This is a genomic window from Nonomuraea sp. NPDC050022, assembly GCF_044460705.1.
Classification (GTDB): Bacteria; Actinomycetota; Actinomycetes; order Streptosporangiales; family Streptosporangiaceae; genus Nonomuraea.
In genome coordinates this window covers 226,949-281,317 of sequence record NZ_JBITKE010000011.1, presented here as the reverse complement: position 1 = coordinate 281,317, position 54,369 = coordinate 226,949, and the positions used below count along the sequence as shown (strand labels likewise).

The following is a 54,369-nucleotide window of genomic DNA, read 5'->3' as shown; positions in this document are numbered from 1 at the left end:
GCTACGACCACGTCATCCTGGACGACTGCTGGCTGGCCGCCCAGCGTTCGGGCGGCGCCCTGGCCCCCGACGCCACCCGCTTCCCCTCCGGCGTCAAGGCGCTGGCCGACTACCTGCACGGCAAGGGGCTCAAGCTCGGCCTGAGCCTGTCGGCGGGCACCAAGGCGTGCTCCGGCGGCGGCGCCGGCTCCTACAAGAGCGAGGCCGCCGACGCCGAGCAGGTCAAAGGCTGGGGCGTCGACTACGTCAAGTACGACTGGTGCAACGTCCCCGCCGCCGACTTCCCCGGCCAGAACGTCCAGCAGATCGCCCAGACCCTCTACCCGCGCATGCGTCAGGCGCTCGGCGACGCGATCGAGTTCGCGATGAACAACGAGGACGGCAGCACCGTGCCGTGGCTGTGGGGCAAGGAGGCGAAGGCCACCACCTGGCGGACCAACGTCTACAACAAGCCCCTGCCCGACAGCTACGCGACCATGGTCGACGTCTGGGAGACCAACCAGCTCAGGGTCCAGTACGCGGGTCCGGGCAGCTGGGCGGACCCCGACCTGGTCCAGGCGGGCCGGGGCGGCATGACCGACGCCGAGTACCGCACCCAGATCAGCCTCTGGGCCGTCGGCGCCGCCCCGCTCATCCTCCAGGCCGACCCGGCCAAGGCGCCGCCGGCGATCGTCGCCAACCCCAAGGTGATCGCCGTCGACCAGGACGCGCTGGGCGTGCCGGGCCGGTTCGTGACCTCCGACGGCTGGTACCACGTGCTGTCCAAGCCCCTGGCGAACGGGGACCAGGCGATCCTGCTGTTCAACGAGAGCGACCGGGCGGCGACGATCTCCACCAAGCTCAAGCCCGCCCGCTACCGCGTCGAGGAGCTGTGGACCGGCGCGGTCACGACCACGGAGGGCGACCTGGCGGCCCAGGTGCCCGCCCACGGGTCCGTGCTCTACCGGGTGAGCCATAGCCGGGAGAAGGCCCCGCCCGCCGTGCTGGTGGAGGTGGACCCGGGACTCCTGGGCGACGATCACCCGTCCGTGCTGGAGCCGGGCAAGGAGCGGGAGGTCGTCACCAGGGTCACCAACACCGGGGCTACGGACCGGCTGCGGGATGTCGAGGTGGCGCTGGCCGTACCTGAAGGGTGGCGGGCCAGGGCGCGCACGGCCACCAGGACCGGGCGGCTGGACGGCGGCGAGGCGTTCACCGTGAAGTGGGCGGTCACGCCGCCCGCCGGCGCCGAGCTCAAGGACTATGAGGTCACGGCCACCGCCGCCAAGGCCGCGGCCACCGCCGTCGTCAAGGTCGCGCGGGCGCCCGGCTCCGGCCGGACGTACCTGAGCGACCTGCCCTGGACCCGCGTCGCCAACTACTTCGGCCCGGTCGAGAAGGACACCAGCAACGGCGAGAAGGCCGCCGGAGACGGCAAGCCGATCACCATCGAGGGGGTCACGTACGCCAAGGGGCTCGGTACTCACGCGCCCGCCGACATCGAGTTCTACACCGCCGGCCGCTGTTCGACCGTCGAGTTCCAGGCCGGGATCGACGACGAGGTGGGCCAGGCGGGCTCGGCCGACCTCGAAGTATGGGCCGACGGCGGCCGGGTCGCCCACTCGGGCATCGTCACCGGCGCGCAACCCGCCAGGAAGGTCACCGCGTCCGTGAAGGGCGCCACCTACGTCCGGCTGGTCGCGACCAACGGTGGCGACAACGCGACGTCGGACCACGCCGACTTCGCCGACGCCTCCATCACCTGCCAGTAGAAAGAGAGCTCATGATCGTTCCCAAGCCCGTCCGGTACGAGATCCGGCAGGGCCGCTTCGTCCTCGATCGGGACACCTCGGTGACGGCGTCGCCGCCGCTGGGCGAGGTGGCCTCCTGGTTGCGGGGCGAGCTGAGCCCGGTCGTCGGCGGAGAGCTGCTGCCGGGGCCGGGCTCGGGAACGATCACGCTCGGGCTCCGCGACGATCTGCCGCCCGAGGCGTACCGGCTGAGTGTGGCGGGCGACGGCGTGGTGATCGAGGGTGGCGGCCCGGCGGGGGTGTTCTACGGCGCGCAGAGCCTGCGGCAGCTGCTCCCGCCCGCCGCGTTCAGGAAGGCGTCGGCGGGCGGGCCGCTGGTGCTGCCGGCCGTCCTGATCGAGGACGAGCCGAGGTTCGGGTGGCGCGGCTGCATCCTCGACGTCGCCCGGCATTTCATGGTCAAGCAGGATGTGCTGCGCTTCATCGATCTGATGGCCCTGCACAAGCTCAACGTGCTGCACCTGCACCTGACCGACGACCAGGGCTGGCGCGTCGAGATCAAGCGCTACCCCCGGCTGACCGAGGTCGGCGCCTGGCGCAAGGAGAGCCAGACCGGCTGGAACGGCCCCATGGACGGCCGCCCGCACGGCGGCTACTACACCCAGGACGACATCCGGGAAATTGTCGCCTACGCGGCGCGCCGGTACATCACCGTCGTGCCGGAGATCGACCTGCCCGGCCACACCCAGGCCGCCATCGCCGCCTACCCCGAGCTGGGCAACCTCGACACCCCGCTGGAGGTGCGCACCACCTGGGGCGTCGGAGTGAACGTGCTGAACGTCGAGGAGAGCACGATCGCCTTCTTCCAGAACGTCTTCGACGAGGTGCTGGAGCTGTTCCCGAGCCCGTACGTGTGCGTCGGCGGCGACGAGTGCCGCAAGGACCAGTGGCGCGACAGTCCCGCCGCGCGGCGCCGCATCCGCGAGCTCGGGCTGCGGGACGAGGAGGAGCTGCAGAGCTGGCTCATCCGCCGCTTCGACGACTACCTGGCCGAGCGGGGGCGCCGGCTGGTGGGCTGGGACGAGATCCTGGAAGGCGGTCTCGCGCCGGGCGCCGTGGTGGCCTCCTGGCGCGGCGACCTGGGGGCGGTGTCGGCCGCCCGCGCCGGGCACGACGTGATCACCTGCCCCAACACCTCCGTCTACTTCGACTACCGGCAGGGGACGGGGGAGGAGGAGCCGGTGCCGTTCGGGACCGTGCTGACGCTGGAGGATGTGTATGCCTTCGACCCGATTCCGGGGGAGTTGCGCGACGATCCGGCAGAGGCGCGGGTCCTCGGGTCGCAGTGCGGCCTGTGGAGCGAACTGATCGACTCCAACCGGCACATGGACTACATGGCCTTCCCGAGGGTGGCGGCGTTCGCGGAGACGGTGTGGAGCCCGCCCGCCCGGGACCTGGCCGACTTCCGCCTGCGGCTGGCGGCGCACCTGCCCCGGCTGGCCGCGGTCGGGGTGGAGTACCGGCCGGAGTCGGGGCCGCTGCCCTGGCAGACCCGGCCCGGCGTCCCCGGCCGCCCGGAGGACCGCGCGCGTTGGCAGGCCAAGATCGACGCCTGGACCAGCAACATCCGGAGTTAGAGCTCCACCGGCCCGCCGCTGCGCCAGTAGACGTTGTCGTGCCTCGACAGCAGGTCCTCGTCCACCAGATAGCGGCGCAACGCCGCGTAGTCATCGTGGAAGGCCCGCAGCGCCACGTTCACGTCCTTCTCCGAATAGCGCACGCCGGGCTCGAACACCCGCGAGATGTAACGCAGCACCACGAGCTTCTTGTCCCGTTTCGTGGGCATGGTCGTCAGCCGCCCGTCCACCAGGAACGTCCGGAGCAGCCGCTCCTCGGCGCCGACCGCGTCCGAGGGCTCGGCGGCCCGTGCCCGGAGCAGTTCGCGGAACTTCTCCGGCGCCGCCCGCCACGCGCCGTCCTCGCCCCGCACGGCCAGCCCACCGGCGGCCAGTCGGGCGAGGACCTTCGGCGACAGCCCGTCGGCGACACCAAGGACCAGCGAGGCGAACGCCCGGAGCGTGTCGTCCTGGGCGAGCAGACCGAGCACTCGTCGGTTCTCTTCATCGCTCATCCGGATATTTTGTCCCAAGATCGCCGGATCGATGCCCGCGGCGGGATCCCGGCCAAATGTCCCGATCTTGAGACATTGTCATGACCTTATGGCGAACTTATCTATCGGAGACTTGAGGAACGCGCGTGTGCCGGAGCGCCCTTGCCAGTCCGTTCCGGCACACGGCTTTATCACAATCTGTTGAGACCCTGTACGTGCACCACCGCGCGGCCCTCTTCATCGGAGGCGGCCAGGTCGATCTGCGCGTCGATGCCCCAGTCACCGTCACCCGCCGGGTCCTTGACGGTCTGGCGCACCTTCCACAGCCCGCTCTCCTCCTCGATGCGCAGCAGCGCGGGACCCCGCGCGTCGGCGTCGGTGAAGATCTCCTCGTGCTCGGCGTAGTAGGCGTCGAGCGCCGAGCCCCAGTCGACGTCGGGCGCCAGCTCTCCCAGCTCGTCCTCCTTCTCGATGGCGCAGAGCTCGACCAGGCGGAACATCGCGTTGCGCACCAGCACCCGGAAGGCCCGCGTGTTGGCGGTGACCGGCCGGACCTTGGCCTCCAGCTGCTCCTGGCGCTCCAGCGCCTCCTCCGGGTTGGCCAGCTGCTCCCACTCGTCGATCAGCGAGGAGTCGACCTGCCTGACCAGCTCGCCCAGCCACTCGATCAGGTCGATCAGGTCCTCGGTCTTGAGGTGCTCGGGGACCGTGCGCGACAGCGTCCGGTAGGCGTCGGCCAGGTAGCGCAGCACCGTGCCCTCCGACCTGGCCAGCTCGTAGAACTGGATGTAGTCGGCGAACGTCATCGCCCGTTCGTACATGTCGCGCACCACGCTCTTCGGGCTGACCGTGTAGTCGCCCACCCACGGATGCCCGTGCCGGTAGGTCTCATAGGCCCCGAGCAGCAGATCGTCCAGCGGCATCGGGTACATGACCTCGGCCAGCTGCTCCATCCGCTCCTCGTACTCGATGCCGTCGGCCTTCATCTGCGCGACCGCCTCGCCCCTGGCCTTCTTCAGCTGGGCCGACAGGATCTGGCGCGGGTCGTCGAGGATGGACTCCACGATCGACACCATGTCGAGGGCGTAGCTCGGCGAGTCGTGGTCGAGCAGGTCGAAGGCGGCCAGCGCGAAGGTGGACAGCGCCTGGTTGAGCGCGAAGTCCTCCTGCAGGTCGATCGTCAGCCTGGCCCGCCTGCCCTGCTCGTCGGCCTCCGTGAGCTGCTCCACGATGCCGCCCGCGAGCAGCGACCGGTAGATGGCGATGGCCTGGCTGATGTGCCGCCGCTGCCACTTGCGGTCCTCGTGGTTGTCGGTGAGCAGGTGCTTCATCGCCTGGAAGCAGTCGCCGGGCCGGTTGATGACCGCGAGCAGCATGGCGTTGGTGACCTTGAACCGGGAGTTGAGCGGCTCCGGCTCGGCGGTCTGCAGCTTCTCGAAGGTCTCCTCGCTCCAGCCGACGAAGCCCTCCGGCGGCTTCTTGCGGGCGTAGCCGCGCCGCCGCTTCGGGTCGTCGCCGATCTTCGCCAGCGCCTTGGCGTTCTCGATGTCGTGCTCGGGCGCCTGGCAGGCGACGTAGCCGATGGTGTCGAAGCCGGCCCGCCCGGCCCGGCCGGCGATCTGGTGGAACTCGCGGGCGCGCAGGCGGCGCACCTTGTTGCCGTCGTACTTGGACAGCGCGGTGAACAGCACGGTCCGGATCGGCACGTTGACGCCGACGCCGAGGGTGTCGGTGCCGCAGATGACCTTCAGCAGGCCGGCCTGGGCCAGCCGCTCCACCAGCCGCCGGTATTTGGGCAGCATCCCGGCGTGGTGGACGCCGATGCCGTGGCGTACGAGGCGGGACAGGGCGCGGCCGAACCGGGTGGTGAAGCGGAAGCCGCCGATCAGCGTCGCGATGGCCTCCTTCTCGGCCTTCGTCGACATGTTGATCGACATCAGTGACTGCGCCCGCTCCATGGCGGCGGCCTGGGTGAAGTGCACGACGTAGACCGGCGCCTGCCCGGTGCGGAGCATCTCCTCCAGCGTCTCGTGCAGGGGCGTCATCCGGTAGGAGTAGATCAGCGGCACCGGCCGCTCGGTGTGCTTGACGACCGAGGTGGGCCGGCCGGTGCGCCGGGTCAGGTCGCGCTCGAACATCGAGACGTCGCCGAGCGTGGCCGACATCAGGATGAACTGGACGTTCGGCAGCTCCAGCAGCGGCACCTGCCACGCCCAGCCCCGGTCGGGCTCGGCGTAGAAGTGGAACTCGTCCATGACGACCTGGCCGATGTCGGCCGCCGCGCCGTCGCGCAGCGCGACGTTGGCCAGGATCTCGGCCGTGCAGCAGATGATCGGTGCGCCCGGGTTGACGCTGGCGTCGCCGGTCATCATGCCGACATTTTCGGTGCCGAAGACGGAGACGAGGTCGAAGAACTTCTCCGACACCAGCGCCTTGATCGGCGCGGTGTAGAAGGTGCGTACGTCCCTGGTCAGCGCGGCGAAGTGGGCGCCCGCCGCGACCAGGCTCTTGCCGGAGCCCGTCGGGGTGGACAGGATCACGTTGCTCCCGGAGACGACCTCGATGAGCGCCTCCTCCTGGGCGGGATAGAGCGTGAGCCCCCGTTCGGAGTTCCAGGAGACGAACGCGTCGAAAATGGCGTCCGGGTCGGCGTCGATCTCTTCTGGCAGGCGGTCAACGAGAAGGCTCACACCCTCTATCCTGCCGAAGTTTGCCGAATGCTCGAACCCGAGGCGGCGCGACGGCGTCAGATCCCCGTGACTCAGGGGAGTTCGAGCTGGTAGAGGATGGTGTCGATCCATCGCCCGTGCTTGAAACCGACCGACTTCAGCCGGCCCGCCTCCGCGAATCCGAACGCCGCGTGCAGCTTCAGCGAGGCCGGGTCACCGCCGTCGGCGATCACCGCGATCATCTGCCGGACGCCGGTCTCGCCGGTGCGGGCGATCAACTCGCCGAGCAGCAGCCGCCCCAGCCGGCGCCCCGTCGCCCCCGGCGAGAGGTAGATCGTGTCCTCCACGGTGTGCCGATAGGCGGGCTTGGGGCGGTAACGCCCGCAATAGGCGAACCCCAGCACCCGGCCGTCCGCCTCCTTGGCCACCAGGAACGGCAGGCCCGCCTCGGCGATCGCCGCCGCCTTCAGCCGCCACGCCTCGATGTCGAGGGGCGTCTCGTCGAAGGTCGCCACCGAATCCGTCACGTAGTGCGCGTAGATCTCGGCGACGGCTGGCAGGTCGGTCTCGGACAAAGGCTGGATGAGCGTCATAGAACCGCATTCTTAGAGGATTCGCGTGACCATCATGTTTCCGCATCCTCACGCGCGCGTCACACGCGGGCCTTCGGGCCGGTGAGCAGCAGGCCGCCCAGGATGGCCAGGGCCGCCAGGAACGGCGTGTTGCCGGGCGCGAACCCCGCCACCGTCAGGCCCAGCAGCCCGCCGCCGACCAGCCCCGCCGAGGTGAGCGCGCCGCGCCAGGTGGCCTTCCCGTACGGCAGCGCGGGCGGCTCCTCGAACCGGGAGAAACCCTTCAGCAGCGGCCACATCACCAGGCAGAGCATCCCAAACCAGATCGGCCACCCGGCGAACCAGACCAGGCCGCCCGGCGCCGGCGTGTCGATGCCGAGACCGACGACGACCACGCCGGTGACCGCGAACAGCGCCGGCATGTGCCACAGATAGGCGGTCATGATGCGCGGCCCGGCCCAGGCGAGCAGCTTCTCGGTCCGCAGCCGCAGGATCCACGGCCGCAGCAGCGTGGCCAGCCCGATCTGGCCGATCGAGACGGCCAGCATGGCCAGCGTGGGCGGAGCCATGTTCGACACCTCGGCGCTGGGCAGGCCGATCATGCTGCCCGGGTACGGGCCGAACGCCACGAGCAGCGCCGCGGCCCCGAAGCCGCCGATCGCCATCAGGCCGGGGCGGGTCAGCCGTCCCTCGGCGTACCGGAAACCGAGCTGGTGCACCGCCAGCCAGACGAACACGATGTTGAGGTAGCCCAGCGCGTCGACCCCCGTCGAGAACCGCAGCACGTCCGTCAGCACCGCCCCGGCCGCCAGCACGGCGGGGACGCGCAGGCCGTACCGGTCGTGCAGGCTCATCATGTACGGCGTGGCCGTGACCGCGATCAGGTAGACGGCCAGGAACCACAGGAGCTGCCCGGTGAGCTGCGCACCCACCTGCAGCGGCTGCGCGGGCACGCCCAGCGTGAGCAGCAACTGGGGGAGCGGGATCCAGACCGCGGCCAGCGGCAGGAGCGGCCAGGCCAGCCGGCGCAGCCGGGTGGCCAGCCACTGCGGCCCGCCGTGCGCCGCCCGGCCGAAGCTGATCGCGTTGGCGGCGCCGCCCGCGAAGAACACCAGCGGCATCACCTGGCTGATCCAGGTCACCACCCAGACGCCCGGCGTCGACAGGGCGTTGCCGGTGGTCAGGCGGGTGCCGTCGAAGGCCAGCACCGGGATCGTCCAGTGCTGCAGCACCACGAGCGCCATGCCGAACACCCGCAGCAGGTCGATGAACGGGTCCCTGACCGTCGCCCGCTTCGCCGGGGTGGGGCGGACCGGTGCGGCGGCCTCAGGCAGGGCCGCCGGATGGTCGAGCAACGCGGTCATGGGGCCTCGATTCATCGTGAAGTGAGGCTTCAAGACTTCCGTCGCGGGCGGCGCGGCACAGTGCCGTGAGCCGCCCTCTTGCGAGAAGATCACACCACCATGGAAGGTAGGGCAGGCCCTACCGCCGTATACCGGCGCACAGGGTCGATCCGGGCATGGCACAGTCGTACCGTGAACGCCATGCGCTCCCTCATGAGACGTGTCCTCCTGGACACGCGCTACACGCTGGTCGGCTTCCCCACGGCCGTCATCGCCTTCGTGCTGCTGGTCGTGGGCATGGCCGCCGGTGTGGGCACGGCGGTCGTATGGATCGGCGTGCCCCTCCTCGCGGGGACGCTCATGATCGCCAGGGGGTTCGCGGACGCGGAGCGCGGCTGGCTCTCCGACGTGCTCAAGCGCCCTCCGGTGCGCCCCCGCTACAAGCCCGCACCGGCGGGCGCGGGCCGGTTCCGCCGGCTGGTGAACCCCATGACCAGCGGGCAGTCATGGCTCGACCTGCTGCACGGGATCATCAACTTCCCCCTCGCCATCGTGTCGTTCGTGCTGACCGTGGTGTTCTGGGCGGTGCCGACCGCCGGGCTGAGCTACCCGCTGTGGGGCGCCATCACCTCGCGCATCCCCGGCAACGAAGAGCTGCCCCAGCTGCTCGGGTTCGAGCAGAACTACTGGGTCAACTCGGCCTTCTACGTCGTGCTCGGCCTGCTCGGCCTGCTCATTCTGCCGTTCATGACGCGCGCCGCCGCGCTGCTGCGCGCCGGGGTCGGCCGCGCGTTGCTGACCGGGGTCGCCGAGCTGCAGGAGCGCATCGACGACCTGGCCGAAGGCCGGGCCGCGGCCGTCTCCGCCGAGGCCAACGCGCTGCGCAAGCTGGAGCGCGACATCCACGACGGGCCGCAGCAGCGGCTGGTCTCGCTGGCCATGGAGCTGTCCAGGGCGCAGCGGCAGATGCAGCGCGACCCCGACGCCGCGCAGGCCACGATCAGCTCGGCGATCACCGCCACTCGCGAGACGCTCGACGAGCTGCGCGCCCTGTCACGCGGCATCGCGCCGCCCATCCTGTCCGACCGCGGCCTCGCCCCGGCCCTGGCCGCCCTGGCCGGACGCTGCACCATCCCGGTCGACCTCGACGTGCAGACCGTCCGCCGCTACCAGGCCTCCGTCGAGAACGCCATCTACTACGTCGTCGCCGAGACGCTCACGAACGTCGCCAAGCACAGCCGCGCCACCATCTGCACGATCCAGCTCGTCCACATCGGTGACATTCTCATGCTCACCATCGGGGATGATGGGGTCGGCGGCGCGCACGTCGCCAAGGGACATGGTCTCGCCGGTCTGGCCGACCGGCTCCGCGCGGTCGACGGGGAGCTGGCCGTGCAGTCGCCGGACGGCGGGCCTACGGTGATCGTGGCGGAGGTGCCGTGCGGGTAGTCGTGGCCGATGACGCGGTTCTGATCAGGGAGGGCCTGGTCAGGCTGTTGGAGGAGTTCGGCTGCGAGGTGGTCGCGACGGCGGGTGACGGCGACGGCCTCGTCAAGGCGGTGGCCGAGCATCGGCCGGACGTGTCCGTGGTCGACGTGCGGATGCCGCCGTCGTTCACCGACGAGGGGCTCAGGGCCGCCGTGGAGGCGCGCCGCCGGGTTCCGGGGGCGCCGGTGCTGATCCTCTCGCAGTACGTCGAGGTCTCCTACGCCGACGACCTGCTGGCCGACGCCCGAGGCGCGGTGGGCTACCTGCTGAAGGACCGGGTCGTGGACGTGGACGAGTTCATGGAGGGCCTGCGGCGGGTCGCCGCGGGCGGGACCGTGTTCGATCCTCAGGTGGTGTCCCAATTGATGGTGCGCAGGCGCAGGGACGACCCGTTGGCGCAGCTGACGCCGCGGGAGCGGGAAGTGCTCGGGCTGATGGCCGAGGGCAAGTCCAATCCGGCCATCGGCAGGCAGCTGGTCATCAGCGACGGGGCCGTGGAGAAGCACATCAGGAGCATCTTCAGCAAGCTCGGGCTCTACGCCGACGACAGCGATCAGCATCGGCGCGTGCTGGCCGTCCTCGCCTATCTGCGGTCCTGACACAGGCTGTACGTCCAAGCGGGCCCCTGACACACGCTGTACGTCCAGGCGGGCCCCTGACACACCCTGCACTTCCAGATGCCGGGTACCTCCAGGGCGCCGGCCGGTCCGCGCGGCGTTCCGCGCGGACCTGGCCGCCCGGTGGTCAGCCGAGCGCGTCGACCAGCTTCTTGCGCTGCTGGGCGCCCAGGCCGCCGAGGCGGCGCTTCTCGTCGACGCCGGCCTCCTCCATGAGCGCGGTGGCCTTGGCCGGGCCGACGCCCTTGACGGCGCGCAGGGCCTGCGACACCTTGATCTTCTTGGCGATGTCGTCGTCGCGCTCCAGCAGCTGCGCGAAGGTCAGCTCACCGGCCTTGACCTTGCCCAGCAGGGCGGTGCGGGCCGCGCGTGCCTCCGCGGCCTTCTCCAGAGCCGCCTTGCGCTGCTCGGGGGTGAGAGTCGGAAGTGCCATCTCGGTTCTCCTAGGGGAGTTTGGGGTCGGGGATTCCTGTAACCCGTAGTGCAGTGGCTAATCATGGCGGATACCAGCGGTTCGTGTTGCGAAAAGCGCCCGCTCAGCGTGTGCGCCACGCCGAAACGGCCGTCTCGGCGCCCGCCACCTCCCGCGCGAGCGTGCCTCCGCTGACGCCCATGCCGCCGACCACGAGGTTCTCCTCACCGTAGCCCGCCCACCGGGCGACATCGCCTTCGCGGCCGCGAAACGGTCTCTGACCAGGTCATAGAGCTCTCCGGCGGGATTCCGCCAGGTCGGCGGAGCCGCAGGCCGGCGTGCGGTGTCGCCTCTCCCGGGATGCCCTCTCGGCAAGATCACGGCTCGGGTGGGTGGTTTCCGCCCTTGCGCGTGGTATCCGTCACATTCGGCGTTCGGGCGTGTCGCGAGGGCTTGGATCGGCCCGGCAACGCTCCGGCGGGGCCGGGTTGTTGCAGGTCAGGGGGCATGCACGCGTACCATGTCGGCATGGGGGTGCTCTTCGGGGGAAGGAGCAGGATGCTGGATCAAGGCTTCCCCGCGCTTCACGGGGCCGTGCTCTATTCACCGGCGCTCTATTCACCGGCGCTCTATTCGCCAGCGCTCGATCAGCCAGCCCCTATCACGTGCTGTCGCGCCAGGATTCGACGCCGGAGACGGTGAGGAACATGTCGAACACCGACTCCATGGCGCCGACCAGCGGACCCTGCCAGCCCAGGGCCGAGGGGGCGATCACGGGCGGCCGTTCGTGGCGGATCGTCATCAGGCCGCGGCCGAATGACTCCATGAGGGTGGGCAGGGCCCGGTCGTACAGGTCGACGCCCAGGCCCGACAGGGTCACGACCGCCGGGTCGTGCGCGTTCACCAGCGCCGCCAGTCCCCGGCCCAGCGCCTGCGCGTTCGTCCTGACCGCGCGCAGCGCCGCCCCGCCGCCCGTGTGGTCGTGCGGGCTCGGAACCTGGCCGCCGCCCGTCCCGCCGCCTCTGGTGCGACCGCCCGCCGCGTTGTCCGTCACGTCACCCGTGCCGCCGCCTGCTTCGGCGGTGGCGAGGATGCGGCGGGCGTCGTCGCGGCCCTGGCCGCCGCCGTACGCCAGGCCCATGTGGCGCAGGAGCGCGTTCGCGCCCACCTCCAGCCCCCAGCAGCCGTGCGCGCCGCACATGCAGGGCGCCTCGCCGCCCGTGAGCGGCATGTGCCCGAACTCCGCGCCCATCCCGCCGGCCCCTTCCAGCGGGCGCCCGTCCACCACGAGCACGCCGCCGAGGTCGAAGTCCACGTGGATGTGCAGCCCCACCCCGATCCCGCGCAAACGTCCCCGCCGCGCCTCGGCCAAGGCCGCGAAGGCCGTGTCGTTGCCCACCCGCGGCCCGCCGCCCGGCACCGCGGCGCCGAGACCGAGCAGCGCGGGCACGTCCACGGAGCGCCAGCGCAGGTGGGCCACGTCCACCAGGCCGCCGTCACGCACCGGCCCCGCCACCGCGACGCCCACCCCGATTACCCGGGACCCGAGGCGTCCGAGCTGCCCGCGCAGCACCTCACCGAGCGGCCCCAGGGCTCCTTCTGGCGTGCCGTCGTGGCGCCGTACGTCCAGGACGGAGACGCGTCCGCCCAGCTCGCAGGCCGCGACCTCCCACGAGTCCTCCCGGAGGTCCACGGCCAGCGCCAGCGGCCCCTCGGGATGCGGGCCAGGCACCTGGGTGGGGCGTCCCCTGGCATGCTCCGCGGACGGCTCCTCGTGCAGCAGCCGGTCGTCGGCCAGGCCGCTGACCAGCACCGAGGCGGTGCCTCGGGCCAGCGCCAGGTCCTGGGTCAGACGGGAGCGCGTACGGGTCGCGCCGCAGTCGTGCACGGCCCGCAGCAGCCGCACCCGGTTGTACGCGCGCAGACCGGCACTCGTCGTTGCCCCGTTCATCACCATTGTCGAAGCCTCATCCGGGTTATTATGCTCTAGCCGTGAACAAAAGTGACGCCAAGCGCGCCCGTATCGCAGTCTTCTCTTTCTTCTTTCTCAGTGGGTTCGTGATGGGCCTGTGGGCGGCGGGGTTGCCGTCGCTCAACGACCGCCTGGATCTCGGACCGGCCCGGCTCGGCAGCGTCCTGCTGCTGGTCTCGGGCGGCGCGCTGGTGTCGATGCTGGTGGCGGGGCCGCTGGTGGACAAGTGGTCGAGCAGGGCCGTCTGCTGGGTCGGCGGGCCGCTGTCGGCGGCCGTCCTGCTCGGCCCCGCCTTGGCCCCCTCCTACCCGGCGCTGGCGGTTCTCGCCGTGCTGCTCGGGATCGGCCTGGGGGTGGCCGAGGTGGCCATGAACTCCCACTCGGTCGAGGTCGAACGCGTCTACGGCCGGCCGATCATCTCGGCCTTCCACGGCACGTGGAGCCTGGGCGGCGCCGTCGGTGGCGCGCTGACCGCCGGGGCGCTGAAGATCGGCGTGGACCCGCAGGCGCTGCTGGTCGGGGCGGCGATCGTGGTGCCGTTCCTGTACGTTCCGGCGGCGCGGATGCTGCTGCCGGACCCGCCCCAGCACGTCACCCGGAACGAGAGCACGACCGAGAGCAGCCCGCTGCGCTGGGGTCTGGTGGCCCTGCTGGGCCTGGCCGCGTTCGCCGGGCACCTGAGCGAGGGCGCCGCCATCGACTGGGCCGCCCTGCACGCCCGCTGGGTGCTGCACACCGACCCGGCCGCCGCGCCGATCGCCTACACGATCTTCGCCGTGGCCATGACGACGGTACGGCTGCTGGGCGACCCGATCCGGGCCCGCCTCGGCTCGGTGCGCACGATCCAGCTCGCCGGCGTGCTCGCCACCTGCGGCTACGTGCTCGTCCTCGTCGCTCCGCTCACCGCCGACGCGCTCCAGGTGGTGTGCGCGTGGTCCGGGTGGGCGCTCGTGGGCGTCGGACTGGCCACCGTCGTACCGGTGATCTTCAGCGCGGTGGGCGCGGCGGGCAACCGGGTCGGCCGCGCGCTGGCGCTGGTGACGGCCTTCGGCTACAGCGGGCTGCTGGTGGGGCCCGCGCTGCTCGGCTACCTCGCGGAGTCCTGGACGTTGCGGTTCGCACTGATCGTCCCGGCCCTGCTGGCCGCCGCGGTCGCCCTCGCGGGCGCCCCGGCGATCCGCGCCCTGAACCGCGTCCCCGTACCGGTCCCGGCCGACTCGCGCTGACCTGATACCCCGCTACGGGCTCGCCTGGTTCCGCCCCGGAGCCAGGCGGCGCTTGTTGACCTCGCGTTATGTGATCGTGACTTGACCCCATGCGTAACGTGCATGTTTCATGTCCCACACGCCGTAAACGTTTACAGCGATTTTACGGATTCGTTCGACGCGCATGGAGGGACAGCCTTGGCCGACGGACCCACGATCACCACGATCGCCGAGCGCGCGGGCGTCTCCATCGCCTCGGTCTCGCGGGTGCTGAACGGCCTGCCGACCAGGCAGGAGACCGTGCGCAAGGTGATGGCCGCCGCCGACGAGCTCGGTTACGTGCGCAACGCCGTGGCGAGGTCGCTCAAGTCGCGCCGCACGCACCAGGTCGCCTTCGCCATGGCCGACATCGGCAACCCGGCCTACCTGGCCATGCTGCGCGAGATCCAGCCCGTGCTCAAGGCGGCGGGCTACCGGCTGGTCCTGCACTCGACCGACGCCGTCGCCGCCGACGAGATCGACGTGCTGCACAGCCTCGGCGAGCGCTACGTCGACGGGCTGATCATGAGCCCGCTGCGCGTCACCGAGGCGCACCTGCGGATGCTCGCCGCCGCCCGGGCGCCCGTCGTGATCATCGGCTCGGTGCCCGACGGGACGCCGGTCGACAACGTACGCGCGGACTCGCGCACCGGCGTCAGGCTCGCCATCGACCACCTGCACATGCTCGGCCGCCGCCGGATCGGCATGGTCAACGGCCCGCTCGACACCGTGCCGGGAGCCGCCCGCGGCGCCGCGTACCGCGAGGCGCTGGCGGCGGTCGGCCTGCCGTACGAGGAGAAGCTGGTGGAGATCGGCGACTTCTACCGCGAGGAGGGCCGCCGCGCGGTGGCGACGCTGCTGCGGCGGGCGCCCGACATCGATGCGCTGATGTGCGCCAACGACCTGATCGCGCTGGGCGCGCTCGACGTGCTGCGCGCGGCGGGCAAGCGGGTGCCGCAGGACGTCGCGGTGGTCGGCATGGACGACACCGACCTGGCCGCCGCCTCCTGGCCGTCGCTCACCAGCGTCTCGCTGGGCTCCGCCGAACGCGGCAAGGCCGCCGCCGAGCTGCTGCTCGACCGGCTGCAGAACGGCGATCGCGAACCTCGCCTGGTCACCGTCCTGCCCCGCCTGGCGGTCCGCGCGTCCACCGCAGGCGAGGCGTCCGAGGGAGGAAGGTCTTCATGACGGCGACCGCGACCAGGCCCCCGCAGACGCGGCGCAGGCGACCCGGCGGCCTCTCGCGGCAAACCCGCGAGATGTGGGTGCTCATGCTGCCCGCGCTGGTGCCGGTGCTGCTGTTCAGCGTAGGCCCGCTGCTGTACGGCATCGGGCTGGCCTTCACCGACGCCGAGTCTGGCCGCAACCACGTCACCAGCTTCGTGGGCCTGGAGAACTTCGGCACGCTGCTGGCCGACGAGGACTTCTGGGCGTCCATCAGGATCGGCCTGGTCTGGGCCGTGTCGGTGACGGTGCTGCAGTTCCTGGCTTCCCTGGGGCTGGCGCTGCTGCTCAACCAGAAGCTGTGGTTCAGGGGGCTGGCCCGGGTGCTGACCGTGGTGCCGTGGGCGATGCCGCCGGTGGTCATCGGCCTGATGTGGCGGCTGGTCTACCACCCCGACGCCGGGATCGTGAACACCACGTTCGGCACCGACATCAACTGGCTCGCCGACTTCTCCTGGGCCCTGCCCGCCATCATCGTCATGGGCGTCTGGAGCGGTATGCCGCAGACCACGGTCGTCCTGCTGGCCGGCCTGCAGGGCATCCCCAAGGAGCTCTACGAGGCGGGCGAGGTCGACGGGGCGGCCACCTGGCGGAAGTTCTGGAGCATCACGCTGCCGCAGCTGCGGCCTGTGATCGTCACCATCACCTCGCTCGACTTCGTGTGGAACGTCAACCAGTTCACCCTCGTCTACGTGCTGACGCAGGGCGGGCCCGGGGGGCGGACCAGGCTGCCGATGCTGTTCGCCTACGAGGAGGCGTTCCGCTACGGCTTCTTCGGCTACGCGGCGACCATGGGCGTCACCATCGTGATCGTCGTGCTGGCCCTGCTCGGCTTCTATCTCTGGCGGCAGATGCGGGAGGCGTCATGAAGAAGATCCCGCAGTACGCGGCACTGCTGGCCTACATGGTCTTTCTGGCCTTCCCGCTGGTATGGCTGCTGTCCACGGCGCTCAAGACGCCGCAGGAGATGGCCAACCTGCACCCGACGTGGATCCCGGACCGGCCGACGCTGGCCAACTTCAGCGACGCCTTCGGTGAGCAGGACCTGGTGGGAGCCGGGCTGCGCAGCCTGATCGTGGCCCTGTCCAGCTCCGTGCTGACGGTCGCCGTCTCGCTGCCCGCCTCCTACGCCCTGGCCCGCTACAAGGGCGTGCTCAAGCGGGTGGCGCTCGGGTGGGTGCTGGTCAGCCAGGTCTTCCCGTTCATCCTGATCATCATCCCGCTGTTCATGGTGCTCAAGCAGCTCGACCTGGTGAACACGCTGTTCGGCCTGGTGGTCGTGCACGTTACCTTCACGCTGCCGTTCGCGCTGTGGATGCTTCAGGGGTACGTACGCTCCGTGCCGCGCGAGCTGGAGGAGGCCGCGGCCATGGACGGCGCGACCCGCCTGCGCTCGATCATCAGCATCGTCGCGCCGCTGCTCGCGCCGGGCGTGGTGGCGACCCTGCTGTTCTCGTTCATCTCCTCGTGGAACGAGTTCCTGTTCGCGCTCGTGGTCCTCAAGGACCCCGATGTGATGACGCTACCGCTGACGCTGGTGAGGTTCACCGGCCCTGAGGGAGTGTCGAGGCTCGGCCCGCTGGCCGCGGCGTCGCTCATGGCGACGATCCCGAGCCTGATCTTTTTCGCAATCATCCAGCGACGGCTGAGGTCCGGCCTGATGGCCGGCGCTGTGAAGGGCTAGGAGGCTCTTATGCGTATCAAATCCGCGTTGGCGGCGGCGGCGATCGTCGCGCTGGCCGCCGGGTGCGGCGGGGGCGGTGGCGACGCCGGCTCCGGCGAGTCCGCCAAGCCCGGGGAGCCGGTCAAGCTCAACTTCCTCAGCCTCGCCTGGCAGAAGGAGTCGGTCGCGGCCAACAAGCAACTCGTCGAGGAGTGGAACAAGGCCAACCCCACCATCCAGGTCACCTACGTCCAGGGCAGCTGGGACAACGTCAACGACCAGCTCGTCACCTCCTTCGAGGGCGGCGATCCGCCGGACGTCATCCACGACGACTCCCCGGCCCTGTCGGGCTTCGCCTCCAAGGGCTACCTGCTCGACATCAAGGACAAGGTGCCCGCCGACCTCAAGAGCGACATCCCGCAGCCCGCCTGGGACACCGTCACCTTCGACGACGGCAAGGGCAACCAGGGCGTGTACGGCGTACCGTTCCTGCAGGAGTCGCAGGTCATCATCGCCAACAAGAAGCTGCTCGACGGCGCCGGCGTACGCATCCCCACCTCCGACAACCCGTGGACGTGGGACGAGTTCGCCGAGATCAGCAAGAAGCTCACCAAGAGCGGCTCCTTCGGCGTGGCCTGGCCCATGAAGTCGCCGGTCAACAAGACACTGAACCTGGCGCTCAACTTCGGCGGCACCTTCTTCCAGACCACCGACGGCAAGACGACCGTCAAGGTGGGCCCGGAGGAGAAGCAGGTCCTCCAGCGCATCCACGACCAGCTCTACAAGGACAAGTCCGCCGACACCTCGGCGCTCGGCATGGGCACCGCCGACCCGCTGCCCGGCTTCTTCGCCGGCAAGTACGCGATGCTGCCGGTCGGCGTCTACCTGCGCCAGCAGGTCGTCGAGCAGGCCCCCAAGGGCTTCGACTGGGTCACCCTCCCGCCGCTGAAGGGCACCAGCAGTGACCAGGGCGCGGTCTCGCAGACCCTGTCCGTCGCCGCCGACAGCAAGCACGCGGAGGAGTCGCTGAAGTTCATCTCCTTCTTCCTCAACGGCACCAACCAGGCCAAGCTCGCCAAGGGCGACTGGCTGCTGCCCACCTCCGCCAAGGCCGCCGCCGACCCGGCGATGACCACCAAGGAGAACGGCTGGGACGTGGCCACCGCCTCCGCCAAGAACCTCGTCGTGGCGCCGTTCCTCAAGGTCAACGGGTTTGACGAGTGGAAGAGCAAGGTCGCCACGCCGGTCCTGCAGCAGTACTTCGCCAACAAGATCTCGATCGACGACGCGGCGGCGAAGCTGGTGGCGGACGGCAACAAGGTGTTGGAGCGGTACCAGCGGTGACTTATCGCGATAGGGCCCGGGGGTGTCTGCTCGGCCTGGCGGCCGGCGACGCCCTCGGGGCGCCCGCGGAGAACCTCACGCCGGCGGAGATCCGCCGGCGGTGGGGCCGGCTCACCGAGATCGAGGGCGGGGGCACGGACGACACCGAGTACGCCATCTTCGCCTCCTCGCTGCTGGTACGCCACGGGCACGCGCTGACCTCGGCCGACGTGGCCCACGCCTACCGTACGGAGATCATCCCCCTGGTGACCGGGCCGATGCGCGGCGCCGGGTTCTCCGAGCTCGGCACCGTCGAGGCGCTCAGGCGCGGGCTGGAACCGCCGCTGACCGGGCTCGTCCATCAGCACGGCTGGTCTGACGGGCTGGCCATGCGGGCGGCGCCGTACGGCGTGTTCTGCCCCGGCGACCCGGCGGAGGCCGCCCGGCTCGTCGAGGAGGACGGGCGGGTCAGCCAGTCGGGTGAAGGCGTGCTGGGCGGCCGGGCGGTCGCCGGGGCGGTGGCCACGGCGATGACCGGGGCGGCGCCGCACGAGGTGGTGGCCGCCGCGCTGTCGGTGATCCCCGCGGACTCGTGGACGGCCCGCGACATCGTCCGGGCCCGTGACGTGATCGTCACGAGGGACGCCGTCTTCGCGCAGGACTCGGTCGCGCGGGACTCGGACGCTTCGGGTGATGTCGAACTGCGGGTCGTCGAAGCGCTTCACCAAGCCGTGGTGGTCCAGCACTACCCGTGGACCGACGTGGCGCCCGAGGCCGTGGCGCTCGCTCTCGCCGCCTACCTCGCGGGCGGTGGCGACGTCGAGGCGACCGTCACCTTCGGGGTGAGTCTCGGCCGTGACGCCGACACCATCGGCGCCATCGCCGGCGCCATCGCGGGTGCCGGGCAGGGGCGGGACGGCGTACCGGAACGCTGGGCGAGCAGGATAGGCCCCGTGACGGGCAAATGCCTGCCCGTCGTGGCCGGCAGGCACGTGCTGGACGTCGCCGACGAACTGGCGGAAGGACTGTAGGAACTCATGTCGGGGGACAGGATCGCGGGAGCCTTCGTCGGGCTCGCCGTGGGAGACGCCGTGGGCTGGCCCGCCACCAGGCACAGGTCGGCGCTGCACGCGCCATGGAGCAGGCGGCTGCTGCGCGAGCTCGACACGTTCGCGGAGGAGCACCGGGTGACCACGCTGCCGGTGCCGTTCGCGCTGAACCAGCCCGTGGCGCCGCTGGCCGTCGGCCCGTCCGACGACGCCGAATGGCTCGCCTGGACGGTGCGTACCATCGACCGGCCGCGCGCCGAGGCGTTCGGCGAACTGGTGGGCCGCGAGGACATCCGGGCGCGCATCTCGGTGGCCACCGCGCTCGGCAATCTGGCCAAGGGCGTCGAGCCCCCGGCCAGCGGCCACGACAACCCACACCATTTCGACGACGCCGCCGCCATCAGGGCCGTCGCCTTCGGCGCGCTCGGCCGTGACCCGGCCGAGGACGCCCAGGTGACCAACGCCGGCGACGGGCTGCTCGGGGCCCTGGCCATGGCGGCCGCGGTGGCGGAGGCGGTCGCGACGGGCTCGGCCACCGCGGCGGCCGAGGCGGCGCTGACCGTACTGCCGCCTGACAGCGCTATCGGGCACAACGCCCGGCTGGCGCTGGACGTGGCGCGGAAGGCGGGCGACGCGTTCGCCGCCGTGCCCGCGCTGGACGCCGCGCTGCTCGACCACGTCTACAGCTACGGGGTGGGCGCCGCGCAGACGGTGCCCGTGGCGCTGGCGCTGGCCGAGGTGGCGGGCGGCGCCCTGAGCTCGGCCGTACCCGCCGCCGCGTGCCTGGCCACGCTGGCCGACTCGGCGCCCGCGCTCACCGGGGCGCTCACCGGAGCGTGCGGCGGGCTCGACGCGATCCCGGAGGGGTGGACCGCGTCGGCCCGCACACTGGCAGGCTGCTGTCTGCCGGAACTGACAGGAACAGATCTCATCGAACTCTTGGAGGAACTCGCATGACGCCGCTTGAGGACAGGGCGACCGGCTGCGTGGCGGGGGCGGCGGTCGGTGACGCGCTGGGCGGCGCCACCGAGGGCTGGACTCCCGAACAGATCACCACCAGGTACGGCGGGCACGTGGAGGGCATCGTGCCCCCGTACAACGAGGACTGGCGCAACGCCCGGCCCATCGCCCCGTATCACAAGGGCGACGGCCACATCACCGACGACACCCTCATGACGCACGCGCTCATCCGCGTCTACGAGAAGGTCGCGGGTCACCTCGGGGCGTACTCGATGGCCGAGCACTTCGTACCCGAGCTCATGGGCGAGCGCCGGTGGATCCCCGAGCTGGAGGCCGAGGCGCTGCCGCTCCAGCGGATCTTCCTGGCCGAGAAGTGGATCGTCGCCCGGCTGCACTACGGCCACGTGGACCCGCGCGAGGCCGGTGTCGGCAACATCGTCAACTGCGGCGCGGCCATGTACGTGGCGCCGGTCGGCATCGTCAACGCCGCCGACCCCGACGCCGCCTACGCAGAGGCCATCGACCTGACCGGCGCCCACCAGTCGAGCTACGGCCGGGAGGCGGCCGGCGTCATGGCGGCGGCCGTCGCCGAGGCCATGCGGCCCGGCGCGAGCTTCGACTCGGTGGTGGCCACCTGCCTGCGGCTGGCCAAAGATGGCACCAGAGCCGCCATCGAGGCGGTCTGTGAGGCGGCCTCTGGGCTCGGCCACTGGGACGGGTCGTTCGAGACGCTGCGGGCGGCCATGCGGCCGTTCGACACGGTCGCCGACACCTACCGCGACCAGGGCCTCGGGGCGCGGCGGCCGAGCCGGGTGCACAGCATCGAGGAGCTGCCGCTGGCGCTGGGCTTCCTCGTGGTGGCCAAGGGCGACTACCGCGACACCGTGCTCGGCGGCGTCAACTACGGCCGCGACGCCGACTCGATCGCCTCTATGGGCGGCGCCATCGCCGGCGCGCTGGGCGGGCTCGGCTCGATCCCGGGCGAATGGGTCTCACAGGTGGCCGAGGCGAGCCGTACCGACCTGGAGGCGCCCGGCCGGGCGATCGCCGAGATCGCCCGCCGGGTGCACGCCGACGACGCGGCCCGCCGCCGCGCCGTCGAATCCGCCTTCGCCGCCCTCGACAGCCAATGATCCGCCTGACCTGGGTGCAGCCTGAGGACCTGGTGGGTCATGAGCTGCGCCAGGCGGCCGAGGACGGCAGGGACGTGCGCGACATCGCCGCGCGGTGGCACGTGGCGGGCGGCCATGACGCCCCGCCGCGCGCCGGAGCCTCCGAGCCCGGCGCGCTCAGGCTGCGGCCGCTCGCCGAGGACCTGCTGGACGAGCTGGCCGCCATCCCGTCACCACTCGACCTCGATGAGCCGTCCGACCTGCCCGCCATCATCGCCGCCTGCCCGAACTGGCCCGCGCCCGCCGTTCTCCGGGAGGTCGATCCGGGCCGCGTGCTGGGGGCCTGGCAGGGCAGGGCGGCCGGTTGCGTGCTGGGCAAGCCGGTCGAGAAGATCCCCCGCGCGGGCATCAGGGAGATCGCCGAGGCCACTGGCAACTGGCCCATCACCGGCTGGTTCACCGCCAAGGGCCTGCCCGGCGACATCGCCGAACGCTGGCCGTGGAACCGGCGCAGCGCCGTCAACTCGCTGGCCGAGAACATCGACGGCGTCCCCGAGGACGATGACCTGAACTACCCGCTGCTCGCCCTGTCCGTCCTGGAACGGCACGGCCGCGGCTTCACCACCGACGACGTGGCCAAGCTGTGGCTCGACGAGCTGCCCGCCGGCCGTACGTTCACGGCCGAACGCGTCGCCTACCGCAACCTGCTGGCCGGGGTGGAGGTGCCGGAGACGGCGACGTACCGCAACCCGTTCCGCGAGTGGATCGGCGCGCTGATCAGGACCGACGTGTACGGATGGGTCAATCCCGGCGATCCGGCCACCGCGGCCGAGTACGCCTGGCGCGACGCCCGCCTCACCCACACCGCGAACGGGATCTACGGCGCCATGTTCGCCGCCGCCATGTGCGCGAGCTCCCTGGTCGCCTCCTCCGCCGCCGAGGTGGTCGAGGCCGGGCTGTCCGTCGTCCCGCCGCGATCACGGCTCCACCAGGCGGTACGGCAGGCGGCCGAGGACGCCTCGGCGGAGAGTGACTTCGAGCGGGTCGTCGACCGGCTGCACGAGCGGCACGCCGCCCTGCACTGGGTGCACACGATCAACAACGCCGCCCTGGTCGCCGCCACGCTGATCCACGGCCGGGGCGACTTCACCGCCACCATCGCCGGAGCGGTCGCCGGCGGCTGGGACACCGACTCGGCGGGCGCCACGGCGGGGTCCGTCGCGGGCGCGCTGAACGGCGGGGTTCCGGAGCGGTGGAGGATGCGCGACACCCTCGCCAGCAGCCTGACCGGCTTCGATGGGGTGGGGCTGGGCGATTTGGCGCGCCGTACACAGGAGATGATGAGGGCATGATCTCGGTCTTCGGCAGCGCGAACATGGACCTCGTCGCCTACGTGTCCCAAGCCCCCAAGCGGGGCGAGACGGTCACCGGGCGCGGATTCCGTACCATCCCCGGCGGCAAGGGCGCCAACCAGGCCATCGCGGCGGCCCGCGCGGGCGCCGTGGTGGCGTTCCTGGGCGCGGTGGGCGACGACGGCTTCGGCGCCGAGATGCGCACCACCCTGGCCGCGGCCGGAGTGGAGGTCGCCCAGCTGCGGCAGGTGCCCGGTCCGAGCGGCATCGCGCACATCGTGGTCGACGACGAAGGCGGCAACTCGATCATCGTGGTGCCCGGCGCCAACGGCACCGTCACCGGGCCCACCGAGGACGACGTCGCGGTGATCGCCGGTTCACGGGCGCTGCTGCTCCAGCTGGAGCTGCCCATGGCCGCGGTGGTCGCCGCCGCGCAGGCCGGGCAGGTGTCGGACGTACCGGTGATCCTCACCCCCGCGCCCGCCCAGCCGCTGCCGGACGCGCTGCTCGACGCGGTCACGCTGATCGTCCCGAACGAACATGAGGCCGCCGACATCACCGGGACCGACTCCGCCGAGGCGGCGTTGGAGGCGCTGCTCGCGCGGGTCCCTGAGGCCGTCATCACGCTGGGTTCCGAGGGGGCGCTGTACGGCTCACGGTCGGGCGAGCGGTTGCGCGTACCCGCCGTAAAGGTGAAGGCGGTGGACAGCACGGCGGCGGGCGACACCTTCGTCGGCGCGCTCGCGGTCGCCCGCGCCGAGGGCCTTCCCGCCGCCCCCGCCCTCCGCTTCGCCTCGGCGGCGGCGGCGCTGTCGGTGCAGCGGGAGGGCGCGAGCACGTCGATGCCCAGCCGCGCGGAGATCGACGACTCGCTCGCCTGATGCTGGGCACGTGGGGGTGGAGGCCCTGTGGCAGGAACGCCAACAGGGCCGTGCGTCACTCGACTCGGGAACCCGACTGCCGCGTCTCTGCCTGTGCACCATTCACCGGCGGCTCGGCTCTGACCGCGAACTGCACGGAAGCGACCCTGGTCTCATCCGCTTCCATGACCCACTCATAGACACGACCCGCTGCTAGAGGCAGGGGTGGAATCGGGATGGCGAAGCTGAGATTGAAGGGGACTCGCGTCGCCACAGGCTCCAATCGTTCAGCGTCCGGTGTGATCTCGCCGGTGAAGGAGAGCGTTCCGTCGCTGTCCGCGAACGGGCGGACAGGTTGCCCCTCTTCGTCCAGGAGATGCAAGGCGAAGCTGATCTTCGCCCCCAGATCCTCCCGCGGGACGCGCAAAAAACCTGCGACAGCGGACATGGAGACCATCGGCCCTGTCACCGACCAGCCTGCTCCGAGCAGGTTGATCTTTCCGGTGGCCTCATCAGTGCTGGCTGCGTCGCCTAGGACTAGAAAGCCCTGCATTTACTGGACAGCTCTCTTCCATTCGAGGGCCCCTGCGGCACGCGTAGGGGGTGGGGACACAGTGCCGGTGAGGCCCTCGATCACCACGTGCGCTGATGTCGATGTGGTGCCACAGGCGGAAGCGCCTGGTGTCTTCACGACATGGAAGACCTCAGCACCTATCGCGAGCGCGTAGCGCCGGATTGTGGACAAGCGGGGATCTCCGCCTAGACGCTCGAAGTCCGATACGGCGGGCTGGCTGCGATCCATCTTGTCGGCCACGTCAGCCTGTGTCAGCCCCAGTTGCTTGCGGACCCCAACCAGGGTCTCGATGAGACGCACGTCTCGCTCGATGGCTGCGTTCTCACGCTGAACCTCGGGATCATCCGGGTCGATACCGAGCAGTGCGGCGATGTCGCGGTCCACGCCTACCTCCCTTTATCGGCTCTACCTTATATCCGGTGCTGCCACTCGGCCAGCCGTTCCCTCGCTCGTTCGATCGCTCGTTCCTGCGCCCCGCTGCCGCCCTTCTTGTGAAATTTGAGACCAAGTAGAAGGTGCTTCCCGTCAGTGAGCACGGCGTAGTAGAGGCGATACTCATCACCCCCGTAGCTCAGTCGGGCCTCGCTGAGCCCTCTGCCCAGATGGCGCACGTCTCGATCTAGGACGCTGTCATGCTCAATCCGCCACATCAGGTGGCCCAGTTCGAGGAGGGGAGGTTTGCCCTGGAGAACATCGTGGATCTCTTTGCTGACGACTTCAGCCCCAGCAGGGGTGGTGTAGAACTGCCACCTGGCTTTGGACCGTTCCAATACGGGCACCTCTCTACTGCCAGTCACAGCGCCATCGCCGGCATCCGAATGTACAGGCAAAGATCGGCGCAAGCGCGCGTATGGCAGAGGCAAAGATCCTGCGTGATGCGGGAAAAGAGGGGCGAGAGGTTGTGTGTGCGGCCACCGGCTCTAACCGGCTTCAAAGCCGCCCACAACAATGTCCCTGTGGACTATTGGACAGGAGCGCGGCGGGCAGGTGGGTGTGATGAATGATGACCTGCCTGATGCGGTGAACCGGGACGGTGGCGAGAGCGACGTGGTGGCGGAGCGGTCGGGGGCCGGCACCCCGAAGGCGCCTCGCCCCGTACCCGCCGATTGGCCCGACACTGACACCAACCCTGCGATCCCCACGCCCGAGATAATCGCCCCCGGCACTGAGACCGGTACCGAGCCCGAGAGTGAAGACGAAGCTGGTGCCGAACCCGAGAGCGATGCCGCTTCCGGGGCTGAGGCGGAGGCCACGGCTGATGCCGAAAGGCGCGCGGACACTGGCGAAGAGGCGGGCGACGGCGGTGAAAAGGAGGTGCGGCCCGAAGCGGGTCCCACCGGCTGACGTTGTTCGCACCCCCGCCGTCAAAGAGGCCAGGACCGACGGCGGGGATCAGCCGGCAATCAAAGCGGCGGCTTTTGCCGGTTTTCCCGATGGGACGATGTAGCGAATGTCCGGCAGCCAGCCGTGATCTTCTCCTATTCGCGCCACTTCCACGATGTACGCCGCTGACCGGTCGGCGGCTATGCGGACCGTGGCGACCCGCCACCCCTGGGGGGCGAAGACCACGAGTTCCGGGGGATATCGATCCAGGCTGCTGAGCGCGCCGGCGGGAAAGGGCGCGGAGCGGAGCGTGAGCTTGAGCCACTCGACGACGTGGCTGTGTATCCCGCGCCTGGTCAGCAGTTCGCGCAGCTTGGCCAGGGCCTGGTCATGCTCGGCCGCGGCACTTTCGCTGATCGGCGAATGGCGTGGATGAGGTTCTGAGGGTTCGGTCGTTTTCCTCAGCGCTTCGCGAGTCATTCCCTGTCACCGTCCATGTTCTGTCCGGAATGCGGCTGGATTATCCGGTTTATTAACCAGACAGAATGCAGCGGACATGTCCGGACGGCCTGTCTGTCCTCCGAGAAACATCGCCAGAGTGCCGCTTCCCGGCTAGCTTTGTATTCAGCAAGCAACTGTTCGTATCCAGACAGTCGCGGTGAGTCTTTGTGTGTGCGACGTCGGGAAGAGCGGTCCGGAGCATTTCGAGGAGCGTGGCATGTCCGTGGATGAACAGGCCCTATCTCCAGACGAGCAGAACTCCTACGGTGCGGTCCTTAAAGAAGCCCGAATGACGGTCGGCCTCTCTCAGATGGCAATGGGGGCGCTGATCCCGTGCAGCGAGAGCTTGATCGGCCTGATCGAGCGCGGCAAGCGCCACCCGACCCGGCAATTCACCCTCGCGGCTGAGACGGCCCTGGACCTGAATGGGGAATTGCTTCGGCTGCTGCCCATCTCCAGGAGGTCGGGGCCGAAGTGGTTCAGAGAGTGGCCAAAGGTAGAAGAAAACGCCCACACCATCCGGACCTGGCAACCTCTTGTCGTTCCGGGCCTGCTGCAGACGGCCGCGTACGCGCGAGCGATCCTCTCCGCCGAGCCAGGAGTCGCCCAGGACTGGATCGAGGAGGCCGTCGCGACCCGGCTCCAGCGTCAAACGGTGTTCGACCGCGACAAACCGCCGATGTACTGGGCGCTGCTCGACGAGTGCGCTCTGATCCGCCCCATCGGGGGCGCCGAGGTCATGCGGGAGCAGATTGAGCACCTGCTGAAGATGATGGCCACCACCTTCGTCTCGATACAGATCGTCCCTCTCGGCGTGGGTGCTACGCCGGGCCTGCTGGGCGGCTTCTCCCTGGCTCAAGGCGACGGTATGCCGGACCATATCTATCTCGACAACGCCGCACAGGGCTCCGTATCCGATCGCGAGGAGACGGTGCGAGCGGTTAATCTCAGATACGACGCGATTCACAAATGGGCGCATCCCATACATGTGACCGAGCGACTAGTACGTGAGGTGGCGGCAAGGTATGAAGATCAGTGATGAGCTGCGCGCCGAACTAGAGGCCGCTGCGTGGAAGAAATCAACACTCTCCGGCTCAAATGGGGGTGACTGCCTCTACGCAGCCAAACTGAGCGGCGACCGATACGCGATCAGAGACTCTGAGCAGCCCGACGTCGAGCCGCTGATCTTGCGAGGAGGCGTTTTCCGCGCCTTCGTGGGCGGTGCGAAGCTCGGCGAGTTCGACCTCTAATCCTGCCGAAGGATGCCCACGTGGTCATCCAGGGCGACCGGGAAGCATAAGGGGGAAAGGTCGATCACATGCGTTGATTCGTTTGTGATCGAGTCTGTGTATTACTGTTCCCCGTGGGACATCCGTGGGCGAAACTCTCGCGTCGGCGGCGCATCCGTAAGTGGACAGGCGTCGCCGTAGTCTTCGCGACTCTGGCCGCCTGCCTGGCGGTGTTCGGGCGCGACATTCAGGCCGTTACGTACGGCGAGCCCACTTCGTGCTCCATGGATACCTTCGGGGCCAGGGCCAGCGCAGCGGCCTGGACGGGGTTTGGGTGTGTGGGCTGGACGCTGCACGTGCCATTCGGCATGGATATCCAGCTCCCGACGGCTGCCAGCTACGCTCGCCCTCCGTCGATGTTCGACGACGGCTTCATCCCCATCGACATAACCCCGGACGGACATCGCGTCGCCTACCTCGACGTAGCGGAGCTCCGCTTCCTCACCAGGGATCTCCCTTCCGGCCTCACCCGCCCGATCACGCCACGCCTCACCGCGGAGGAAATCGTCGGGATCACTTCGGTGATCGGGTCCGCCGACGGCCGCCACTTCGCCGTGTCCACCCGGGAGAACCGCCGGACGTTCGTCACCGACTTCGAGACGGGCCATATGAGGACGGTCGAGCAGGTGTGCTGGGCTTATGGACTGACCGCCGACAGGCTGATGGGCAGCGCGGGCTGCGACGGCGTCGGCGTCTCGATCGACGCCATCCGTTTCGACGGGACGGCGACTCCCTTCCGGTCCGAGGCGGAGCTTCCCCATGACATGTCCCCGGATCTGCGGTGGTACATCGATTTCAAGAAGCCGACTTCGGTGTATGAGACCGCCACTGGGCGGCGGGTACGGGTCCTGCCCTCTGGGCTCAGCGAGATGCGGTGGGCGGACGCCGAGACGCTGGTCGCCCGGGACGCCGATATCGAGGATGGGGACGACTACGTGGCCATCGACGCGAGGACGGGCGAGCTCATCCCCATCGGCATCCCATACGCCGACTCCATCATCTTCGGAAAGGTCCGTTGATGTCGGACTGGTACGAGCCGGTCCGCCGTACGGCGTCGCTGCTGGGCGGACGCACGCTGTACGCGCGGCGCATGGCGGAGAAAGCACTGCGCGACGGAAAAGGAACTAAGGACGCCTTCTTTTGGCTCTATCGGTCCTATCTCAGCCGCTTCCGCTTCTGGTCGGACCCCGGCTGGGGGAAGGGGCTCTCTGATTTGCAGCGCGCCGTCCTGGTGGCCCTGCATCATGACGGCTGGACCGAGCAGGAAACCGCCTACTTGTGCGGGCGGAGCAGAAAAGCCGTGCGGCGGGCGGGCGAGAAAGGGCTGCTCGCGCTGGGCACCGACGGATCCGCCCTCGCCGGCAGGTTACGGGCCAGGGCCGAGGGACTTCCCCCGGTTGCCGAGCCCGAGCCGGGGCCCAGGCGGAAGGTCGTCAAGTACGGCTCGTTAATTTCCTGTCTTGTGGCCTTTGTTGTGTTAGCGGCCTATTGTTCGCCCCTCGGCGCTTCATCCGGACAGCACACAGACAGCCGTCCCCTCGCCTTCGCGGAGCTCATTCCCTTGCGCGGTCCCACGCAGGCCACGATCCGGTACGCCTACCGCGTCGACGCGTCGGGAACCGTGCTCACCGACGGGAGCTACTGGACCGTAATCACGGAGTCAGGCCGGCGGCTGCTCATCGAGGACGCGACTCCGGACGACCTCGGGATCAGCCCGGACGGCCACAGACTGGCCTACCACAGCCGGAGCAAGGGCGAAGTCGTCGTGTACGACCTTCCGTCCGGCAAGGTCAGCACGGTGCCGAAGGCCGACGATTCGGGCCAGCAACTGTACTTTTCCCCGGACGGCCGCCGCCTCGCCTTCACTTTCGAGGACGAGGTGTATGTCTGGGACGGCAGACGGCGGCGTGTCCCAGGGATCGGGCCGGAGTCGATTCTGAGAGGCTGGCTGGTGGGCGGGCAGGCCCTGCTGGTGGAGGACCTGGAGGGTGTCAGCGCGGTCGATCTCAGTGGCGGCACTCTGTTCAGGACACGGGGTGCGGACAGCATGGAGCTGTCCCCCGACGGGAAGACGTGGGTCGACGTCGACTATGAGAAGAGCGGCTTCACACGGCACGGTCGGCGCACAGGGACCCGGACCATGCGCCTGCCCGCGACCGCGCGCCTCGAGAGGCTGGTGTGCTGGATCAGCGCGGACGTTTTCGTGATCAGTGCCTTTGGCTACGGGCCCAGCGCCTACTACCGGATCGACATGGAGACCGGACAAGCCGAGCCCGTGCCCGCTCTTATCCCGGAGGACCTGCGCGAGGTACGGTTCCCCGGATGTACGCGCTGATCGCAAGCCGCCCGTCCGTGTTCGGGCGGCACCCCCCAACGGTGGACGCGCGCCTGACCCTGTCCCTCTTCGCTTTGGTTGGTCACCGCTGGGCTAGCTAGCGAACCGGGCGAGGCAGGCGGATGGTGAGGATCCGGCTGGCCACGCCGCTGTCCACCAGCCGCCCGTCCGCCCCGAACTCGCCGAGCCCGAAGTCGTTGTCATTGGCGACCACGAGCGTCCGAGGGTCGAGCAGGGCGATGCCCTCGACCTTGCCAGGCAGGGTGGGGGCGACCTCGGACAGGTCGGCGACGAGCGACTTGGCCGGAACCTTGACATCGCCCAGGTCGGTCAGCGCCTCCAGTGACGGAGCAGTGGCCGGGTCGTCGTACCGCCCGCCCAGCAGGTTCGTGGCCTTGGCCAGGTCGATCTGGTAGATCCGGGCGACGTTGTCGGTCCGCTCGTCCACCAGCAGCCGGCGGCCGCCCACGTACGCCAGGCCGGAGACCTTCATTTCGCTCTGGTCGCCGTTCACCTTGGGGTCGAAGGTCATGACGTCCTCGAAGCGGTAGGCGTACTCTCCGATCACCCGCGCCGCGCGGATGCTGAACGTGAGGATCCGGCCGACGCGGGAGGATTTGCCGGTCTTCTTGTCCGGATTGGCCAGCGGGCTCTGCACCGCGAGGTACAAGGTGTCGCCGTCGATCGCCAGCCCTTCGAACCCGCGGTTCTGCTGGCGGGAGGCGAGGACGGCCGGCAGCGTCTCCTTGACGGGGTAGTCGGCGCCGGTGAGGTTGAGCCCCTTGGGGACGTACCGGGCCAGCACCCGCCCTCGCTCGGAGACGTGCAGCAGCGACGGGCCGTACTCGTCGACCAGCCAGAAGTCGCCGCGCGGGGTCCGCACCAGGTCCTCGGTGTCCACCCCGCTCGGGTTGTACGGCAGCGCCGTCTGGCCGTCCCAGGTGTAGGGCACCTCGTCGTGGCCCGCCTGGTCGCTGAGCCCGGTGATCGGCTTGCCGGAGGTGCCGACCAGGGGGACGTACTTCTTGATCTCGACGCCGAACCGGGTGGCCACCCGCACGATCGCGGGGGCGAACTCCGGGATGGGGAACGTGCGCCGCTTGTCCGCGCCCACCTGCCCGTTGGGGCCGCGGTCGGTGACCATCCAGTAGTCCCCGCGCCGCTCGGCGGGGAACAGTCCGCTGCCGACCCCGCCCAGCTTGACCCCGCGATCATCGGCGATGGACCGCTGCAGGTCTTTGAGGGGTACGGGCGGGATGCTCACGTCCTTGACCACCACGGGCCGCGGCGCGGCCTCGGCCAAGGAGGGGGCGGCGGTGACCGCCGGGCCCACGACGAGCGCCAGACCCACGAGCACGGAACGGAACATGGCACGGCCTTTCACACCGGCGAATACGAGTGTCCTGACGCTAATGACGTCAAACGTCCAATTGTTGAAGCGCCGATGAACAGGCCTACCCCAAGTCGCGACGGCCCGCCGCACAACGGCAGCACCGTTTGTCCTGTTGGTTGACGCTCCCGATGGACCGAGCCGATTGTCAGACGGCGTTGCGATGAAGCATGGCCAGCGTCTGTTCCAGCTCCGCCTGGAGGATGTCGCTCGCCGCCTGCCCGTCCCCCTCCCGGATGGCGTCCACCAGCGCGGCATGCGCGTCGTCGCCGGGATTGGGCTCGGTCTCCCGCAGGCCGAGCAGCTCCACCACGTCCACCAGCCGACCCCGCAGCGCCGGGGCGAACTCGGCGAACAGGTCGTCGAGCACCGGGTTGCGCGCCGCCGCCACGACCGCCGCGTGCAGCGCGATGTCCGCGTCCACGAACCCCGCGTCATCGCCCCCGGCCGCCGCTCGCCGCGCCTGCAGGGCCGCCTCCAGTGAGGCGAGGTCCTCGTCGGTACGGCGGGTCGCGGCCAGGCGGGCGGCCTGGGTCTCGACCATCATCCGCACCTCGTAGACGTCCGTGATCGCGGCCCGGCGCAGGCGGGTGGGCCAGTCGGCGGCCGGTTCGGTGGCGATGACGAACACGCCGCTGCCCTGGCGGGCCTGCACCAGCCCGGCGCCCGCCAGCGCGCGCAGCGCCTCGCGGACGGTGGAACGGCCCACGCCGAGGGTCTTGGCCAGGGCGTTCTCGCCGGGGAGCCGGGTGCCGACCGGCCAGTGGCCGCCGGTGATCTGCTCGCGCAGGTGCTCGGTGGCCTGTTCGACCAGCGGGCTGGGACGGAGGGTGCCGAGCGGCATCGCGAATGAACCTCTCAGGTTGTCTGAGGACCTGTGTTGTGGTTAGTGTACCTGGCATGACGTCACGGGGTCTCCTTCTCGGCCGCCGCGGCGGGGCCTGAATCGACCGGCACCCCGCCGCGGTGGCTCCGCAGTGCCGGTCGAACTCCTGAGAACGACCGGAAGGAAACCCCGTGCACGACTGGAACCCGCAACGCCCCAGCGCCATGCCGTACCACCGCTACCAGCCCGCCCACCGGCGCGTCGAGGTGCCGCTGACCGAGCGCGGCTGGCCCGCGCGGCGCATCGAACAGGCGCCGCTCTGGGTGCCCGTGGACCTGCGCGACGGCAACCAGGCGCTGGCCGAGCCGATGGATCCGGCGCGCAAGCGGCGGATGTTCGAGCTGCTGGTGGCCATGGGCTTCAAGGAGATCGAGGTCGGCTACCCGTCGGCCAGCCAGACGGACTTCGACTTCGTCCGCGACCTGGCGGCGTCGGAAAAGGGGCCGGGGGCGGTGCCGGAGGACGTGACGATCGTCGTGTTCACGGCCGCCCGGCGTGACCTGATCGAGCGGACCTTCGCCTCCGTCGAGGGACTGCCGCGCGTCGTCGTCCACCTCTACACGGCGACCGCTCCCGTCTGGCGTGACGTGGTGCTCGGTCACGACAGGCAGGAGTTGCGCGCCCTCATCAAGGACGCGGCCGGGCACGTCGCTCGCCTGGCCGACGCCCGTCCAGGGCCGCCGATCAGGTACGAGTTCTCGCCCGAGGTGTTCAACCTCACCGAGCCCGACTACGTGCTGGAGGTGTGCGACGACCTGACGGCCCTGTGGGAGGCGAGCCCGGACCGCCCGGTCATCCACAACCTGCCCGCCACGGTCGAGACCGCCACCCCGAACGTCTACGCCGACCAGATCGAGTACATGCACCGCCACCTGGCCCGCCGCGACTCGGTGATCCTCTCGGTGCACCCGCACAACGACCGCGGCACCGGCGTCGCCTGCGCGGAGCTGGCGCTGCTGGCCGGAGCGCAGCGGGTCGAGGGGTGCCTGTTCGGCAACGGCGAGCGCACCGGCAACGTCGACCTGGTCACGCTCGCGCTCAACCTGCACTCGCAGGGCGTGGACCCGATGCTGGACCTCTCCGACATCGACGCGATCCGCCGTACGGTCGAGCACTGCAACCGGCTGCCCGTACCCGACCGCCACCCGTACGCCGGCGACCTGGTCTACACCGCCTTCTCCGGCACCCACCAGGACGCCATCGGCAAGGGCCTGGCCCACCACGCCAAACGGGCCGCCGAGCTGGGGGTGCCCGTGGAGCAGGCACCCTGGGAGGTGCCGTACCTGCCGATCGACCCCGCCGACGTGGGCCGCGACTACCAGGCCGTGATCCGCGTCAACAGTCAGTCGGGCAAGGGTGGCATCGCCTACCTGCTCAGCACCCACCAGGGGCTCGACCTGCCGCGACGGCTGCAGATCGACTTCTCGGCGGTCGTCCAGCGGGCCACCGACGGCAGCGGGGCGGAGATGACGGCCGAGGAGCTGTGGCGGCTCTTCCAGGCCGCCTACCTGGACCCGGCGGACGACGGGCCGTACGCGCTCGCCTACTGGAGCACCGCGGAGACCGGGCCGGGGGTCCACGCGTTCACCGGCACCCGGCGTGACGGCGGTGGCGAGCTGCGGGGGACCGGCAACGGCCCGCTGTCGGCGCTGGCCGGCGCGCTGGGCGGGGTCGACATCCTGCACTACGCGCAGCACGCCACCGGGCCGGGCCAGGACAGCCAGGCCGTCGCGTACGTGGAGGCGCGGGTGGGCGAGACGGTCCGGTGGGGAGCGGGCCGCGACACTTCGGTGCTGACCGCCTCCGTCCGCGCCCTCCTCGCCGCCGTCAACCGAGCGGTTTCAGTCGCCTAAGCCACGCGGCGCGGCTTGGGGACCAGGTTCAGCGTCGGGGAGAACCGTCCGTCACAGCCCGGCACCGCGGTCACGTGCGCGGAGACCTCCGTCTCGCTCTGGACCCTGATGCTCGCGATGTAGAACGGCGTGAGCAATGTCTGCGGCCGCCTGCGACCGAGGCTCAGGTAGCCGAAACGGAACCACTGCGGCGTCAGCCGGGTGTCCTCCATGCCGGCGAAGGACTCGGCCACCCGGGCGGCGACCTCCTGCGCCGCCTGGATCGGCGTCCGCACCCCGGGCTCCGCGACCGTCGCGCCGCCCCCGTCACCGGCGAAGCGGCGGGTCGACACGCTCAGCGACGTCACCCCGCCGCTCGCGCCCAGCTCCACGGTGGACGACGCCCGGCCGTACACTGGAAGATCACGTACGTAATGCCGGAACGAGCCGAGCGCCCGGCACAGGCTGGGCTCGGCCCAGCGCTCTCCGGCCGGCGCCTTGACCCGCCAGAGGCGCTCGAACGCCAACTCGTCCTCAGCCGGTACGAGGGACGGCAGCCCGATCCGATCCCCGGCGGCGCGCAGCATGCCGGTCAGCTCCGCGTCACCGGGATCGTTCTCGAAGAGGTCCTCGGACGGCGGCAGGTCGAGATGGACGGTCATCGAGCCCGACGCGTGGAACCCCACGGCCCGCAACCGGCCCGGCAGCCACACCGTGGTCCGATCCTGGTGGGTCACCGTCTCGAGGGAGATGCCGTCGCGCGGACCGGCGACGGCCAGGACCAGCTCCTCCAGGCGGCGCTGGACCGCGCTCGGCTCGGGCGCGGCGAGCCCCAGCACCCTGACCGTGGCGGGCACCTCCCCGGCCATCGCGGCCAGCTCTTCGGCGAGATCGTCGGCGTATGGGAAAGCGGGCATGAAGGCTCCTCGACTCCGGCCGTTCTGATCAGCCCAGGACCTGCGGGGCTGAGGTCACCGCGGCAGAACCTCAATGATCAGTACGCCGGAGCACGAGCCGCGTCAGGACGGAACCTAGGGATGTCCCTAGTCCGGGAGCGAGCCCGTCAGGAGGACAGGTGACGGGCGCAGTCGTCGCGGTAGCGCTGCACCAGCTCGCGGATCCGCTCCGGATCGGCGAGCACGGCGCGTGACACCGACGGCACGACCGCCTGCCGTACCGGACCGAACAGCCGGGCCAGGTCGGCCGGAGCGGCGCCCTGCGCGCCCAGGCCCGGCGCCAGGATGGGGCCGTTGAGCTGCTCCAGCGGATGCTCCAGCGACGGGAGGGTGGCGCCGATCACGACGCCGACCGGACCCAGGGGGGCGCGGCCCGCGTTCGCCGCCGCGGCGCCCGCGAAGATCTCGCCCGCGACCGCCGTCTGCAGCGCCACGGCCTCCGGGTTGGAGGTGCGCGCCAGGACGAAGACGCCGGCGTCGTTGGCGATGGCCGACGTGATCGCGCCCTCCAGCGAACCGAACCCGAGGTAGGGGCTGAGCGTCACGGCGTCGACCGCGAGCGGGCTGCCCCGGTCGAGGTACGCCTCGGCGTAGGCGGCCATCGTGCTGCCGATGTCGCCCCGCTTGACGTCGAGGATCACCACCGTGCCCGCCTCACGCAGGTCGGCGATGACGCTCTCCAGCACGGCGATGCCCCGGCTGCCCCAGCGCTCGTAGAACGCGGACTGCGGCTTGACCACCGCCGCCACGTCGCCGATCGCGTCGACCACCGTACGGCTGAACCGCTCCAGCCCGGCCGGGGAGTCGTCGAGCCCCCACGCGTCGAGCAGCGCCGGGCTGGGGTCGATGCCTACGCAGAGTGGGCCGTACTTGTCGAGCCTGGACCGCAACCGTGTCCCGAACGACTCATTCACCACTGGACTCCCCTCGCGACGTACGCAGACTAACGGCGCCGGTCTGATGCGGGAAAGGTTTTCGACCATGGCGATATGGGCTGCCTCTTCTCGCCTCCAGTCTTCCAGAGTTCGCCTCCGGGGTAGATCAGCTGACATGTACGAGATCGCCCACCGCACGCTGACGCTGCGCACCGAGCCGCTACGCGAGGCCGTCGTCACGATCGGGCTGCCGATCGAGGAGCCGACGGGGGAGTGGTCGTGCCCTTACCGGATCGACGGGCTCGCCGGGTGGGAGCACGATCGCAAGGTCACCGGCGTCGACTCGCTCCAGGCGCTCGAACTCGCCATGACCATGGTGCGGGCCGCGCTCGCCGGCTCGCACGAGGCCAAGGAAGGGTTGCTGAGCTGGGACGAGGAGCCCCCCGAAGGACGCGAGCACACGGTGTACGTCCGGTGGGAGAAGGAGCACGACGTCGCCTATATCGCGATGAAGCACGAAATAGTGCCAGGAGAGGCGGTACGGCAGACTCTGTCGGAGGATGTCGTGCTCGACTACGCGGAGTCGGGAGAGCTGCTCGGCGTGGAACTGCTCAACGCGGCCACGACGATGCCGTCCGAGATGCGCCTCTGAGTGTTCTGAGTGGTCAGGCGGCAAGGGTGGAGCCGCGTATGACGAGTTCGGTGGCGAGTTCGACGTGGCGGGAGTCGATTTTCTCGCCCGCGGCCAGGCGCAGGGCGGTGCGCAGGGCGACGGCGCCCATCTCGCGCAGCGGCTGGCGTACGGTGGTCAGCTGCGGCGAGGTCATGGTGGCGATCTCGGTGTCGTCGAAGCCGACGACGCTGAGGTCTTCGGGGACACGCAGGCCACGGGCCCTGGCGGCCTGGATGGCGCCGAGGGCGCTCTCGTCGCCGGCGGCGAAGATGGCGGTCGGCGCGGGGCGCAGGTCGAGCACGGCGGCTCCTTCTTGCACCCCGTGGGGATAGCAGAAGCCCGCAGTACGGACATATTCGGGAGGTACGGGCACGCCCGCGGCTTCCATGGCGGCGCGGAAGCCGTGCATGCGTGCCTGGTTGACGGCCGCGGTCGCGGGTCCGCCGAGGTAGGCGATGCGGCGGTGGCCGAGGGCCAGCAGATGCTGTGTGGCGGACAGGCCGCCGGCGAAGTTGGTGCAGCCGACGCTGGTCACGGGGGCGTCCGGCAGGTTCAGGGGGTCGATGACGACCACGGGTAAACGTACTCGCGACAGCGCGGCCAGCTGGGCCTTGGTCGGCCCGTTGGTAAGGGTGATCATCGCCCGCCGCCCGGCGGCGACCAGGTCGCGAGCCCAGGAGATGCCGCCGCCGGCCATGCCCTTCGTGCCGCTGACGACGACCGCCACACCCGACTCGGCGCCGGCGTCGATCGTGCCCTTGATGATCTCGGTGGAGTAGGCGCACATCTCGTCCACCCACATCTCGACCGTGGCCGACCCATCGGCCCGGTCCCGGGGCGACGAGCGCGGGACGTAGCCGTGCTCCAGCAGCAGGGACTGCACCAGCGTACGGGTGTCAGGCGCGACTTCGCGGCGGCCGTTGAGCACCTTGGACACGGTGGCCACGGACACGCCGGCCGAAGCGGCGACGGTGGCCAGCGTGGTACGCCTGGGACTGCTCGCCATGAATTCCTCCCTAACGCCGACATATACCCAAAAGGGTTGCTCAGCCGCACCGGATTTAATGGTGAGGTGATCGCACCCCGTATCGTGGCAACAGACCTTGACGGAACCCTCCTCGACTCCACCGGCACAGTGTCCTCGCGCACCCGCCGCGCCCTGGGACGCGCCCGCGACGCCGGCGCCGACATCGTCTTCGTCACCGCCCGGCCGCCACGCGGCGTGGACCCGATCGCCGCGATGGCGGACGTCACCGGCACAGCGGTCTGCAGCAACGGCGCCATCGTCTACGACCTGGACACCCGCGAGATCACCAGCACGTACGCGCTCGACCTCGCCGCCGCGAGGAAGCTGATGGAGACGCTCCTCGAGGCCCTGCCCGGTGTCGCCTTCGCGGTGGAGACGGGCCGGCACGTCCTGGTCGAGCCCGCCTACACCAGGCGCGTCCTCCCGGACCTGCCCTTCACCCGCGAGGTCACGGACGCCTGCGAGGAGGGTGAGCCGGTCGTCAAGCTGCTGGCCTGGTCGGCGACGCACGCGGTGGACGAGATGTTCACCGCCGCCGTCGCGGCCGTCGAGGGCCAGGCCGAGGTGACGCACTCGGGCGGCAGCGGGCTGCTGGAGATCAGCGCTCCCGGGGTGACGAAGGCCGGCACGCTGGCCCGGTTGTGCGAGGAGCGGGGGGTGGACGCGGCCGAGGTGGTGGCGTTCGGCGACATGCCCAACGACCTCGCGGTCCTCGCCTTCGCCGGGGCGGGGTACGCGATGGCCAACGCGCACCACATGGTGATGGCGGCCGTCGAGCGGCGCACCTTGTCCAATGACGATCACGGGGTGGCCGCTGTCCTGGAGCGCCTGTACGGCTTGTGACCCGGTTGTTACTCCGCAGGTTGTATCACTGCGGCGGGCAGTGGCTCCTCTTCTCCATACGCTTCATACGCGGTCGAGACGGAGGCCACCGGATGCCGACCATCGACTACCAGAGCGAACCGTACGCCCCACGGGGGGAGGGGCGCGGCGCCGAAGGGCAGCATCGGCCCCACGTGTGGCCGCTGCCTGGCCAAGCCGCGCCGCCTGCCGGCCGAGGACCGTGGCTGGAGCGTGTCATGATCCCTCCCGATGACCTGGACCCGACGGACGAGTCCATTCTCGACGAGATCAGGAAGATGTTCTCGGTGCTCGACCCCGTGCCCGAGACGCTGGTCGAACGGGTCCAGTTCGCCCGCGAGTCCCATGAGTCCCGTTGTCCCCGCAGGTCCCGTGAGTCCCGCGGATGAGGACGCCGCTGAGTTTCAGAAGAAGATCCACGACCGGGCGGCCCGGTCGCATCCGCATGGGCTGGGTGTGTCTGCCTACGGGAGATCAGCGAAGGTACGGGCCTGGCCGTGTACGCCTCCTGGCGTACAGAGGATGACGACGGGCGTCGGATGCCGCGGTGTCGTGGCGGCAAGATCCTGGAGACCTCACGAGGTCAAAGGAGAAGCGAGTGGTAACTCAGGCCGCCAAGGGGACCGGATATCTGACCGCGTTCAAGATTATCGTCGCGCTGAACACGCTGGCGGTGCTGTTCCAGGCCGTGACGGCCGGCCAGTTGCTCAGCGGGGCGTCGGCGGGGGCCCATGACGTGGGGGCGGGGGCCGTACATGCGCTGGGGCTGGCGCAGCTCGTCGCGGCCGTGCTGATGTGGCGGCCGGGGCGTGGGGCGGGATGGCCCGCGCTGGTCGGGCTGGCGATTCTGCTTCTCGGGTTCGTGCAGTCGGCGGTGGGCGGGGCGGGTGTGCTGAGCGTGCACGTGCCGCTCGGGATGGCGGTCTTCGGGTTGAGCGTGTGGCTCCTGGTCTGGGCTTGGCGCCGCTGAGTCGCTCACGGGTGATCGACGGTTACAGGTCACCGTGTCTGGCCAGGTGGTCGGCCTTGCGGATGGGCTCCGGCAGGCGGTGGTACGGCGAGAGCCGCAGGACCTCGGCGCAGGCCGTGTCGAGGGTGACGCGGTGGCCCTGGGACACGTACACCGGCTTGACGGCCGACTGCGTACGCAGGACCCGGCCCACGGTCGAGCCGTCCAGCTCGATCGGCGTCCACGCGCCCCGAGCGGGGTCCGGGGCGTCGTGGGTGCCGACGAAGTGGGTCTTGCCCACGCCGATCGCGGGGAGTCCGGTGAGCACGCCCAGGTGGCAGGCCAGGCCGAACCCGCGCGGGTGCGCCAGGCCGTACCCGTCGCAGATCAGCAGGTCAGGGGTGACGGTGAGCCGTTCGAGCGCCTCCACCAGCGCGGGCAACTCGCGAAAGGCGAAGAGCCCCGGCACGTACGGAAACCGCGCCTTGCCACGAACCACCACTTGCTCGACCACCACAAGATCGCCCGCCGTGCCCTGTGCGTGGTCGTCCGTGGCGGCGGTTGTGGAGAGCACCACCACGGCGGCGGCTACCTCGTCCTCGCCGTGGTAGTGCACGTCGAGTCCCGCCACCGACGTGAACGAGGTCGGGCCGGTCAGCTCGAGGTGAAGCCGGAGGCGCTCCTGGATCGCCTCCGCCTCCGCGGTACTAGTCGGCCAAGGGTGAAGCTGGTTTACCCGCACATGGTTCAACCTATGCCCGTCAGCTCCCTGGGACGTCGTCCTGATGGATGAGCTTCCCCGAAGCGAATAGCGCGTTCTGTGGCCTCCACCCCTGGCAGTAGTTCGGGTCGTCGGCGAACCGCAGCGTCAGGGACCGAACATGCAGGCACGGCCATTCCTCGACGTTGATGTCACTGCCGAACCCTTCTCGGGGGATCCGCGAGCAGGCGCGGCACCCCGTGAACCACATTCCCCGCTGCTCCACACGGCCGCCGCCCGAGAAGATGTATGGGGCACACATTCGCCGGGGCTCATGGACGACGAGTCGCGCGAACCCCGCTTCATCCAGCCGCGTCAGCAGGAAGTCAAGCAGTTCCTCCACGAACGGCTCAAAGCGCGCCACTCCGGCATCATCTCATCAGATCCAAGCGGCCGACCAAGCCGTCCTTCGGCGGGGACATGACACCGCACGCACCTCCGGCCACAACGAGTGCCGCGGCCACGACCATCAAGCTCCGCACGTCTACCCGCACTCAGCTATGCGGCGGGTGAGCACCAAGGGGGCGTCCTCGGTGATGGCTACCGTGTGCTCGGAGTGGGCCGTGCGCGAGCCGTCCGCCGACCGGATGGTCCAGCCGTCGGCGTCGTAGACGATCTGGTCGGTCGTGCGGGCGAACCAGGGTTCGAGCGCGAGGGTCAGGCCCGGCCGGAGCGTAAGGCCGCGCCCTGCCCGGCCCTTGTTCGAAACGTGGGGCCCCTCGTGCATGGTGCGGCCGATGCCGTGGCCACCGAACTCGGTGTTGACCGGGTAGCCGTAGTCGTGGGCTACCGCCCAGATGGCCGCCGAGATGTCACCCAGACGATTGCCCGGACGCGCCACCTCGATCGCCGCCTCCAACGCTTCCTCGGTGGCGCGGATGATTCGCAGGTCCTCCTCGGCGGCGGTCCCGACGACGACCGTGCGCGCCGAGTCGGCCACCCAGCCGTCGACGCTGACCGCGAGGTCCGCGCTGAGTACGTCGCCGTCACGCAGCGTGTAGTCGTGGGGTATTCCGTGCAGGACGGCGTCGTTGACCGACAGGCAGATGACGTTGCGGAACGGGCCGCGTCCGAAGGACGGCGCGTAGTCCCAGTAGCACGACTCCGCCCCGGACCGTTTGATCATGCCGCGCACGTGGTGCTCCAGGTCCAGGAGGTTGACGCCCACGTCGGCGAGCCGGCCGACCTCGTAGAGCACCTCGGCGACGAAGCGCCCGGCCACGTGCATGCGTTGGATCTCCGCAGGCGTCTTCAGTTCGATCATGATTACCTCGCGTCACAGGATGCTGGTATTACTATACCGGCACCTTAACAGCTTGCCGGTATAGTAATACCAGCTCTATCCTGGGAGCATGGTCCGTCAACCGCTCACACCTGAGCAGATCGAAGCCGGCAGGCGTCTGGGCGCCCTGCTGCGTCACGCGCGAGCGGGACGCGACCTGGCGGAAGTCGCGCACGCGGCCGGCATCTCGCCGGAGACCCTGCGCAAGATCGAGACCGGACGGCTGCCCTCACCCGGATTCGGCACGATCGTCTGCCTCGGCGAGGCACTCAACGTGCCGCTTCAGGCGTTGGCAGCTATCTGGCGCGGCAACGACCTACCGCTGGAAGCCGCCTCGTAGCCGCTGTCGAATAGCGGACCAGCGGCGGCAGGTTCTGTAGTGTCGGGAACGTGAGGGATGTCCTGGTGGTCGTCGGCCCAGGGCTGGTCGCCGACGCCGCGTTGCTCAGCGAGATCGCCGAACGCGAGTTCGCCGCCCTCGGGGTCTCCGGCGCGCTCGTGCACGCTCGTGACGCGGCCGAAGTCATGATGTGTATGGCGGGCGGCGACGGTGAGTTGCCCGCCGCGGCCGTCGTGGTGGTTCCGGGGCCGGTGGATGAGGTGCGACGGCTCATGGGGCAGTGCCTTGGGCCCCTGGTGTGGCTGGATCTCGCCCGGGTGGACGGGGCTGAGGTGGGGGAGGGGGCAACGCACGTTCACGGGCGTGGCGTCGAGGGGTTGATCTGGGCGATTCGGCATGCCGTACACCGTCTGCGGCATCCGCGGATGCGGATCGCGTACGGGGCGCATCGCGATCAGTGGGGTGAGCTGTACCTTCCCGAGGGGGCGGTGGACAGGCCGGCTGTCGTGGTGCTCGTTCATGGCGGGAACTGGCGGTCGAACTGGGCGGCCGATCTCATGGACGCGCTCTGCCTCGACCTCGTCGGCCGGGGGTTCGCCGTGTGGAACCTCGAATACCGGCGTCCCGACCTGCACGGGTGGCGGGCGACCACCGCGGATGCGGCCGCTGGGCTGGCCGCGTTGTCGACGGTGGACGCGCCGATCGACCTCGGACGGGTCGCCGTCGTCGGTCACTCCGCCGGGGCGCAGCTGGCCTTCCGCGCGGTGGCCGACGGGGCGCGGGTTTCGCTGGTCGTGTCGCTGGCGGGGATGCTCGACCTCGTCGAGGCCGACAGGCGCCGGCTCGGCTCCGGCGCGGTCGCCGCCGCCCTCGGCACAGCCTCCAGCACCGGCCTCGAGGTCGGTACGGCGAGTCCGCTGCTCAGGTTGCCGTTGCGGGTCCGCCAGCTGATCGTCCAAGGGTCCGGGGACGAGCTGGACCTGGTGGACTTCGCGCGCCGCTACGCCAGGGCCGCCGGGGAGGCCGGAGATGACGTGACGTATCTGGAAATGTCCGGCGACCACTTCGCGGTGATCGACCCGCATGCCCCGATCTGGCGCACCACCGCCCTCGCCATCACCGATGCCCTCCGATAACCCGAACTTCACTCGACTCGCCGATCCTCCTCGCGCGGTGGGTAGGTGAATGTCTGGGTATCGGCCCAGCCCTGCGCGACGATGCGGTAGTCGTGCGCGGCTTCGCTGGCGGTGTGGTCAGGGCCGATGTCGACCGTGTCGGCGATCGACCAGGCTCCGTTGATCTTCTGTTCGATGACGTAGAGGAACTCGTTGAAGCCCAAGGAGGAGGACACGAACGTGTTGACGATGGTGAGAGAGCGGCGACCCGCAGTCAGGGTTCGCGGGATTTCGACGATCTGCTCCCGCCATTTGTAGGTGCTGTCGCCGGGTAGTTGCCGCCACGACCCGGCCGGATCCCCGTTGACGGTGATGGTGGCGTATTGCCGGGCGACGCCCGCGTCCAGGCGGCGGATCAGCCGCACTCCGCTGTTGGCGGGATCGACGGTCGCGGTGAACCGGCTCGACCCGCCGACGCTGAACGCACGGCCGTCATCGCTGACGATGCGGCCGGGACCCAAGGGGCTGCCGGCGGGGCTGCCGAGACCGTCGGACGCGATGTCTTGTGACGCTCCCCGCTGATCGAAGATGACGCTCAGGGCGCCCGCGGTCGCCAGCGCGGCCAACGCGGCCGACACGGCGGCTTGGCGCCAGCTTCGGCGGGGAATAGGGGCCGGCCCCGCCTCGTCCGGCCCGGCTGTCCGGCGGGCGAGCATCGCGCCGCCGGGGTCGCGATCCGGCGCCGTCGCGCCGGGCATCGCGCCAACGGGGTAGCGACCCGGCTCCGTCGCGGCGGGCAGCCGGGCGACTCGTACCCGCTCCCATGCCCTTTCCCACTCCGGGAGCTGATGCTCGGGCACCCGGCACGCCCGCAGGAAGGCCATCATCAACGCCTTCTTGGGGAAGCGCCGACCGGCCAGCATGTCCGCGCAGGTCGCCCGTGGCAGCCGGGTCCCACCCGCCTTGTCCGCCCGCAGCTGCAGCTCCCGCAGTGACGTATCGGCCCGCGCGAACCGCTCGGCCAGCAACCTCACCAGATCCTCGTGGCAGGTCACCGACTCCACTCCGGATCGGGACGCCTGCCTGACGATCAGGGACTCCTCGTCACCCTCGCTCATCGCCTCGAACCCCCGCCCTTCCGGCCTGCGCTCCTCCCTGCCGCAAAGTGTACGAGCGATTACCCATCGTGTCCGAGGGATGGCGGCAGCGGCGACCCGCCGTCCGGGCCTGGCCATCGGGTGGCTCGAGTCCGTCCGAGTCCGTCCGAGCTCCTGTTGGACACCTGGGCTGTGCCGCTTCGCTGGCTCTCAACGCGGCGAACCCGCCGCACCTGACGGAGCAGAAAGGCAGACCACCACCATGATGATCCGCAATGTCACGGCCACCGCCCTCCTGACCGCGGCCCTGTTCGGTGCCCTCCCGGGGGCCGCCGCCACCCCGGCCCTGGCGGCGGCCGCGGAGTGCGGGGTCCGGAGCGACGGCAAGCTCTACTGCGGAAACACCCCGAACGTCACCCTGTCCTACGACGCCTCCTTCCAGACCGCGGAGACCGGCGTACTGACGAGCAGTTTCAGCTGGTTCCAGTGCTGGGTCGAGGGCGGCCCGCATGCCGGCGGCAACAACGTCTGGTACCTCGCCGCGGGCGACAAGGCGGTGCCGCCCTACCGCGGCTGGGGCTTCCTGCCCGCCGTTCATGTGGCCACCGCCCATGACCCCGCGCCGGGCCTGCGCGAGTGCACCTTGGCCGACTACGACCTCATCGGACCGTGACGCCGCCGAGGTTCCGGACCCTCCAAGAGAACAACACTGAAGGAGAAACACAGATGAACAAGCGTCAGGTCATCGCCACGACCATCGCCACCACCGCATTCGCGCTGTGTGGGCTGGCCTCGCCCGCCGCCTCCGCGGAAGCCTGCGGGGTCGACCCGCACGACGGCAGGTTGCACTGCACCAACGACGAGGGCGGACTCCCCGTGTTCCACGAGCCCCGGCCCGTCGACGCCGTGGACTTCCTCGACACCACGCAGAGCTGGTTCACCTGCTGGACGCGGGGAGAGCTTCATCCAGGGGGCAACACCACCTGGTACGGAACCGTCGGCGACAGGTTCGGTGCCTTCGGGTACGTGCCGGCCTCCGTGGTGCACACACCGAGCGCCTTCGACGCCGACCCCGGCAAGTACGGCCTGCGCAGGTGCTGAACCCGCTCCACCTGAACCGGTAAGCGCCGCACCACCACCACGGCGACGTGACCGCCGCCGTGGTGGTGCGCGGGTGGGTCTGGTGCGTACGACGGAAGGGGACCGACACTGTGGACATGCAGTCGTACTCCAGCGCCACCGCGCCGACCCCCCTCCTGGGCGAGACGATCGGCGAGAACCTCGAACGGACCGTCGCGGCCTTCGGCGACCGGGAGGCCCTGGTCGATGTCCCCACCGGACGCCGATGGACCTACACCGAGCTCGACGCCGACGTGAACCGCCTCGCGCTCGCCCTGCTGGCCAAGGGCATCGCGAAGGGCGACCGGGTGGGCATCTGGGCGCCCAACCGCGCCGAGTGGGTGCTCGTGCAGTACGCCACGGCGAAGATCGGCGCGATCCTGGTCAACGTCAACCCGGCCTACCGGAGCCACGAGCTGGAGTACGTCGTCAAGCAGTCGGGCATGCGGCTGCTGATCAGCGCCCAGACGCACAAGAGCAGCGACTATCGCGCGATGGTCGAGGAGATCGGCTTCGCGAACTCCATCTACCTGGACGATCCGGGCTGGGACGCGCTCCTGGCCGAGACCGTCGCGGAGGACCGGTTGCGGGCCCGCATGTCGGAGTTGTCGTGCGATGACCCGATCAACATCCAGTACACCTCCGGCACCACCGGCTTCCCCAAGGGCGCGACCCTGTCGCACCACAACATCCTCAACAACGGCTATTTCGTCGGTGAGCTGATCCACTACACCGAGGCCGACCGGGTCTGCCTGCCGGTGCCGTTCTACCACTGCTTCGGCATGGTCATGGGCAACCTCGGCGCCACCTCGCACGGGGCCTGCGTGGTGATCCCCGCGCCGAGCTTCGAGCCCGAGGCGACGCTGCGGGCCGTACAGGACGAGAGATGCACGTCGTTGTACGGCGTGCCGACCATGTTCATCGCCGAGCTGGGGGTGGCGAAGGGGTACGACCTGAGCACGCTCCGGACCGGCATCATGGCCGGGTCGCCCTGCCCGGTCGAGGTGATGAAGCGCGTCGTCAGCGAGATGAACATGCGCGAGGTCGCCATCTGCTACGGCATGACCGAGACGTCCCCGGTGTCCACGATGACCAGGTCCGACGACGACCTGGCCCGCAGGACCGAGACCGTCGGCCGGGTGCTGCCGCACGTCGAGGTGAAGATCGTGCACCCGGAGACCGGGCTGACCGTGGCGCGCGGCGAGCCCGGTGAGCTGTGTACGCGCGGGTATTCGGTCATGCTCGGATACTGGGACGAGCCGGACAAGACCGCCGAGGCCATCGACGCCGCCCGCTGGATGCACACCGGTGACCTGGCCACCATGGATGACGACGGCTACGTCAACGTGGTCGGGCGGATCAAGGACATGGTCATTCGTGGCGGGGAGAACGTCTATCCGCGCGAGGTCGAGGAGTTCCTGTACCGGCATCCGGACGTCGCGGACGTGCAGGTGATCGGGGTGCCCGACGAGAAGTACGGCGAGGAGCTGATGGCCTGGGTCATCATGCGGGAGGGCGCCGAGCCACTGACGGCCGGGGCGGTCAGGGAGTTCTGCGCGGGGCGGCTGTCGCACTTCAAGATCCCGCGGTACGTCCACGTCGCGGACGCCTTCCCGATGACCGTCACCGGGAAGATCCGCAAGGTGGAGATGCGCAGGCGGTCGGTCGACCTGCTCGGGCTGGGCGACGGCGAAACGGCGCCCTGACCACGGACGTCCTGACTACAGGGGCGCGGCGCGCGCCTGGCATCGGGCGGCGCATACCCGGCTTGTTTGGACAGAACGGGCACGGCCTAGCATGGTCCGGTGATCGTCGGTGAGGTGCTCGGCCTGCTCGGGGTAGGCGTGGTCGCCGGCGTGGTCAGTACGGTGGTGAGCCTGGCGTCGATCGTCTCCTACCCGGCGCTGCTGGCGTTCGGCCTGCCGCCGCTGACCGCGAATGTCACGAACACCGTCGCGCTGATGTTCACCAGTGTGGGCGCGGCGGTCGGGTCGCGGCCGGAGCTGGCGGGGCAGGGCGGCCGGGTGCTGCGGCTGGGCTGGGTGACCGCGCTCGGTGGGGCGACGGGCGCGTTGCTGCTGCTGGTGACTCCGGCGCGGGCGTTCGAGCTGATCGCCCCATGGCTGATCGCGGGGGCCTCACTGCTGCTGGTCCGGCGGCCGACCGTCAAGCCGGGCGGTGAGCACGGGGTGTTGCTGCGGGTGGCGCTGTTCGTCGTGTCGATCTATGTGGGGTATTTCGGGGCGGCGGGCGGGATCCTGATGTTCGCGGTGCTGGCGGGCTTTCTCGACCAGTCGCCGGCCCGGCTGAACGCCGCGAAGAACATGCTGTCCGGGCTGGCGAACGCGGTGGCCGGGCTGGGGTTCGCGCTGTTCGGGCCGGTGGACTGGGGGGCGGCGGTGCCGCTGGCGGCCGGGTTCCTGCTGGGCGGGTGGCTCGGACCGAAGATCGTCCGCCGGATGCCCGGCCAGAGCCTGCGCTATCTGGCGGCTGCGTGCGGCGTGGCGGTGGCGATCAAACTCGGCTACGACTCGTACGTGGGCTGACGTGCTTGGGGGCGAGAATCCTCGGTTGATGTCGCTCGCCGTCGTGATGTGCCTGCTGGCCCCGCCAGAGACCAAGGCACCGTCAGACACGCAGAACGGTGACCTGACGGCCGGACGGTGTGGTCGCCTGCCGATCAGCAGCCAGCTGGGTCAAGCGCCCGAGGCCCGCTGAAGCCGCCTCATCGTTCAGGTGCGGAAGTACCCGTGCGAGCCGGTCGGCCTGATGAGTGCTCTCCCTGTGGATGGTCGCTGATGAGCCTTATGCCCGTAGGATGACCGGCCGGACCTGAGGGCTGTCCAGCCTCTCCGCGGTGAGCGCCGACCCGGATCCGCAGGAGTGGGCCGACCTCGCCCGGCTGCTCGGCCGAGGCGAGCTCGCCGACATGTTCAGCGCTCGACCTCGTCGCGCGGGCCAAGCCGGGGCCGTTCTGGCCGCGTACCCGCGAACTCGGCACCTATCTCGGCGTCCGCGACAACGGCACCCTGGTGGCGATGGCGGGTGAGCGACTCCGGCCACCGGGGTGGACCGAGATCAGCGCCGTCTGCACCACCCCCGAGGCACGCGGGCGAGGCCATGCCGCCCGCCTGGTCAGTGCGCTCGTCGCGCGGATCGTGGCTCGTGACGAACGGCCCTTCATCCACGTAGCCGAGGCGAACACCGGCGCGATCGCCCTCTACGAGCGGCTCGGCTTCGAGACCCGCAAGCCCGTGACCTTCCGGGGGTTCCACACGCCGTGACGCTTTCCGGCTACCAGGCCACCAACGCCAAGCGCCACCTCGTCTACGACTACACCGACGACTCGTGCGGCTACAGCTGCGGTCGCAACGCCGACCACTCCATCAACACAGCGGCCCTGGCCGCCGGATACCACGGCGAGGGCGGCATCCAGAAGTACGCCTTCGGGATCGAGAACTGGGCCTTCGACAAGTACGACGCCTTCATCGCCGACCTGCGTACGGGCACCCGCACGCCGGCGCAGCTCAAGATCGACCTGGCCGCCTGGCAGCAGTCGATCGCGCAGACCGTGAAGACCCACTACATCAACGGCACGATCCCCACGTCCTGACCCCTCATGTGGCGGCCCCTCCGGATCACGGGACAGATTGCCCTGTACCGCGTCGAATATCGTCACAACGGCTCTGACCTGTGGTCTTGAAGCTCAGGCTGGTGGCTCCAGCATGGGTACGAGGAACCGCCGGGCCACCGCGGCCAGTTCCTGGTCGTCATCCAGGTTGATGATGGCACTGGGGATCGTCAGGAAAGAGGTGGAGATCCGCACCATCATCTCGGCCACGAGATCGACGTCGAGGCCGCTCGACACGTTGCCCGCGCGTTGCTCGCTGCGGAGCTGGCCGGCGACGAAATGCCGCACGGTGGCGAGGGTCTGACCCCCGTCGGCCGTCATGGAGGGGACGAGCAGGTCCGGTTCCGTGGCGATGAGTCCGCCGATCAGCGGGTTGCCGCGAATTGCCCGCAATGAGGTTACGAAGCCCAGGACGACCCTGTCGGCAGCGGTGCCGGCTTGTTCTATGTCGATGAGGAACTGGTCGAAATAGCGGCGGAACTCCCGGCGCACCACGTGCTCGATCAGCGTGTCCTTGGTGTCGAACCGGCGGTAGACCGTGATCCGCGACACCTTCGCCAGCCGGGCGACATCCTCCATGGTGGAGCGCCTGATGCCCATCCGGCAGAACTGCTCGTACGCCGCGTCGAGGATGCGCGCCCGTAGCTCGTCGCTGTCGTCGGCGCGCTCGACGGCATCGACATAGGCGCGCTCCAGCAGCGAATCGGAGTCCGACGGAGCCATGAATCCGGACAGCACAGAGTCCACGATCACCTCCTAGGGGAATTCTGCCTCAAACGCCGTCTTGTGATGCCCGTCACACTGTGCTCTGATGATGATACACAGACTCATGACTTGTTTCTCCGTATCAACCATTTCTCGCATGCCCTGAGCAGAACCCCCCACCTCGAAGGAGTGCGGAGCATGGCAGAGTTGAGCAGGCGCGAGGTACTGATGTCGGGCACCGCCTTGGGGGCGCTCGGCGCGTTAGGGATGGTCTCCCCGGCCCAGGCGGACTCCTTGTCCGGCGGCTGGGGCTGGCCGGCCAGTGGTTCGATCGCGGGTTCCGGCAGCGGCGCCGACCCCCGATGGGTGTGGGACGACGTGGCCGATCCGCTCCTCGCCTCCCTGCTCGACCGCGGGGTCATACCCGAGGTCAACCGGCTGCTGGAGGGCTGGAACCGCAACGACCAGCCCCTGCCCGCGGGGCTGCCGGAGGATCTGCGGGCCTTCATCGAGCAGGCACGTCAGCTGCCATCGTGGGCCGACCCGGCAAAGCTGGACGCCGCGGGGCGCTTCCACGCGCTCAAGGGGAACTACATCGTCGTCCTCACCATCGTCGGCGCCGGGATGCTGGCCACCGCCATCCCCAAGGAGGCACGCGCTGTCTATTACTCCGCGGGCGGCGCGGATCTGAAGGACCGGATCGCCAAGACGAACATCCTGGCGTACGCGGTCAGACCCCAGAACGCCTGGGGTGCCGGAGGCACGGCCGTGGTCGAGGCGGTGAAGACCCGGCTGGTGCACGCGGCGGTGCGGCACCTGCTGAAGTCCTCTCCCCACTGGTCCGGCCCTGTCCCGATCAGCCAGGAGGACATGCTCGTCACGTGGCACACCCTGGCGACCTACTCCATGCGCGGGATGCGGGAGTGGCAGGTGCGCATCTCCTCCACCGAGGCCGCGGCGTACCTGCACTCGGTACAGATGCTGGGGCACATGCTCGGCATCAGGGACGAGTTCCTCCCCGCCACCTGGGACTCCTCCTACACCCAGTCGGATCTGGTCCTGCCCAGGAACATGGGCCCGACCTCGGAAGGGGTGGAGCTCAACGCCATCCTGCGGGGCATGCTCGCGGAGCTGACCAGCCCCGGCGGCCTCGACAAGCCTCTGGTCAACGCGTTCTCCAGGTACCTCACCGGCGACCAGGTGGCCGACTGGAACGGCATCCGGCGCGAGCCGCTGTGGGACCCGGCGGTCAAGACCGCTTGGCCGCTACTGGTGCGGTTCCGGGAGGGTCTGATCGGGCTGCCGCTGGTGCCCGCCGCCGCCTGGCTCCTCGACGAGATGGTCAAGAAGTGGACCACTTACTACCTCACCAAGGGGGCACAAACCAAGATCGTGATTCCGACGGGCAACCGGCCCAGCTGATCACGGTCCAGGGGTGCCGCTGGCATCAACCAGGCAGCCGCTGGAGGACGACATGGAGGTCGTCGCCGAGATCGAACGCGGCGACGAGGTGCTGGACGCCGCCCTATCGATGGGTGCCGGTCATCGAACGCCACGCTGGGCGGCCCTGGCCCTGTCAGCAGTAGGCGACCGCCGGCCCGAGGAAGGAGTAGTTGTGGTAGGGGGTGTACTCCGAGCGCTGCTGCCCGGGGTACACGCAGGGGCCGTACTCGGGCCAGGAGCCGGTCGGGGGGTTGATGACGTAGATGCTCACGCGGTATTGGCCGTAGCCGCCGCTGCAGTAAACCCAGACGGTCTTGCCGTCCCGGCCGGTGGCGCAGTCGGTGGGCGCGGCGTGAGCGGGGGTGGCGATGCCGACGAGGGCGGCGGTGAGGAGGGCTGTGGCGGCCAGAGCCGCAGGCTTTCTCGTGCGCATTCGCTGTCCTCCAGCAGGTGGGCAGTGCACTTTTAGGAAAGCTTCTTACAGAAAGATGCCTGGCCTTCCCCGCGTCGTCAAGACCGCTAACGGCTCAATGGGCGAGGGTGGGATCGGTGTCGGCCGTACCTCGGACAGACCGCACCGCCTCGTGCCAGATCGGCGTCGACACCGGCTCGTCGGCCACCGCCCCCGCATAGACCTCCTCCGGGTCGAAGCCGTCGACCCGCCACTCGCGGATGCGCGCCGGCAGCACCTCCGGATGGAACTGCGCCCCCACGCCGCCTTCGCTGTGGATCGTGTGAGGTCTCACATCCTGAGTACGGACACTTGTGGTGAGGCCACCCGTCGATGCTGTTTGGCATTTTCAGTCGGCTGCCAGATCGGCACGGGCCGGCGATTTCGGTGGCGTTGATGCGGGAATTGGATCGTCCGGCGATGAAACTGTCGTGAGTGCGTCCTGAGGCGAAGTGTCCGGGGAGCAGGGCGTTTTTTCTTGTCGCCGCGCCCGCCAGTGCCGTGTCTCTGTCCGGCGCGCACGCTCACGCCCTCACGGCCCTGGCGGCCGGGTCGGTCGGCTTGTTCAGGAAGTACTACTTCGAGGCTGCGCTGGTCCGCTTCAGAAGTCATCAAGTATCCATCAACTTCGGCTCCACACCCGCCTGACAAGGTGCACGTGAAAGAGCCGAGTTCCGGAAACAGAAGAAAGGTACGACCCCCGTGCGAAGAAGAAGAGCGATCTGGAGGGTGGCCGCGGCGTTCAGCCTGGTCGTGGTCGCCGGCCTAGTCACCGTTCCCGATACGGCGCTGGCCGCCCCCGCCGTCCGGCTGGCCGCGCCCACCGCGCTGCGACCGGCGGATGTTCCCGGTTCCGTCGAGTATCTGACCAAGACCTACGGCATCAGCGTCGGCGAGGCGATACGCCGTCTGGAGTTGCAGCAGACCGCGGGGGCTCTGCAGAAGGTTCTCGCCCGCGACTATGCCGAGACCTATGCGGGGTCCTGGATCGACCAGGACAACGGCGGTGTGCTTGCGATCGCGAGCACCGCCCCCGACGCGCTCGCTCCCGCGTTGAGCGCGGTCCCGGACCATGGTCACATCCGCGTCGTGGCCGCACAGCACTCACTGAGGGACCTTCAGGCGAAGGCCGCCGACATCAGTGCCCGTCTGGGACTCAAGCCCGAGCAGGCACCGGTGATCAACGAGCAGAAGAACCGCGTGGAGCTGTATCACCAGGCCGCCGCCGCGGCACGCAGTTCGGCCGGCCGGCTGGCCGCGGTCGCTGACCTGGACGTCGCCGTGGTCGATACACCGCCCATGACGAATGCGGCTTGCAACATCTCGTATTGCACCGCTCCGATGCGCGGTGGCGTAAGGCTGGAAATGTACGACCAGAACTACCGACGCCTCTACAAGACGTGCACCAACGGCTTCAACGTGAAGGGTACGAACGGCTGGGTGTACACGCTTACGGCGGGACACTGTTTCGAAAATGACGAATACTACTCCTTCCACACGGGCCAACCCGTTGGGCACTGGGACGGTAACTCGTATTTCAACGGGTATCCGGTGGATGCGGCCATCACGCCGTACGTCACGAGAGGGGGAATGGAGTACTCGAAGTACTGGTCGCAGCAGCCGAGGAACATGGTGATCTCGAAAAATACCACCCAGTTCAAGATCACGGGCCTGTGGCCATATGAACAGATCCAGCTTGGCTGGGTCGCGTGTTCGACCGGCGCGGTGTCGAACAGCACCGCCTGCGGCAAGGTCATCGCCAAGGACGGCGGGTTGTGGATGGACATCTGCCGCAGGCAGGGCGACAGCGGTGGCCCGCTGTTCAGCGAGAACGACCACACGGCGTACGGAATTCTCTCTCAAATCAACAATGCGGGCACCGAGATCTGCGACAAGAACTCTATATCGACCTATTCGCCGGTCTCGAAGATTCTCGGCTCCATGAGCTACGGTTCCCTGACGTACAGCCTGCACACCGAGAGCTGATTCATCGGCTGCGATTGCCTTGCCGGATGCGTGATCCGGCGGCCTGAGGGCCTCCAGCGAGCCCATCGCTGGGGCCCTCTGCGGGAAGAGGTTCGTCGCCATCCGGAATATCCATAGATTTAGTTGATGAGGTCGCAGTGAACCAGCCTATGGCTGACGTGCGTGACATGTTCATGGTGCACACGATGATGCGCCGGGAGTTCACACTCCTGCCTCAGCTCGTCCGGGACGTGGCTTCGGGGGACACCGAACGTTCTGCGGTCGTCGCGAGACATGCCGAGCGCCTTTCTCTCGCTCTGCATCTGCACCATGAGGGAGAGGACATCATTCTCTGGCCGCTCCTCATGGAGCGCGGCGGTGCGGAGGCGTCGGCCATCGTGACGGAGATGGAGGAGCAGCACCACGGTATCGAGGCCGGCCTCGATGAGGTGAGCGCGCTGCTGCCGGCGTGGAAGCACACGGCCCGCAACGGCGAGAGCCTCGCCGCGGCCTTCGACGTGCTGCGCGACCGGCTGCTGGAGCACATGACCCTGGAAGAGGAGGAGGTCCTTCCTCTCGCGGAAAAGGTCGTCACCGCCGCCGAATGGGCCCAGCTCGGTGAGCACAGCCTGTCGAACAGCCCCAAAAAGGACCTGCCACTCGTCCTCGGCATGGCCATGTACGAGGGCGATCCCGACGTGGTCAAGGAGGTACTCTCTCACGCACCGCTGGTGGCCAGGCTGATCATGCCGCTGGTCGCCCCGCGCCTGTACGCTCGGCATGCCAACCGCCTCTACGGCACCGCCACCCCGCCTCGCGCCGGCCGGCAGTGAGGCGCAGCGTAGTGGTCGGAGGTCGATCATCTCTGGAGCCACGGGTGAGACCTGTCAGCCGACAGCCGGTGGGTGGTCCAAGGTGGCCAGGAACTCTTCCGCATGCCGCGCGAACAGGTGGGTACCCCGTTCGATAGACACCGTACGGGATCTGTCGGCGGCCGCCCTGACCTCGGCGACGGGTTTCCCGCTCGCGTGCAGCAGCCGGGCCCGCAGCAGCAGGAGCAAGCCCTCCGCGAAGCCCTCATTGTAGCGATCGAGGCAGGCCTCGGCCTGGTCGAGGACCGCGGCGGCCTGGTCGAGCGCCCCGGCGACCAGCCACATCTCACAGAGATATCCGATGAAGATCGTGACACTCGCGCGCTGCGGATTGAGGAGGTTGGTCGCGATGAGCCGCTCGGCCTCCGCCGCCGCGCCGGCCGGATCCCGGCCGGTCTTGGCCAGCGCCCAGTACCGG

At 69.6% G+C, this 54,369-nt stretch carries 58 protein-coding genes (2 of these 58 only partly in view); 35 read left to right on the top strand and 23 right to left on the bottom strand.

Going from position 1 to position 54,369, the window contains the following annotated elements; translation table 11 throughout:
• Together ACIBO2_RS41910 and ACIBO2_RS41905 are read left to right on the top strand one after the other, a co-directional pair.
• Nucleotides 1-1,751 carry the 3' portion of an NPCBM/NEW2 domain-containing protein gene (locus ACIBO2_RS41910; RefSeq protein ID WP_397303958.1) on the top strand. Its footprint begins 187 nt before the window's first position, so the window shows 1,751 of its 1,938 coding nt (coding positions 188-1,938); its start codon lies beyond the left edge, outside the window; the stop codon is at nucleotides 1,749-1,751.
• An 11-nt stretch (nucleotides 1,752-1,762) separates the two neighbouring features.
• Nucleotides 1,763-3,367 (top strand): beta-N-acetylhexosaminidase, encoded by a 1,605-nt coding sequence (locus ACIBO2_RS41905; RefSeq protein ID WP_397303957.1) that lies wholly within the window; start codon nucleotides 1,763-1,765, stop codon nucleotides 3,365-3,367.
• Here the strand turns inward: ACIBO2_RS41905 and ACIBO2_RS41900 are convergent.
• From ACIBO2_RS41900 to ACIBO2_RS41885, 4 genes are all read right to left on the bottom strand, one after another.
• Nucleotides 3,364-3,861, bottom strand: coding sequence for a DUF2087 domain-containing protein (locus ACIBO2_RS41900; RefSeq protein WP_358550013.1), 498 nt, complete (start codon nucleotides 3,859-3,861; stop codon nucleotides 3,364-3,366). The two genes, ACIBO2_RS41905 and ACIBO2_RS41900, sit on opposite strands and share 4 nt — an antisense overlap.
• Nucleotides 3,862-4,031: 170 nt before the next feature.
• Nucleotides 4,032-6,539 (bottom strand): DUF3516 domain-containing protein, encoded by a 2,508-nt coding sequence (locus ACIBO2_RS41895; protein ID WP_358550055.1) that lies wholly within the window; start codon nucleotides 6,537-6,539, stop codon nucleotides 4,032-4,034.
• Nucleotides 6,540-6,601: 62 nt separating this feature from the next.
• Nucleotides 6,602-7,102, bottom strand: a complete 501-nt coding sequence (locus ACIBO2_RS41890) for a GNAT family N-acetyltransferase (RefSeq protein ID WP_397303956.1) — start codon at nucleotides 7,100-7,102, stop codon at nucleotides 6,602-6,604.
• Between the two features lie 59 nt (nucleotides 7,103-7,161).
• Nucleotides 7,162-8,445, bottom strand: coding sequence for an acyltransferase (locus ACIBO2_RS41885; RefSeq protein ID WP_397303955.1), 1,284 nt, complete (start codon nucleotides 8,443-8,445; stop codon nucleotides 7,162-7,164).
• 192 nt (nucleotides 8,446-8,637) lie between these two features.
• On the opposite strand from ACIBO2_RS41885, the gene ACIBO2_RS41880 reads away from it, so the two are divergent.
• Complete coding sequence (locus ACIBO2_RS41880; protein ID WP_358550019.1) at nucleotides 8,638-9,873, top strand: sensor domain-containing protein; 1,236 nt, start codon at nucleotides 8,638-8,640, stop codon at nucleotides 9,871-9,873.
• A complete protein-coding gene (locus tag ACIBO2_RS41875; protein WP_357959441.1) occupies nucleotides 9,864-10,511 on the top strand; it encodes a response regulator transcription factor in 648 nt (215 codons plus the stop codon). Before ACIBO2_RS41880 ends, ACIBO2_RS41875 begins: the two co-directional genes overlap by 10 nt.
• A gap of 145 nt (nucleotides 10,512-10,656) precedes the next feature.
• On the opposite strand, the gene mihF is transcribed toward ACIBO2_RS41875, so the two are convergent.
• Together mihF and ACIBO2_RS41865 are read right to left on the bottom strand one after the other, a co-directional pair.
• On the bottom strand, nucleotides 10,657-10,962 hold the full coding sequence (gene mihF, locus ACIBO2_RS41870; protein WP_225301079.1) for an integration host factor, actinobacterial type: 306 nt from the start codon (nucleotides 10,960-10,962) through the stop codon (nucleotides 10,657-10,659).
• Between the two features lie 640 nt (nucleotides 10,963-11,602).
• The gene (locus ACIBO2_RS41865) at nucleotides 11,603-12,892 is read right to left on the bottom strand and encodes an ROK family protein (RefSeq protein ID WP_397303954.1); all 1,290 of its coding nucleotides are present in this window, start codon (nucleotides 12,890-12,892) and stop codon (nucleotides 11,603-11,605) included.
• Nucleotides 12,893-12,933: 41 nt separating this feature from the next.
• Between ACIBO2_RS41865 and ACIBO2_RS41860 the strand changes: the two genes are divergently transcribed.
• The 10 genes from ACIBO2_RS41860 (at nucleotide 12,934) to rbsK (ending at nucleotide 23,721) form a co-directional block, all read left to right on the top strand.
• Nucleotides 12,934-14,139: an MFS transporter gene (locus tag ACIBO2_RS41860; RefSeq protein ID WP_358550023.1), complete on the top strand. Its 1,206-nt coding sequence runs from the start codon at nucleotides 12,934-12,936 to the stop codon at nucleotides 14,137-14,139.
• A gap of 177 nt (nucleotides 14,140-14,316) precedes the next feature.
• Nucleotides 14,317-15,345, top strand: coding sequence for a LacI family DNA-binding transcriptional regulator (locus ACIBO2_RS41855; protein ID WP_358550025.1), 1,029 nt, complete (start codon nucleotides 14,317-14,319; stop codon nucleotides 15,343-15,345).
• Nucleotides 15,342-16,250: a sugar ABC transporter permease gene (locus tag ACIBO2_RS41850; protein ID WP_358550027.1), complete on the top strand. Its 909-nt coding sequence runs from the start codon at nucleotides 15,342-15,344 to the stop codon at nucleotides 16,248-16,250. The genes ACIBO2_RS41855 and ACIBO2_RS41850 overlap by 4 nt, the downstream gene beginning before the upstream one ends.
• Complete coding sequence (locus ACIBO2_RS41845; RefSeq protein ID WP_225301084.1) at nucleotides 16,247-17,065, top strand: carbohydrate ABC transporter permease; 819 nt, start codon at nucleotides 16,247-16,249, stop codon at nucleotides 17,063-17,065. Before ACIBO2_RS41850 ends, ACIBO2_RS41845 begins: the two co-directional genes overlap by 4 nt.
• A 9-nt stretch (nucleotides 17,066-17,074) precedes the next feature.
• Nucleotides 17,075-18,388: a sugar ABC transporter substrate-binding protein gene (locus ACIBO2_RS41840; RefSeq protein ID WP_358550029.1), complete on the top strand. Its 1,314-nt coding sequence runs from the start codon at nucleotides 17,075-17,077 to the stop codon at nucleotides 18,386-18,388.
• Nucleotides 18,385-19,398 carry an ADP-ribosylglycohydrolase family protein gene (locus ACIBO2_RS41835; RefSeq protein ID WP_397303953.1) on the top strand — a complete coding sequence of 338 codons (1,014 nt, stop codon included), beginning with the start codon at nucleotides 18,385-18,387 and terminating at the stop codon, nucleotides 19,396-19,398. The genes ACIBO2_RS41840 and ACIBO2_RS41835 overlap by 4 nt, the downstream gene beginning before the upstream one ends.
• A gap of 6 nt (nucleotides 19,399-19,404) precedes the next feature.
• Nucleotides 19,405-20,373: an ADP-ribosylglycohydrolase family protein gene (locus tag ACIBO2_RS41830; protein ID WP_358550033.1), complete on the top strand. Its 969-nt coding sequence runs from the start codon at nucleotides 19,405-19,407 to the stop codon at nucleotides 20,371-20,373.
• Entirely contained in the window at nucleotides 20,370-21,509 is a 1,140-nt protein-coding gene (locus tag ACIBO2_RS41825; RefSeq protein ID WP_358550035.1) for an ADP-ribosylglycohydrolase family protein, read from the top strand. The genes ACIBO2_RS41830 and ACIBO2_RS41825 overlap by 4 nt, the downstream gene beginning before the upstream one ends.
• Nucleotides 21,506-22,840, top strand: a complete 1,335-nt coding sequence (locus tag ACIBO2_RS41820; RefSeq protein WP_397303952.1) for an ADP-ribosylglycohydrolase family protein — start codon at nucleotides 21,506-21,508, stop codon at nucleotides 22,838-22,840. Before ACIBO2_RS41825 ends, ACIBO2_RS41820 begins: the two co-directional genes overlap by 4 nt.
• Nucleotides 22,837-23,721, top strand: coding sequence for a ribokinase (gene rbsK, locus ACIBO2_RS41815; protein ID WP_397303951.1), 885 nt, complete (start codon nucleotides 22,837-22,839; stop codon nucleotides 23,719-23,721). The genes ACIBO2_RS41820 and rbsK overlap by 4 nt, the downstream gene beginning before the upstream one ends.
• Before the next feature lie 55 nt (nucleotides 23,722-23,776).
• Here the strand turns inward: rbsK and ACIBO2_RS41810 are convergent, their stop codons facing one another.
• Genes ACIBO2_RS41810 through ACIBO2_RS41800 form a run of 3 tightly spaced genes read right to left on the bottom strand, consistent with a single transcriptional unit; the run spans nucleotide 23,777 to nucleotide 25,044 of the window.
• Nucleotides 23,777-24,253: a DUF6941 family protein gene (locus ACIBO2_RS41810; RefSeq protein WP_358550041.1), complete on the bottom strand. Its 477-nt coding sequence runs from the start codon at nucleotides 24,251-24,253 to the stop codon at nucleotides 23,777-23,779.
• The gene (locus ACIBO2_RS41805) at nucleotides 24,254-24,658 is read right to left on the bottom strand and encodes a helix-turn-helix transcriptional regulator (protein WP_358435105.1); all 405 of its coding nucleotides are present in this window, start codon (nucleotides 24,656-24,658) and stop codon (nucleotides 24,254-24,256) included. It abuts the gene before it with no gap.
• Between the two features lie 26 nt (nucleotides 24,659-24,684).
• Nucleotides 24,685-25,044, bottom strand: coding sequence for a hypothetical protein (locus ACIBO2_RS41800; RefSeq protein WP_358435108.1), 360 nt, complete (start codon nucleotides 25,042-25,044; stop codon nucleotides 24,685-24,687).
• Between the two features lie 226 nt (nucleotides 25,045-25,270).
• Between ACIBO2_RS41800 and ACIBO2_RS41795 the strand changes: the two genes are divergently transcribed.
• Complete coding sequence (locus ACIBO2_RS41795; RefSeq protein ID WP_358546390.1) at nucleotides 25,271-25,618, top strand: hypothetical protein; 348 nt, start codon at nucleotides 25,271-25,273, stop codon at nucleotides 25,616-25,618.
• A 48-nt stretch (nucleotides 25,619-25,666) separates the two neighbouring features.
• Here the strand turns inward: ACIBO2_RS41795 and ACIBO2_RS41790 are convergent, their stop codons facing one another.
• The gene (locus tag ACIBO2_RS41790) at nucleotides 25,667-26,077 is read right to left on the bottom strand and encodes a hypothetical protein (RefSeq protein WP_397303950.1); all 411 of its coding nucleotides are present in this window, start codon (nucleotides 26,075-26,077) and stop codon (nucleotides 25,667-25,669) included.
• Nucleotides 26,078-26,315: 238 nt separating this feature from the next.
• Here ACIBO2_RS41790 and ACIBO2_RS41785 point away from each other — a divergent pair, with 238 nt between their 5' ends.
• The 4 genes from ACIBO2_RS41785 (at nucleotide 26,316) to ACIBO2_RS41770 (ending at nucleotide 29,722) form a co-directional block, all read left to right on the top strand.
• Nucleotides 26,316-27,137 carry a helix-turn-helix domain-containing protein gene (locus ACIBO2_RS41785; RefSeq protein WP_397303949.1) on the top strand — a complete coding sequence of 274 codons (822 nt, stop codon included), beginning with the start codon at nucleotides 26,316-26,318 and terminating at the stop codon, nucleotides 27,135-27,137.
• Nucleotides 27,124-27,348 (top strand): DUF397 domain-containing protein, encoded by a 225-nt coding sequence (locus tag ACIBO2_RS41780; protein WP_358546384.1) that lies wholly within the window; start codon nucleotides 27,124-27,126, stop codon nucleotides 27,346-27,348. The genes ACIBO2_RS41785 and ACIBO2_RS41780 overlap by 14 nt, the downstream gene beginning before the upstream one ends.
• A 395-nt stretch (nucleotides 27,349-27,743) precedes the next feature.
• A complete protein-coding gene (locus ACIBO2_RS41775) occupies nucleotides 27,744-28,406 on the top strand; it encodes a hypothetical protein (protein ID WP_397303948.1) in 663 nt (220 codons plus the stop codon).
• Entirely contained in the window at nucleotides 28,406-29,722 is a 1,317-nt protein-coding gene (locus ACIBO2_RS41770; RefSeq protein WP_358546378.1) for a DPP IV N-terminal domain-containing protein, read from the top strand. The genes ACIBO2_RS41775 and ACIBO2_RS41770 overlap by 1 nt, the downstream gene beginning before the upstream one ends.
• A 97-nt stretch (nucleotides 29,723-29,819) precedes the next feature.
• On the opposite strand, the gene ACIBO2_RS41765 is transcribed toward ACIBO2_RS41770, so the two are convergent.
• On the bottom strand, nucleotides 29,820-31,091 hold the full coding sequence (locus ACIBO2_RS41765; protein WP_358546375.1) for an esterase-like activity of phytase family protein: 1,272 nt from the start codon (nucleotides 31,089-31,091) through the stop codon (nucleotides 29,820-29,822).
• 169 nt (nucleotides 31,092-31,260) lie between these two features.
• Nucleotides 31,261-31,956, bottom strand: a complete 696-nt coding sequence (locus ACIBO2_RS41760) for an FCD domain-containing protein (protein ID WP_358546373.1) — start codon at nucleotides 31,954-31,956, stop codon at nucleotides 31,261-31,263.
• Between the two features lie 206 nt (nucleotides 31,957-32,162).
• On the opposite strand from ACIBO2_RS41760, the gene leuA reads away from it, so the two are divergent.
• Entirely contained in the window at nucleotides 32,163-33,851 is a 1,689-nt protein-coding gene (gene leuA / locus ACIBO2_RS41755) for a 2-isopropylmalate synthase (RefSeq protein WP_397304032.1), read from the top strand.
• Here leuA and ACIBO2_RS41750 read toward each other — a convergent pair.
• Entirely contained in the window at nucleotides 33,848-34,747 is a 900-nt protein-coding gene (locus ACIBO2_RS41750) for a hypothetical protein (protein ID WP_397303947.1), read from the bottom strand. The two genes, leuA and ACIBO2_RS41750, sit on opposite strands and share 4 nt — an antisense overlap.
• A 146-nt stretch (nucleotides 34,748-34,893) precedes the next feature.
• The gene (gene pyrF, locus ACIBO2_RS41745) at nucleotides 34,894-35,700 is read right to left on the bottom strand and encodes an orotidine-5'-phosphate decarboxylase (protein ID WP_358546367.1); all 807 of its coding nucleotides are present in this window, start codon (nucleotides 35,698-35,700) and stop codon (nucleotides 34,894-34,896) included.
• A gap of 136 nt (nucleotides 35,701-35,836) precedes the next feature.
• Between pyrF and ACIBO2_RS41740 the strand changes: the two genes are divergently transcribed.
• A complete protein-coding gene (locus ACIBO2_RS41740) occupies nucleotides 35,837-36,313 on the top strand; it encodes a DUF2283 domain-containing protein (protein ID WP_358546363.1) in 477 nt (158 codons plus the stop codon).
• Nucleotides 36,314-36,326: 13 nt separating this feature from the next.
• Here ACIBO2_RS41740 and ACIBO2_RS41735 read toward each other — a convergent pair whose 3' ends face one another.
• Nucleotides 36,327-37,340 (bottom strand): substrate-binding domain-containing protein, encoded by a 1,014-nt coding sequence (locus ACIBO2_RS41735; RefSeq protein WP_358546360.1) that lies wholly within the window; start codon nucleotides 37,338-37,340, stop codon nucleotides 36,327-36,329.
• 66 nt (nucleotides 37,341-37,406) lie between these two features.
• On the opposite strand from ACIBO2_RS41735, the gene ACIBO2_RS41730 reads away from it, so the two are divergent.
• The 3 genes from ACIBO2_RS41730 to ACIBO2_RS41720 all read left to right on the top strand — a co-directional run bounded on the left by ACIBO2_RS41730 (nucleotide 37,407) and on the right by ACIBO2_RS41720 (nucleotide 39,192).
• Nucleotides 37,407-38,204: an HAD-IIB family hydrolase gene (locus tag ACIBO2_RS41730; RefSeq protein ID WP_358546357.1), complete on the top strand. Its 798-nt coding sequence runs from the start codon at nucleotides 37,407-37,409 to the stop codon at nucleotides 38,202-38,204.
• A 236-nt stretch (nucleotides 38,205-38,440) separates the two neighbouring features.
• Nucleotides 38,441-38,611: a hypothetical protein gene (locus ACIBO2_RS41725; protein WP_358546355.1), complete on the top strand. Its 171-nt coding sequence runs from the start codon at nucleotides 38,441-38,443 to the stop codon at nucleotides 38,609-38,611.
• A gap of 209 nt (nucleotides 38,612-38,820) precedes the next feature.
• Nucleotides 38,821-39,192, top strand: coding sequence for a hypothetical protein (locus tag ACIBO2_RS41720; RefSeq protein WP_358546352.1), 372 nt, complete (start codon nucleotides 38,821-38,823; stop codon nucleotides 39,190-39,192).
• A 22-nt stretch (nucleotides 39,193-39,214) separates the two neighbouring features.
• Here ACIBO2_RS41720 and ACIBO2_RS41715 read toward each other — a convergent pair whose 3' ends face one another.
• From ACIBO2_RS41715 to map, 3 genes are all read right to left on the bottom strand, one after another.
• On the bottom strand, nucleotides 39,215-39,913 hold the full coding sequence (locus tag ACIBO2_RS41715; RefSeq protein ID WP_358546349.1) for an endonuclease V: 699 nt from the start codon (nucleotides 39,911-39,913) through the stop codon (nucleotides 39,215-39,217).
• A gap of 19 nt (nucleotides 39,914-39,932) precedes the next feature.
• Complete coding sequence (locus tag ACIBO2_RS41710; protein WP_358546347.1) at nucleotides 39,933-40,295, bottom strand: hypothetical protein; 363 nt, start codon at nucleotides 40,293-40,295, stop codon at nucleotides 39,933-39,935.
• A gap of 120 nt (nucleotides 40,296-40,415) precedes the next feature.
• Nucleotides 40,416-41,195 (bottom strand): type I methionyl aminopeptidase, encoded by a 780-nt coding sequence (gene map / locus ACIBO2_RS41705; RefSeq protein WP_358546344.1) that lies wholly within the window; start codon nucleotides 41,193-41,195, stop codon nucleotides 40,416-40,418.
• Between the two features lie 88 nt (nucleotides 41,196-41,283).
• Here map and ACIBO2_RS41700 point away from each other — a divergent pair, with 88 nt between their 5' ends.
• Together ACIBO2_RS41700 and ACIBO2_RS41695 are read left to right on the top strand one after the other, a co-directional pair.
• Entirely contained in the window at nucleotides 41,284-41,553 is a 270-nt protein-coding gene (locus tag ACIBO2_RS41700; RefSeq protein ID WP_358546341.1) for a helix-turn-helix transcriptional regulator, read from the top strand.
• A 50-nt stretch (nucleotides 41,554-41,603) separates the two neighbouring features.
• A complete protein-coding gene (locus ACIBO2_RS41695) occupies nucleotides 41,604-42,689 on the top strand; it encodes an alpha/beta hydrolase fold domain-containing protein (protein WP_358546338.1) in 1,086 nt (361 codons plus the stop codon).
• Nucleotides 42,690-42,697: 8 nt separating this feature from the next.
• On the opposite strand, the gene ACIBO2_RS41690 is transcribed toward ACIBO2_RS41695, so the two are convergent.
• Nucleotides 42,698-43,786, bottom strand: coding sequence for a hypothetical protein (locus tag ACIBO2_RS41690; RefSeq protein ID WP_358546335.1), 1,089 nt, complete (start codon nucleotides 43,784-43,786; stop codon nucleotides 42,698-42,700).
• Between the two features lie 241 nt (nucleotides 43,787-44,027).
• Here ACIBO2_RS41690 and ACIBO2_RS41685 point away from each other — a divergent pair, with 241 nt between their 5' ends.
• The 6 genes from ACIBO2_RS41685 to ACIBO2_RS41660 all read left to right on the top strand — a co-directional run bounded on the left by ACIBO2_RS41685 (nucleotide 44,028) and on the right by ACIBO2_RS41660 (nucleotide 48,497).
• Complete coding sequence (locus ACIBO2_RS41685; RefSeq protein ID WP_358546332.1) at nucleotides 44,028-44,438, top strand: hypothetical protein; 411 nt, start codon at nucleotides 44,028-44,030, stop codon at nucleotides 44,436-44,438.
• A gap of 53 nt (nucleotides 44,439-44,491) precedes the next feature.
• Nucleotides 44,492-44,866 (top strand): hypothetical protein, encoded by a 375-nt coding sequence (locus tag ACIBO2_RS41680; protein ID WP_358546329.1) that lies wholly within the window; start codon nucleotides 44,492-44,494, stop codon nucleotides 44,864-44,866.
• A gap of 116 nt (nucleotides 44,867-44,982) precedes the next feature.
• Complete coding sequence (locus ACIBO2_RS41675) at nucleotides 44,983-46,590, top strand: AMP-binding protein (protein ID WP_397304031.1); 1,608 nt, start codon at nucleotides 44,983-44,985, stop codon at nucleotides 46,588-46,590.
• A 99-nt stretch (nucleotides 46,591-46,689) separates the two neighbouring features.
• Nucleotides 46,690-47,430, top strand: a complete 741-nt coding sequence (locus ACIBO2_RS41670) for a sulfite exporter TauE/SafE family protein (RefSeq protein ID WP_358546326.1) — start codon at nucleotides 46,690-46,692, stop codon at nucleotides 47,428-47,430.
• Nucleotides 47,431-47,757: 327 nt separating this feature from the next.
• The gene (locus tag ACIBO2_RS41665; protein ID WP_358546419.1) at nucleotides 47,758-48,168 is read left to right on the top strand and encodes a GNAT family N-acetyltransferase; all 411 of its coding nucleotides are present in this window, start codon (nucleotides 47,758-47,760) and stop codon (nucleotides 48,166-48,168) included.
• Nucleotides 48,165-48,497, top strand: a complete 333-nt coding sequence (locus ACIBO2_RS41660) for a hypothetical protein (protein ID WP_358546323.1) — start codon at nucleotides 48,165-48,167, stop codon at nucleotides 48,495-48,497. The genes ACIBO2_RS41665 and ACIBO2_RS41660 overlap by 4 nt, the downstream gene beginning before the upstream one ends.
• Nucleotides 48,498-48,590: 93 nt before the next feature.
• Here the strand turns inward: ACIBO2_RS41660 and ACIBO2_RS41655 are convergent, their stop codons facing one another.
• On the bottom strand, nucleotides 48,591-49,238 hold the full coding sequence (locus ACIBO2_RS41655; RefSeq protein ID WP_358546416.1) for a TetR family transcriptional regulator: 648 nt from the start codon (nucleotides 49,236-49,238) through the stop codon (nucleotides 48,591-48,593).
• Between the two features lie 180 nt (nucleotides 49,239-49,418).
• On the opposite strand from ACIBO2_RS41655, the gene ACIBO2_RS41650 reads away from it, so the two are divergent.
• The gene (locus ACIBO2_RS41650) at nucleotides 49,419-50,642 is read left to right on the top strand and encodes an oxygenase MpaB family protein (protein ID WP_397303946.1); all 1,224 of its coding nucleotides are present in this window, start codon (nucleotides 49,419-49,421) and stop codon (nucleotides 50,640-50,642) included.
• Nucleotides 50,643-50,796: 154 nt separating this feature from the next.
• Here the strand turns inward: ACIBO2_RS41650 and ACIBO2_RS41645 are convergent, their stop codons facing one another.
• Both ACIBO2_RS41645 and ACIBO2_RS41640 read right to left on the bottom strand, forming a co-directional pair.
• A complete protein-coding gene (locus ACIBO2_RS41645; protein ID WP_397303945.1) occupies nucleotides 50,797-51,096 on the bottom strand; it encodes a hypothetical protein in 300 nt (99 codons plus the stop codon).
• 94 nt (nucleotides 51,097-51,190) lie between these two features.
• A complete protein-coding gene (locus ACIBO2_RS41640) occupies nucleotides 51,191-51,409 on the bottom strand; it encodes a hypothetical protein (RefSeq protein WP_397303944.1) in 219 nt (72 codons plus the stop codon).
• 434 nt (nucleotides 51,410-51,843) lie between these two features.
• Between ACIBO2_RS41640 and ACIBO2_RS41635 the strand changes: the two genes are divergently transcribed.
• Both ACIBO2_RS41635 and ACIBO2_RS41630 read left to right on the top strand, forming a co-directional pair.
• On the top strand, nucleotides 51,844-53,100 hold the full coding sequence (locus ACIBO2_RS41635) for a S1 family peptidase (RefSeq protein WP_358546233.1): 1,257 nt from the start codon (nucleotides 51,844-51,846) through the stop codon (nucleotides 53,098-53,100).
• A 149-nt stretch (nucleotides 53,101-53,249) separates the two neighbouring features.
• The gene (locus ACIBO2_RS41630) at nucleotides 53,250-53,912 is read left to right on the top strand and encodes a hemerythrin domain-containing protein (RefSeq protein ID WP_358546230.1); all 663 of its coding nucleotides are present in this window, start codon (nucleotides 53,250-53,252) and stop codon (nucleotides 53,910-53,912) included.
• A 54-nt stretch (nucleotides 53,913-53,966) separates the two neighbouring features.
• Here ACIBO2_RS41630 and ACIBO2_RS41625 read toward each other — a convergent pair whose 3' ends face one another.
• Nucleotides 53,967-54,369, bottom strand: the final stretch of a protein-coding gene (locus ACIBO2_RS41625) for a BTAD domain-containing putative transcriptional regulator (RefSeq protein ID WP_358546227.1). The gene runs 2,792 nt beyond the window's last position; only the last 403 of its 3,195 coding nucleotides appear in the window; its start codon lies off the right edge, out of view — the gene reads right to left on this strand; it ends in the stop codon at nucleotides 53,967-53,969.

What these genes read in the sequence shown, in the direction of transcription:
- ACIBO2_RS41905 (WP_397303957.1), top strand. Translation starts at nt 1,763, where the DNA reads ATGATCGTTCCCAAGCCCGTCCGGTACGAGATCCGGCAGGGCCGCTTC.
- ACIBO2_RS41900 (WP_358550013.1), bottom strand. Translation starts at nt 3,861, where the DNA reads ATGAGCGATGAAGAGAACCGACGAGTGCTCGGTCTGCTCGCCCAGGAC.
- ACIBO2_RS41890 (WP_397303956.1), bottom strand. Translation starts at nt 7,102, where the DNA reads ATGACGCTCATCCAGCCTTTGTCCGAGACCGACCTGCCAGCCGTCGCC.
- ACIBO2_RS41885 (WP_397303955.1), bottom strand. Translation starts at nt 8,445, where the DNA reads ATGACCGCGTTGCTCGACCATCCGGCGGCCCTGCCTGAGGCCGCCGCA.
- ACIBO2_RS41880 (WP_358550019.1), top strand. Translation starts at nt 8,638, where the DNA reads ATGAGACGTGTCCTCCTGGACACGCGCTACACGCTGGTCGGCTTCCCC.
- mihF (WP_225301079.1), bottom strand. Translation starts at nt 10,962, where the DNA reads ATGGCACTTCCGACTCTCACCCCCGAGCAGCGCAAGGCGGCTCTGGAG.
- ACIBO2_RS41865 (WP_397303954.1), bottom strand. Translation starts at nt 12,892, where the DNA reads ATGAACGGGGCAACGACGAGTGCCGGTCTGCGCGCGTACAACCGGGTG.
- ACIBO2_RS41850 (WP_358550027.1), top strand. Translation starts at nt 15,342, where the DNA reads ATGACGGCGACCGCGACCAGGCCCCCGCAGACGCGGCGCAGGCGACCC.
- ACIBO2_RS41845 (WP_225301084.1), top strand. Translation starts at nt 16,247, where the DNA reads ATGAAGAAGATCCCGCAGTACGCGGCACTGCTGGCCTACATGGTCTTT.
- ACIBO2_RS41840 (WP_358550029.1), top strand. Translation starts at nt 17,075, where the DNA reads ATGCGTATCAAATCCGCGTTGGCGGCGGCGGCGATCGTCGCGCTGGCC.
- ACIBO2_RS41830 (WP_358550033.1), top strand. Translation starts at nt 19,405, where the DNA reads ATGTCGGGGGACAGGATCGCGGGAGCCTTCGTCGGGCTCGCCGTGGGA.
- ACIBO2_RS41825 (WP_358550035.1), top strand. Translation starts at nt 20,370, where the DNA reads ATGACGCCGCTTGAGGACAGGGCGACCGGCTGCGTGGCGGGGGCGGCG.
- ACIBO2_RS41820 (WP_397303952.1), top strand. Translation starts at nt 21,506, where the DNA reads ATGATCCGCCTGACCTGGGTGCAGCCTGAGGACCTGGTGGGTCATGAG.
- rbsK (WP_397303951.1), top strand. Translation starts at nt 22,837, where the DNA reads ATGATCTCGGTCTTCGGCAGCGCGAACATGGACCTCGTCGCCTACGTG.
- ACIBO2_RS41810 (WP_358550041.1), bottom strand. Translation starts at nt 24,253, where the DNA reads ATGCAGGGCTTTCTAGTCCTAGGCGACGCAGCCAGCACTGATGAGGCC.
- ACIBO2_RS41795 (WP_358546390.1), top strand. Translation starts at nt 25,271, where the DNA reads ATGAATGATGACCTGCCTGATGCGGTGAACCGGGACGGTGGCGAGAGC.
- ACIBO2_RS41790 (WP_397303950.1), bottom strand. Translation starts at nt 26,077, where the DNA reads ATGACTCGCGAAGCGCTGAGGAAAACGACCGAACCCTCAGAACCTCAT.
- ACIBO2_RS41785 (WP_397303949.1), top strand. Translation starts at nt 26,316, where the DNA reads ATGTCCGTGGATGAACAGGCCCTATCTCCAGACGAGCAGAACTCCTAC.
- ACIBO2_RS41780 (WP_358546384.1), top strand. Translation starts at nt 27,124, where the DNA reads ATGAAGATCAGTGATGAGCTGCGCGCCGAACTAGAGGCCGCTGCGTGG.
- ACIBO2_RS41775 (WP_397303948.1), top strand. Translation starts at nt 27,744, where the DNA reads ATGTTCGACGACGGCTTCATCCCCATCGACATAACCCCGGACGGACAT.
- ACIBO2_RS41770 (WP_358546378.1), top strand. Translation starts at nt 28,406, where the DNA reads ATGTCGGACTGGTACGAGCCGGTCCGCCGTACGGCGTCGCTGCTGGGC.
- ACIBO2_RS41765 (WP_358546375.1), bottom strand. Translation starts at nt 31,091, where the DNA reads ATGTTCCGTTCCGTGCTCGTGGGTCTGGCGCTCGTCGTGGGCCCGGCG.
- ACIBO2_RS41760 (WP_358546373.1), bottom strand. Translation starts at nt 31,956, where the DNA reads ATGCCGCTCGGCACCCTCCGTCCCAGCCCGCTGGTCGAACAGGCCACC.
- leuA (WP_397304032.1), top strand. Translation starts at nt 32,163, where the DNA reads ATGCCGTACCACCGCTACCAGCCCGCCCACCGGCGCGTCGAGGTGCCG.
- ACIBO2_RS41750 (WP_397303947.1), bottom strand. Translation starts at nt 34,747, where the DNA reads ATGCCCGCTTTCCCATACGCCGACGATCTCGCCGAAGAGCTGGCCGCG.
- ACIBO2_RS41740 (WP_358546363.1), top strand. Translation starts at nt 35,837, where the DNA reads ATGTACGAGATCGCCCACCGCACGCTGACGCTGCGCACCGAGCCGCTA.
- ACIBO2_RS41735 (WP_358546360.1), bottom strand. Translation starts at nt 37,340, where the DNA reads ATGGCGAGCAGTCCCAGGCGTACCACGCTGGCCACCGTCGCCGCTTCG.
- ACIBO2_RS41725 (WP_358546355.1), top strand. Translation starts at nt 38,441, where the DNA reads ATGATCCCTCCCGATGACCTGGACCCGACGGACGAGTCCATTCTCGAC.
- map (WP_358546344.1), bottom strand. Translation starts at nt 41,195, where the DNA reads ATGATCGAACTGAAGACGCCTGCGGAGATCCAACGCATGCACGTGGCC.
- ACIBO2_RS41700 (WP_358546341.1), top strand. Translation starts at nt 41,284, where the DNA reads ATGGTCCGTCAACCGCTCACACCTGAGCAGATCGAAGCCGGCAGGCGT.
- ACIBO2_RS41690 (WP_358546335.1), bottom strand. Translation starts at nt 43,786, where the DNA reads ATGAGCGAGGGTGACGAGGAGTCCCTGATCGTCAGGCAGGCGTCCCGA.
- ACIBO2_RS41685 (WP_358546332.1), top strand. Translation starts at nt 44,028, where the DNA reads ATGATGATCCGCAATGTCACGGCCACCGCCCTCCTGACCGCGGCCCTG.
- ACIBO2_RS41680 (WP_358546329.1), top strand. Translation starts at nt 44,492, where the DNA reads ATGAACAAGCGTCAGGTCATCGCCACGACCATCGCCACCACCGCATTC.
- ACIBO2_RS41675 (WP_397304031.1), top strand. Translation starts at nt 44,983, where the DNA reads ATGCAGTCGTACTCCAGCGCCACCGCGCCGACCCCCCTCCTGGGCGAG.
- ACIBO2_RS41655 (WP_358546416.1), bottom strand. Translation starts at nt 49,238, where the DNA reads ATGGCTCCGTCGGACTCCGATTCGCTGCTGGAGCGCGCCTATGTCGAT.
- ACIBO2_RS41650 (WP_397303946.1), top strand. Translation starts at nt 49,419, where the DNA reads ATGGCAGAGTTGAGCAGGCGCGAGGTACTGATGTCGGGCACCGCCTTG.
- ACIBO2_RS41645 (WP_397303945.1), bottom strand. Translation starts at nt 51,096, where the DNA reads ATGCGCACGAGAAAGCCTGCGGCTCTGGCCGCCACAGCCCTCCTCACC.
- ACIBO2_RS41630 (WP_358546230.1), top strand. Translation starts at nt 53,250, where the DNA reads ATGGCTGACGTGCGTGACATGTTCATGGTGCACACGATGATGCGCCGG.